This is a genomic window from Finegoldia sp. P2-F-LR (assembly GCF_052932265.1).
The window spans coordinates 1-56,336 of the sequence record NZ_JBRFJF010000013.1; the positions used below are offsets into that span (position 1 = coordinate 1).

Sequence of the window (56,336 nt, forward strand, 5' to 3'; positions counted from 1 at the left end):
CTATTGATTTGATTCCACCTGATTCACCTGATAAGTATTCTAGTACTAATTTTATTTTAAATTCTTTTGTGTATTTTGGCATACAAAAACCCCTCCATCCGTATTCCGGATTTTGGGGTTCAGGTCAATTTATAGATTATCTACTTCTTTTTTTCTATTAATTTTTATTGTCTTAGGTTAGTAATAAATGATGATGGAATTTTATCGTTGTTTTGAAATTCTTTTTTCCACATTTCTGCATAATTTCCTATTGCCCATTCACTCATTATAATAGAATCATCTTTCGTAATTGGTATACTACCTATTAATTTATTATCGTTAGAATAATCATAAATTAATATTTCGTCTGTCGTTTGAACTATTAGTATTCTTTTATCAGGAGAAGAATAAGCATCTATCGCACTGCTTTTTAAATTTTTTATAGATTGCCAATTCATAGATAATTCATCTGGTGATAAATTCAAATGTGAAACGATGTTGAGGATTACATTTTTCAACTTAATCTCATTATTTTCTTTGAATGTATATTGTGTTTGATAATTCCATTTACCAGAATTTCTTACAATTCCAATATTTTTATAATCTTCATTTTTATCATTTGAAGAAACTTCAGAATTAGACTCTGTGTATTCCTCTGCAATAGAATTTTTCAATACATTTACAGCTTCTTTTCCTCCGATTTTATCAATATTAAGTTCATTATTATTGCTCATTTTATCGATATCATATATAGAATAATATTCAAATTGATCCTTATTTCTCATGATTGAAATATATTCTGGACCTAGATATGTTATTTCTGCAGATGTGTCAAATTCCAATTTTTTATTTTCTTTAGAATTATCTCCTGAATAAACTGGCTTAGCTAAAAATTGCTCTACATAGTTATTATCAAATTCATTCTTTTTGTATTCCATAGTCCAGAACCCATTTTTTCTAGGTAAAAACAATGCAGATGTTTGATAAATCTGTGCGCGATTTTTCTTGTCGATATCCAATAAAATAGTCCTATAAGATATATCACTTTCATCATTTCTTACAACTTTATTTTTAATTCCAATTAAAAGAGCAATATTTTCTTTGTCTTTTAAATTGTTTCCCTTATTTTCATAATATTTACTTTCATAGGCTGACTGATAATTCTCAATAAAAGTTCTGCTTACTTGATTTTCAGTTTTTTTCATGTAATAAAGTACTCCGTTGTATGGTAAAATTATATTGTTTTTATCCATTACAACAACATCTTGATAAAACTTGCTGCCATCAGAAATTGTAATGACCATTTTCTTATCTTTAGAAAATTTCTTACTTATATTTTCATCGCTTGTTTTTTTACTTAGATAATTTTGTAAACTGACAAATTTAGACGAAAATTTAGGGTTTATAGTAAATCTTTTTCCAAAAACAACTATAGATTCATCGACGTAAAGTTTACCTATTTCATCTGAAACTTTGGATTTAGAATCAGAAAAGCTTTCTTTCTTATCAATTTGCCACACACCTGCTGCAACCAATAAATTATTTTCAGGAACTTTGATATTTTCAACTGCAGATTGTTCTTTATTTCTGAACATTATGAAAACAATCAACAAAATTAAAACTATCGTACCTACCAAAATACTAGTTGTTTTTTTCATTTTCATCATCTCCTAATGGCAATGTAAACGAAACTGTAGTTCCTTCATATAATTTAGATTTAATCATCAATTCTCCCTTGTGAAGTTTTACTATTTCTTCACAAATAGAAAGCCCCAAACCTACATGAGAATTCGAATTAGATCCTTTGTAAAATTTTCCAGTTACAAGTTCTATTTCTTCAAATGAAATTCCTATCCCTGTATCTATTATAGATACTTCTGCAAATTTTTCCGTTTTTTCAATATTAATAATTATCGTTCCTTTTTCTGGAGTAAATTTTATAGCATTATCTAAAATATTAATGAAAACTTGCTTAATTCTATCTTCGTCAAATGTAGCGATGAGTTCTGGACTTTCATAATTCAATATCAAATCAATTCCTTTTGAACGAACTTTAGGAAGCAATTGATTTTTGATGTGTTCTGCTAATTCAATTAAGTTTTGTTTTCTCTTAATGATTGAAATTTTTCCAGAAGTAAACCTTGAAAAATCAAGTAACTCCTCAACCATGTTTGTAAGTCTGTCGCATTCGCTATCGATTATATCAATTCCCATAGTTGTTGTTTCTAAATCTGAAGGATCATATTTTAATGTTTGTGCCCATCCTTTTATAGAAGTTAACGGTGTTCTCAATTCATGTGACACACTTGAAATAAATTCGTTTTTCAATTGTTCTTTCTTGTTAATATTGTCCGTCAATAAATTCAAAGTCATTCCAAGTCTTCCGATTTCATCTGTATCATTTTCTTTTGCTCTTACTTCCAAATCACCTTTAGCCATTTTTTCAGCAGTTTTTGCAAGACTATTTATTGGTTTGATAATGCTTTTAGTTAAAATTTTACTCAATAAAATACTGAATAATATTACCAAAAATCCGAACAAAGCGAACGATACTGACTTCTCTCTTATTGCCCTGTCTACTTCTTTTAAACTTGAAATGTATCTTAAAACTCCGACTTGTTTTCCCCTGGATTCAAGTGGTACTGAAACAGAAATAATATTTGAATCAGAATAACTAACTTTTCCAGTGTATCTCCCACTTTGACCATTCATCGCGCTAACTACATCAGATGTTTCTATTTTTTCACCCAAATTAGGGCTTGCTATTGAGTCAAACACGACAACTTGATTATTATCCAAAATTTGCACTTGGCAGTCAGTTTGTCTGTAAAACTGGTTTTTATCTTCGGCAATTACTTCATCTAGTTCATAATCTGCCATATAAGAACTATACAAATTTGTAGAATATCTTATTTCGTTGTTCAAAACGCCTTCCATTGTAGAATAATAATAAAACTTAGTAGCATAAATAGAAAATATAACAAGTATTATCGCGGTAATACTTGTTAAAAATACAAAGGAATACATTATTTTGTTTTTAATACTCATTAATTTTTATTTTCCCATCTGTAACCAACTCCCCACACTGTTACAATGTATTTTGGGTGAGTTGAATCTTCTTCAATTTTGCTTCTCAATCTTCTCATATTAACATCAACAATTTTAGCGTCGCCTATGAAATCTTCACCCCATGCTTTATCCATTAATTCATCTCTAGTAATTGCTTTTCCAGGATTTTGCATCAAAAGTTTTATTATGTTAAGTTCTGTTGGAGTTAATGTAATTTCTTTTCCATTTTTATAAAAAGTTCTCGAATACATATCAAGTTTGAATGTTTCATCTTCAATAATTTGACTATTATTTTGTTTTTGTGGACTTCTTCTTAAAACAGATTTTATCCTAAGAATCAATTCGCGAGGATTAAATGGTTTTGTCAAATAATCGTCTGCTCCTCTTTCAAGTCCTTCAATTTTATCGTTATCTTGAGTTTTTGCAGTCAACATTATAATAACAATATTCGGGAATTTATTTCTTAAAATTTTGCAAACTTCAAACCCATCAATTCCAGGAAGCATTATATCTAAAACAGCTACATCTGGCTTGTTTAATTCTGCTAACTCTACGCCTTTTTCTCCAGACTCAGCTTCTAATATTTCAAATCCTTCTCTTGCTAAATTTATTTTTGTAAATTGTCTTATATTATCTTCATCTTCTACTAAAAGAACTTTAATACTCATATCACACCTCATGTATTATTATAACTCATAATTTAGCTAATTCAATTGATCTACATAATTGTTAAGAAAAACCTCAACCTCTTGTTCGCAATTTGGGTCGTAATTTTTTTCAATAATGTATCCTTTTCTTAAATTTACAAGAATCATTTTAATATTTTTGTTGTATTTTTTGCTCAAAACATAAGAATAAAACTTCAATTGCATGTGATATTTTTCGTACAAGTATTCTTGTGATTGTGAACTAATTTTATAATCATAAACTTTTATTTCTTCATCACAAAATTCCACTCTATCCATAAATCCAGATATCATAAGATTTTCGTACAATAAATTAAAATCCATTTCATTTTTATAATTTGAAAAATCTGTTATAAATTGGTTAAAGTTTTTAGTTGCTACATTGAAAATTTTCTTCTCATTTTCATTTAAGAAATCTACTTCTTTTATACATGGATAATTACTTCCGTCAGATAATTTCGCATACATATGAACCAAATTACCAAGTAATATATAATTTATTGAAGATTTTTGAAGATTACTATCAAAAATTTCTTCATTGGAATTTAAAATACTTGTAATACCAATTGGAATAAGTTTTTCGACTTTTACTTTCTTTGGTTCTGGTATATCGAATTTTGTTTGTATTTTTTCGAGTAAAAAAGGTTTCTCATTTAATTCTAAAAATCTTATACTTCCTCTTTGTTGCAAGTCCTCAATGTATGGACTTATTTGTTTGAAATGTCCCGATTTTTTTGAATTCGAAAAAGATAATTCTTTTTTTGCACGTGTGAATGCCGTATAGTACACGTTGTCAACTTCGTAATCATCCTCTTCTTCTATTAATTTCTTAACTTTTGTCATTCTAAATTTTGAAAAAGGAAAATCTAGCACGAATTGCATCTGAATGTTTTCGTTGTCTATAAATAATAGAAATTTATCTTTGTTAATTGATGGTTTTGATAGATTATCCACTATAACTTTTTCAAATCCCAAACCTTTTGACTTATGAATAGTCATCAGTTTTACCAAATCACTGTGTTCATCTTCAAAAGACATTTGATATAAGTTAGTATTATTTTCAAAATAATCTACAAAATCTTCTATACTATAGTTGTTGGCATCAAATTGCTTTGCAATTTCCAAAAATTTAATTATATTTGCCTTTGATTGAAGATCATTAAATAATCCTAAGTAGTCAATCTGTTCAATATAATTAGACATTGAATCGTAAATTGTATATTTTGTAAGATTTTCCGTAAAATCTACAACTTGTTCATCAATTTTTTTCATAGTAGATTGATAGTTATCTGTTTGATTCAATATTTCATTGTAATCCACATCATATACATTAGATAATATTCCTACTTTACTTATGTCATCACCGTATCGTGCGTATTTTATAAACTGAATCAGATTTAATACTTCTCTGCATTCTTCAAGTCCTTGTTTGTCGAAAATATAATAAGGAATATTTCTATTTGCTAAACTTTTTTCGTATTCCGAGAAATCATTCTTAGTTCTTGCTAAGATAGCAGTGTCTTTAAAATTATCTTCATTGATGTATGAAACCAAAATATCTGCGGAATCATCTTTTGTTTTTGCGTCCTTATTGTTGAGTTTAAATTCATCTCGGCCGATTACATTTCCCACTTCATTAACTGCGATTAAGCTATCGTATCTATCCTTCATTTTATTGGAATAAATGTAATTAATAGGCTCCATTATATTTGGATGTGTTCTATGATTTTCATGGAAAGTTATATCTTTACCGCCACTTTTTTTTATGTCTTCTCTGGTTTTTTCAAATACTTTTATGTTCGCTCCTCTAAAACTATATATAGCTTGTTTGGGGTCTCCAACTACGAAAAGATTATTTCTGTCCAAAACTTCATCATCACTGCACAACATATAAAAAATATCTCTTTGTAGGTTTGATGTATCTTGATATTCATCTATCATAAAATATTTGTATTTTTCTTTACAAGATTTTAAAATATTTCCATTTTCCAGAGCTTTTTTACACATTATTTCAATATCGTTAAAATCTAAGAAACTTTTTTCATTCTTTTTTATTGAATATTCTCTATTAACTTCTATCAAAATATCGAAAAAACCTTCATACAAATCTATATAATCTTTTTCTTTATTTGAAAGTATCGCATCAACTCTCTTATTAACTTCATCAATTATTTCCTGAACATTTTCTTTCTTGCTCTCTCCCAAATTTTCATAGCTTCTTAATAAAAATCTAGTAAATTCTTGGAGTTCTAAATTTTGATTATCATCATGCAAAAATTTATATAGTCTACTATTTTTCGTCAACCCTTTAATACTATCTGATTCTTCTCTTAAATCGAATAGATAATTTTTGATTCCGATTATATCCTCATCATCAATATTTCTCAAATTAGTTAATTGAAGAATTGTTTCTCTTTTAATAACTTCAAAGTCTATGTTATTTGTTCTTAATTTATTGAAAGAATCTCTGATAATTTTAAGCGTGTCTGAATATGAAATATCTAACTCACTACCAAGATTTTTAATAAAATCAATCCTATCTTCTAAGATTTTATCAAAAATCTCATTAATCATTTTGTTAGATTGATCATCTTCTATAATTTGAAAACTAGGATCTATTGATAAATAGTACGAATTATCCGACACGATCTTTTTGCAAAAAGATGAAATGGTGGATACATTTATGTAGTCTATTAGTCTGGGATTGTTTAATTTTTGAATAATTCTATCCTTCATTTCATCAGCAGCTTTGTTCGTAAAAGTAATGCACACGATACTTTTAATGTCGATACCTTTTTCGTACATATATCTAAATCTTTCAGAAACTACTTCTGTTTTACCAGTTCCTGCACCTGCATTTACACAAACATTTTGATTTATAGTAGAATAAGCTAATTTTTGATTGTCGCTGAATTTAATCATTGCTAGCTTTCCCTTCTGTGTTTTTTAATTTGCAAATTTTATTAAAATCACAATATTTACAAGCATTGTCATCACTTGCTTTTACGAATAAGTTCTTATTACTAATATTTTCTCTGAATTCTTTTACTTTCTGAATCATAATTTCATCCAACTGATCCTTTGAAACATTTTGAAGATATTCATATTCTTCATTATCTCTAATGCTTTTGTATTTACAACTTACAACATCGCCGTACGAAGAATATATTGCAAATTGAAATCCCTTGTTTTTGTCCAAATCCTTTGCTTTTCTGAAACTATTTTTCGATAATTTATAGTCTATTAATCTAATCTTACCTGCATCCGTTTTATCAACTCTGTCAATTCTTCCTGTAAATTTAGTGTTTTCGTCCAAGCTGACAATAAAATCTTCTTCTAATTTATATGGATAAAACTTTTCAGATTCGTTTTTCATGTTGTAAATGTCAGTTATAACAAAATCCTTGAGTTTGTTCAAATATTTTTCGTAATCAAATTCATTTTTCTTAATATCAGTGTTTAATCCGAACTTTTCAAACGAATTTTTAAGCAATCCATCCAAACTTGAAACATCTAACTCACATTTGCCATCTATAGCATCTCTTATTTTCGAAATATTTATTCCGTAAAATTCTTCCAATGTGTTGTGCAAAATAGTTCCAATATCCAATTGTCTAGACTTTATTTGCGATTTAAGTTTCAAATAATATCTAAAATAAAACTTCATTGGACATTCAAAATATGTTTCAAGCTGAGTTGAAGATAATTCTTTCTTCAATATATATTGTGTTGTTTTGTCATCCACTTCAAAATCTGAAATATCCTTTGAGGATATTCTGTTTTCTATTCTATTTAAATGTTGTTTCAAAGAATATTTCTCATAAGCTGACACGCTGTGAAGTTTTTTTGTGTCAATTTTTTTGATATTTTTCATGTTAATTTTCTTTATTTTTTGACTTGATTTTATGTTCTTATCCAAAATCAACCTTGATTTTATGTTGCTCTCAGTATTGTAAGAAAGATAGATTTTTTTATTTGCTCTATTTATTGCATCAATAAATCTATCAATATTTCTTTTTCTATTTTCTGCGTCTGACAAAATGTCGATTACTCTTTTTTGTAGAAATTCTATATTATCTTCATTGTTAAAGAAATCATAATTGATTTTTCCTGGAATCACATCATCATTCATATTAACTACGTATAAAACATCGTAGTTTGAAAGTCTAATATCCGTAAGGGAATATATTCTAATTCCATCTACTAAATAATCTGTAGAATCAACCTTCAAATTTTTTATCAAATTCATCAAATAAGAGTTAATATTTTCCGATTTTTTAACAAGTTCAGCATAATTTTTATACAAATCCTCAAGGATTATCAAAAGTTTTTCAGAAAACAAATTAAATCCTTTATCATTGCTTTCTTTTTTTTGAATTAGTGCTATAAGATTAGCTAAAACATTAATGTTTGTTTCTATAAAAGATAAATAATACGATTTAATCTCTTTTAGAATTTGTAAATTAGTTTCATAATTAACATTTACTTTTAAAATTTTAACTAAATCTTCCCAATCATCAAACTCAAAATCCGACAATATACTTCTGAACGTAACTTTATCCTTCAAATCAAATTCGAAAAAACAACTATCTAGTGTAGAAAAAATATATTGCTTTAAAGTTTTCGTATTATCAAGTAGATTAATTATATCTAAGAAAAATTTGTAGTCACGATACGAAATATAATCATCTCCAAAAACTGGAATATCGTGTAATTTTAAGGAATTCAATATTTCCCTTTTTGAGGAATCTTTTTCTAAAAGAATTGCCATTTTATTATAATCATAAGTGTATGAATCTTTTGATATTTCATTAATTAGTCTGTCTTTTTCCAAAATTTCATTGGTTAATTTAACTACCTTTTTTTCAATGAAATTATTTGGTTTTGATTTATCCCCATTTTGAATAACATCAAATCCAATTTCTTGTAATTGATTTACTAACTCACTTTTGTATTCGTTGTAATAATCCATGAAAATATAGACATTAACATCATAATTTTTCAACTGATTTATTACTTCCAATTCAATTGGTCGAAACTCACTGAATCCATGAATGTAAATATCCTTGTTTTTTTGAAGATTAAGATTTTTTGTGTCATAGGCATCAAATTTATCCAGAAAATTATTTTGTTTCATAATGCTTTGATATTTTTCATACACTTTACTTAAAATATTTAAACTAACATTGTGACTAGAGATTTCTTCAAGTTCATCTATTTTTTTATTTGAATACTTACATGTAGATATAAATCTTTTGGATGAATTTATCATTCCATTAGAATTGAAAAATTTATTATCCTCAAACACCCCTTCATTGATAAGCTCTTTAATTGCTAGTCTCAAAATCAAATCTGTCAGATATGTTGAAATGTCTGAAGCATTTACTAGATCATCTATAGTCCAAATCTTCACGTCGCATAGCACCGATTGTTCTTTTAAAAACTTATTTCTAATATTTTTAATTAGCTTTCTATTTGGCAAAATTAAAATAAAATCAGTGTTGCCATTTCTAATTTGATTTTTTAAATAAGATATATTTTCATCAAAAAGCTTTGAAGAATTTGAATTAGTGTACACAATTCTCTTATTCATTGTAATCTCCTATGAATTCTTGTAAAATTGAGTTTTTAGGGACTATTGAATCGTCTTTTATTTCTATAAAATAATTCAAAATGGATTTTAACCTTTCAATCTCTGTAAAGTTATGACCGTTTTTATCGTAATTTTCCACTAATTTCAAAACGTATTTTTTCAAAATATTAATTTCATAAATTAATGATGAGTCTATTATACTGTCTGCTTCATTTTGATATGGAAAAACATTAACATATTCAGCAGCGTGAACTCTTGGCCACTCAGACAATGTATCATCTACGCTTTTATCTCTTTGAACAAAATCTCTTACCATTCTTCTCATAAGTCTAATATCTGTAGTTGAGATTCTGTTGTGACAATCAATGCTTAGTTGTGTCAATGCTGATACATAAATTTTGTATTTGTCCTTATCTGGAACTAGACTTGTAAGTTTTGGATTAAGTCCATGAATTCCTTCCACAATTATGATTCCATTTTTGTCCAATTTTGTGTAAGTATCGCCATATTCTCTTTCGCCTGTGATAAAATTATAAATTGGCAAATTAACATAATCGCCTTCTAATAGTCCCATTAAATCTCTGTTAAACGTTTTTAAATCAAGTGCATTAATCGATTCGTAATCCCTGTTGCCGTCTTCATCCAAAGGAGTGTCCACTCTATTTACAAAATAATTATCCATCGAAATAGGAATAGGATTTTTGCCTCTTACAGCTAATTGCACAGAAAGCCTTTCAGCCATTGTTGTTTTCCCTGATGAAGAAGGTCCAGATATTTGAACTAATCTCGCATTGTTGTAAATAATTTTGTCGGCAATGTATGAAATTTGATTTTCAAAATAAGCTTCATTTACGTTAACCAAAAAATCCATATTTCCATCCTGAATTTTTTCATTCAAACTTCCCACATAACCAATATCCAACATTTCAGTCCATTTTTTTGATTTGGAAAATATTTTTGAGAGAGCTTTTTGTTCTTTAAAGTCGGTAAATTCACCAGTTCTACTGACACTTAATGCTACTCCTGGAAAATAGTTGATAAGTTTGTAATGTTTCAAAAATCTCGTAAATGGAGCTACAAATCCTTCTATACCGAAGTAATGATTGTGACATTTGTACAAATACACTTCATCCTTGTCTAAACTTTTTAGTAGTCTTGATTTTTGAATGTATCCTTCCTCTTCAAAAATATCAAAAGCTTCTTTCCTAGAAACTTTTACTCTTTCAATTCTAAGATTTTGATTAATCAAATCATCCATCAATTCTCTAATTTCTTCCAAATCTCTAAAATGAATTTCGTTGTTATTTTCGAATTCAAGATACATATAGTCTCCAATTGTATATTCAACTACTAATTGATCTTCGGGAAATTTTATTTTAAATGCCAGTAGCAACAGCAAAATTCCTGTTTTCATCAATGTGTCTTGTGAATATACGCTATTTTCATTTACAAACTCAATCGTATCTCCATCATCTATACTACTCATAATATCGACAAGTTTATTGTTCTTTAACGCAACAATACTTTCTTCAAAACCACATTGAATGCCATAATCATAAATCGTCTTATCTTTATAGTCGTATATTTTATTGTTGTTAATTATCTTAATCATATTTACTCTCCAAATCGTTCAATATTTTCTCAAATAAATCATCTCTTTTGCTTTCAAAAACCATAGATTCATATTTTTGGTATTTTTCCATTTTTTCTGGAAATATTAGCTTATACGAATGTAATAATTGAAAATTCAAATCGTACTTATTTTTGAAATATTTATTAACATCTCTGTTTCCATATTTAATATCGCCAATTATAGGGTTATTAATGTGTGACAAATGAGCTCTGATTTGATGTGTCCTTCCAGTCAATAAATCTACATTGACCAGTGAATATTTCCCGAAATTTTTCACATTCCATACTTTTGTCATGCTTTTTTTTCCACTTGAATTGACCACAGATTTGTTCTTATCATTATCTTTTTCTAGAGCCAAATCAATTGTTTGGTCTTTGAGATTACCAACCACAATAGTTTCGTAAATCTTAGTAATTTCGTGCTTTTTGAATAAATCATTTAAATATTTCAAGCTATCATAAGTTTTTGCACCTACAACAATGCCAGAAGTATTTCTATCCAATCTATTTACTAAAGCTGGTGTAAAAGTAGAGTTTTGTGTTGGCGTAAACTGATTTGTTTTTATCAAATAGCTTACCATCATATCCACTATATTTTTCCCATAATCTTGAGGATTAGCTGCGTGTGATAATACTCCAGTTTTTTTATTAATCAATATTAAATCATCATCTTCATAGATTATATCCAAGTTAAAATCCTCAGCGGAGTATACCCTATTATCTTGATATTTTTCAATAACTTCATCGTACAAATAAATATTTACCACATCGTCAATTTTCAGATTATAATCAGGTTCTGTCCTTTTTTTATTAACTTTTACTTTTTTAGTTCTGATAAGTTTTTGGATATGATTTTTGCTCATTTTTGGCATCAATTTCATAATAAACCTATCTACCCTTTGGTTGCTATTTGAATTATCTATATTTATATGTCTCATTATTGCTCCTATTTGAAAAATTGTTAATAAATCATTATAATTTAATAAGGAAGGTGAAAAATGAAAAATTTTATTGATACAATAGTAGACTTTATTTATAAATTTGCAAAGCTTTTATTATTATTGCTCATTCTAGTAGCTACAACATTTTATGTTTACAAAACAATTAATTCAATGTTTTCCAAAAACTATACAAGTTCTCAAACTTACTCAAAGGATTTAAAAATCCAACAAGTTACTGAAGAAGTTAAAGACATTGAAATCACAATTCCACCTGAGGCAAAAGAATTGGATGTTTCAAAGATTTTAATCAGTGGAAACATAATTACGAATGAACAAGAATTCTTAGATTACTTAAAACAAAACAATGTTACTGCTTTTAAGGATGGCAATTACAAATTAAATAAAAATATGACTACAGAAGAAATAGTAAACCAAATAAAGAAATAATTAATATCCCTTATTGACATAAGAATCGATAAGGGATTTTTTCTTTATTGGTTCAAAAACATTATTTGCTATCAAATGTTGTTTGATATTTTCATTTATTGTGTGAAAAATCATCTTCTCATAATCTTTGAGTACAATTTCAAAAAGATTATCCCTCATTCTGTAGGACAAAATGTCTATGTAATATGCTTCAACATTCTTGTATTCTATCAATTCCAAAATCTTTAAAATTGTATTATCTTTTTCTAAGTAATAGTTTCTGCATTTATTTAAAGATGCAATATACTTCTTCGTTTTTTTGTTTTTGTATTTGTTAGCTATTGTATTGTATTCCTTAGCTTTTAAATTATAATATTGATAATTAAAAACTCCCTCATTTACTGTTTTAATATCAGTGAAAGGTCTTAGATTAAAACTATTAATCAATACGTTGTTTCTTGAAATAAATTCCTGCTTTGTTATTTTCTCTTCATCTAACAAATCAATCAATTCATTTCTTTTTTTTACATAAAAATCTACATTTCTTTTCATAATTTTCCTCTAACTAAATTATAATTCATATCTCACACTTTTCAAAATTTGCAAATAAAAAAACGGTAAAATATTTTGAAAATTATTTTACCGATAATATTCTTATTCTATTATTGAAATATCATGATTTATAATTGAGTAAAATTCGTCTTGAATTTTTTGAATATCTCTGTTGTGTTTTCCCATTACATACATCATTTTACAAACAACTGATTCTAATGTCATATCTTTTGATTCCAAAACATCTAACTTTTCTCTAATTCTCATACCAACTTGGTATACTCCAATATCTGAGCCTTCTTGTGGAACTTGAGTTGTCATTACAATAATTTTATTAGTCGAGTATCGATCCATTAATCTTAGAAATTCTTCAGAAATTCCTACAGGCATTCCACCCACTCCATAACTTTCTACGATAATACAGTCGTATTTTTCGAAAATATCTTCTAATATATCTGCTCTCATTGATGGGATTAATTTCAACAAATATACGCTATCATCTAGTTCATCGTAAAATTCTACAGTATTATCTGACTTATCATCAATATATCTTAATACTTTTCCATCGTGAATTATTGCAATCAGTGGATAATTAATAGAATCGAATGCATCAAAACTTTTTGTTCTAACTTTTCTAGCTCTATTTCCACAAATAACTTTTCCATTGAACACTATATTGACACCGTGTGATTTTTCTTTACTAGCAAATATCAATGCATCTATTAAATTATTCTTTGCATCTGTAATATCATTTGAAATTGATTTTTGAGCACCTGTTATTACAATTGGTTTTGGGCTTTTTTGAATTAAATACCCTAACGCAGATGCAGTGTATGCCAAAGTATCTGTACCGTGTGTTATTACAAACCCATCGTAATTATCGTATTTTTCTTTTATAGTTTGTTTGATATGTATCCAATGCTCTGGTTTTATGTCTGTTGAATCAATACTGAATAAACTTATTGTATCCAATTCAAAATCAAATTTCTTAAATTTTACATATTCTAATATGTCTTTTGCTTGAAGACCTGGTGCTAATCCTTTATCTGTAGCAACGGAAGCTATAGTTCCTCCAGTTGTAATTAATAGTAGTTTTTTCATACACCCCTCCTAGAAATAGTATAACACTTTACTTTTAAAAATTGTAAACAAATAATTTTACATACAATTTACAATAATATTATATGAATTTTAAACATTACATGTATTCTATTAGTGAATTAAATATGAAAGGATGATTTATTTGAAAATCAAAAAATTTATGTTAGTTGCTATGATGCTAGTATTTGGAGTATTCATGGTAGCATGTGCAAAACAAGATGATGGAAAAACATCAGACAACTCAAACAAAACAGAAACTACTTCTACAGATTCTAAATCAAACGAAAGTGCTGGAGGAGAAATCCACGTAGTATCAAGAGAAAATGGTTCAGGTACTAGAGGAGCTTTTACAGAAATTACTAAAATCTTAGAAAAAGGTGCTGACGGTAAAGAACAAGACAAAACAGTTTCTTCTGCAATCGTACAAAACAGTACTAACGCAGTTATGATGACTGTAGGTCAAGACAAAGACGCTATTGGATATATTTCATTAGGTTCATTAAACGACAAAGTTAACGCAGTAAAAATCAACGGTGTTGAAGCAACTTCTGAAAATGTTCAAAAAGGAGACTACAAAATCTCAAGACCTTTTAACATTGCTTACAAAGGAGAATTAAAACCACTTCCAAAAGATTTCTTAGATTATATTCTTTCAAAAGAAGGACAAGAAATTGTTAAAAAAGAAGGTTATGAACAACTTCCTGAAGAAGCTAAAGCTTACAACAAAAATTCTCAAAAAGGTAAAATCGTAGTTGCAGGTTCAACTTCAGTTTCTCCATTAATGGAAAAATTAGCAGAAAGCTACAAAGCAATGTATCCAGAAGTAGAAATCGAAATCCAATCAACAGGATCTTCAGCTGGTATGAACTCAGCTATTGAAGGTGTATGTGATATCGGAATGGCTTCAAGAGAATTAAAAGACAAAGAAAAAGAACAATTAAAAGCTCAACCTATCGCAATCGATGGTATAGCAGTTATAGTAAACAAAGAAAATACAAAAGCAACAGATTTAACTCTAGAACAAATAAAAGATATCTTCACTGGTAAAGTTAAATCTTGGTCTGAAATTTCTAAATAATTCCTCTCAAAAGGCAGATCTCTTATGAGGTCTGTTTTTTATTTTGAAAGAATTTATTTTACATTTGTAAAATGCAATGTTTCCCTATTTCTACAGTCTTTTACTTTTTAACTTGAAAAACTTTACATTTAATTAACATTATTATCGCATTAATTTTACAAGCTCTTGATAATATTAAGGTGATAAAAATATAGAAAGGATTTAATATGAAAAAGAAATATTTATCTGAATCAATAATGAAATACGTATTTTTAGTATCAGCATTGACTTCTATTTTTGCGATTGTTTTAATATGTTTTTTCATTTTTGGTGAATCAATGCCTTTTATAAAGAAAGTTGGCTTAACTAATTTTATATTTGGTAAGGATTGGGCTCCGGTCGATGTCCCTGCCCAATTCGGTATACTTCCGATGATTATCGGTAGTATTTATGTAACTATTGGCTCCATAATTATAGGAGTACCAATTGGAATTTTCACAGCGATTTATCTTGCAAAATTCTGTCCAAAAAAATTATATAATTTTTTGAGACCTTGTATTGATTTAATGGCTGGTATTCCATCCATCGTTTATGGTTTCTTCGCCTTAATGGTTATAGTTCCAATGATTAGAAAAGCTTTTGGAGGAACTGGTATGAACATAGTCACAGCTTCTATTCTTCTAGGAATTATGATTTTACCGACGATAATCACTTTATCTGAAAGTGCAATAAATACTGTTGTAGATTCTTATTATGAAGGAAGTATTGCACTTGGAGCTAGTCACGAATTAGCCGTAATGGGAGTTGTAGTTCCTGCTGCAAAATCAGGTATATTATCATCAGTTATACTTGGAATCGGACGTGCCATCGGAGAAACAATGGCAGTTTATTTAGTTGCAGGAAATCAACCTGTAATAGCAAAAAGTATATTCTCAGGAACGCGTACTATGACAACTAACATCGTATTGGACATGGCTTATGCGTCTGGTGCTCATAGAGATGCTTTGATTGCAACTGCGATGGTATTATTCGTATTTATACTTTTAATAAATCTAGCATTTAATTTGATTAAAAGAGGTGTAAATAATGGAAAATAATTCTATTGATGTAACTACAAATAGTTTGAGAAATTTAAGAAAAAATAAAACAAAAAGTATAATCATTAAAGGTTTTATTTATTTGATGGCTTTTATTACTTTAGCTGTATTGTTTTATTTAATTATTTACATGTTAGTTAATGGTATTCCCCATTTGAAACCTAGCATGTTTTCAAACCACTATACTTCTAAGAACGTATCAATGATGCCTTCAATTAAAACTACTGTTTTGTTAGTTTTATTGACATTATTAATTGCAAGTCCTATCGGAATATTTACAGCAATTTATTTATCTGAATATTCCAAGAAAACCTCGAAAGTAGTAACTCTTATTCGACTTGCAACAGAAACATTATCTGGTATTCCATCAATTGTTTATGGTTTATTCGGTATGTTGTTATTCGTTATGAGATTAAAGTTCAGGTATTCGTTGATATCTGGTGTTCTTACAATGTTCATAATGGTGCTTCCATTAATAATTAGAGCCAGTGAACAAGCTTTATTATCAATCGATGACGAATTAAGAGCTGGAAGTTATGCATTGGGAGCTGGAAAGTTGTATACTATAAGAAAGGTATTACTTCCTGTAGCAATGCCTGGAATTATGGCAGGTATAATCCTTTCTATAGGAAGAGTTGTAGGAGAAACAGCCGCTTTGATGTTTACATTGGGAACAGATCCTCGTGTACCTACTAGCTTATTCCAATCTGGAAGAAGTTTAGCGTTACACATGTATGTGTTATCTTCTGAAGGATTCCATGTAGAAGAATCTTATGCAACTGGCGTTGTGTTGGTAATTTTAGTTTTAATAATAAATATAGTTTCCAATTTAATAGGAAAAAAATTGACGAAAGGAAGTAAATAATGTCTAAGATAAGTATAAAAGATGTTGATTTATATTATGATGATTTTCAAGCCCTAAAGAAAATCAACATGGAAATGAAATCAAATGAGATCACTGCTTTTATTGGACCTTCTGGTTGTGGTAAGTCTACAATGCTGAAATGTCTAAATAGAATGAACGATCTTATTGATGGATGTCGAATCGAAGGTTTAATAACTTTAGATGGCAAAGACATATACGATAAAAATTACGATGTAAACTTGTTAAGAAAAAGAGTTGGGATGGTTTTTCAAAAACCTAATCCATTCCCTATGTCTATTTATGATAATATAGCTTACGGTCCAAGATTACACGGAGAAAAAAATAAGGCAAAATTAGATGAAATTGTAGAAAAATCTTTAAAAGGTGCAGCAATTTGGGATGAAGTAAAAGATAATTTGAAAAAGAACGCACTTTCAATCTCAGGTGGTCAACAACAAAGAATTTGTATCGCAAGAGCGTTGGCTGTTGAACCTGAAGTGTTATTAATGGATGAACCTACATCAGCTCTTGACCCTATCTCAACAAACAAAATTGAAGATTTATGCCAAGATTTGAAGTCAAAATATACTATAATAATGGTAACTCACAATATGCAACAAGCTGCTCGTATTTCTGACAAGACAGCATTTTTCTTGACAGGTGAAGTTATAGAATTTAATAATACTGATGTACTGTTCTCAAAACCTGAGGATAAAAGAACAGAAGATTATATTACTGGTAGATTCGGTTAAAAAGAGGTGGTATTATGAGAAAATATTTTACGCATCAATTAGAAGAATTAAAACATAATTTAATTTTTCTTGGAGCAAATGTCGAAAGACAAATCGAACAAAGCACTTATGCATTGGAAACTCAAGATTTAGAAATAGCACAAAAAGTTTATGATTCTCAAGAAACTATTTATGAAATGTCAAAAGAAGTTGAAGATACTTGTTTGAGACTTCTTACTACACAATCCCCTGTCGCAAAAGACTTGAGATTTATTTCATCAGCACTGAGAATTCTTTCTTGTATGAGTAAAATCGGAAACCACGCACAAGAAATTTCGGAGCTTGTTATGTTAATTGGTAAATCACAACTTCCAAAAGATTTGTCAATGATAAGATCCATGGGTAAAAGTGCACAAAAGATGCTTGTAGAAAGTATCAACGCTTTTACTGATGATGATATTGAATTGGCAAATTCTGTAATCAAAAAAGATGATGAAGTCGATGAACTTTTTGCTCACTTCATGGAAGAATCTATAGAATTGATTAAATCAGGTTGTGAAAACCCTGAACAAATTATCGATTTAATTCAAGTTGCAAAATACATTGAAAGAATTGGCGATAATGCAGAAAGAATCGCAACCTGGGTAATATTCTCAGTTACTGGCGAAAGATACGAGGAAAATGCACAATGATTTGCTGTGTGGAAGATGACAAAAGCATAAGAGAACTAATTATCTACGCACTTAATAATGAAGGCTACGAAGCAATGGGATTTGGAGACTACAATGAATTCAAATCCACATTGTATTCTTCTAGCATAGATTTAATTATTTTAGACATTATGCTTCCAGGAAAAAGTGGTCTTGATATTTTAAAAGAAATAAGAAATAATGAAAAAACAAAAAGTGTCCCAGTAATGATGCTTACTGCCAAGACAACGGAATACGATAAAATAGTGGGACTCGATAGTGGCGCTGATGATTATATGATAAAGCCTTTTAGTATTATGGAACTACTAGCAAGAGTCAGAGCACTACTTAGAAGATCCTCATTAAGTAAAACAAAATCGAAAATCATCTATAAGAATATTGAATTAGATTATGATAAGAGAACGGTTAGTGTCGATGGAGAAAATGTAGAATTGACTTACAAAGAATTTGAATTGTTGTATTATCTCCTATCAAATGTCGGAAAAGTTTTGACAAGAGAAAATATCATGACCAAAATTTGGGGATTTGACTTTGAAGGAGAATCACGTACAGTTGATGTTCATATAGCAACCTTGAGACAAAAACTTAAAAACGCTTCCAGCATAATCAAAACTATAAGAAATCTAGGATATAAAGCTGGTGAATGATGAAAAGAAGAATTTACACTAGAATTTCTCTTGTAATTATTATAGCTTTAGCAATTGGATTAGGTTTACAGACATTTATATTCTATAATTATAACAAATCCAAAGAAGAAACTTCCCTACTGCGTCAAATACAATACGTGGATTCTATCAGCGACAATAGTCGCGATAAGACTATTACCAATATAAAAAAGATTAAAAGAATTAATCCTACTAATCGATTTACAATAATTGATGAAGGTGGGAATGTTGTATATGATACTGATACCAATATAGATTCTTTGGATAATCACTCTAACAGAGAAGAAATACAAGATGCCAGAGATTCAAAAATTGGATCAATAACACGTAAATCTGATAGTTTTGATAAAAGCATGTATTATGTAGCTATTCTTCAAGGTAATTCTGATATTCTTAGAGTAAGCTGCGAATCTGCTAGTTTTTTGAAAACTATTTTAGATTTATTACCATATACCCTATTGATATTAGCGTTATCTTTAATATTATTAATTGATATTAATAGAAGACAAATAAGACAAATATTGGATCCTATCGAAACTATTGCCAATGAATTAGATGATAACATCGTAAATGATAAAGAATCAAAATTGTTAGAACAACCTGTTTACAATGAGCTAATACCTTTTATCAATATAATTAGACGCAAGAATGATACAATAAAAAAATATGTAGATGAATTAGAAGAAAGATCAACTACAATTAAAACTATTACAGACAATATGAGAGAAGGTCTTATCTTACTTGATAAAAATATGAATGTTTTATCAGTTAATAAGTCAGCTGAGTTTTTGTTTGGTGCATCTGATTCTAAGTATGAAGGCAGACCTTTTATTTCATTAAACAGAGATTTAAAAATTCATTCTGCTATTAAAGATGTAATATCAACTAAAACGGCACATCATATAAATATTGAAATGCAAGGAATTCTACTATCGATGTATATTGCACCAGTATTGGATGACGATAACATCAACGGAGTTTTATTGTTCTTAGTAGATGAAAGTGACAAGATAAAAGCCGAAAAAAGAAGAAGAGAATTTTCAGCAAATGTTAGTCATGAATTAAAATCTCCTCTTACTTCAATTAACGGATATGCTGAAATGATAGAAAACAACATGGTTAGTCCAGAAAATGTAAGTAAGTTTGCTACAATAATACACCAAGAAGGATTGAGATTATTGGAGTTAATCGATAATATTATTAAACTTTCCAAGCTTGATGAGTCTGGAGATAACATTGAAAAAGGTTTATTCAATCCAGAAAAAATAATTGATGAAATAATCAAATCCAACCAAAATAAATTGGATAGTAAACAAATTGAGCTTGTTACAGATTTACAAGAAAATTGCTTAATATATGGAAACGAAAATTTAATTAAGGAAATGATTGAAAACTTAGTTACAAATGCAATCAAATACAACAAGATTTCAGGCAAAATTAAGATTTCAATATTCAAAGAAAATGACAAAACTAAAATAATCTGTGAAGATACTGGAATCGGTATAGCTGAAAAATATCAAAGTAGAGTATTTGAGAGGTTCTTTGTTGTTGACAAATCACGTTCTTCACAAGAATCTACAGGACTAGGACTATCAATCATCAAACACATCGTTGATATCCACAACGGATCCATTACTCTTGAATCAAAGTTAGATGTTGGAACAAAAATCACAATAACGATTTAAATACGGCAACTGATTGTCGTATTTTTTTCGTTAAAATGATATAATAGTTATGTTAACTTGAATATACAAAATTATTAAACGATTTAGAAAGGAGTAAAAAATGCAAAGAATTGCTATTCTAACAGATACTACATCTGATGTAGATCCATCGATTATTAAAGAATACAATATTGTAGAAGTCCCTCTTCAAATCATTTACAATTCGGAAGTTACATATAAAGATAAGTATGAAAAAAATATTGACGACGTTATCAATGACATTAATAGTAACACTATTAGTAGTTCTCTTCCCTTAGCAAGTGATTTGATTGACAAAATAGAAAAGATCATATCAGAAGGATACACACATATTATAGCTACATGCATGAGCTGTGGAATTAGTGGTACTTATAATCTATTTCAACAAATTTTAAGCTTATACTCTGATAAAATTACATATCATTTGATAGATTGCAGGTCATGTTCTATGGGAATGGGTTTTCTAATTGAAAAAGCTGTAACAATGAATGAAAGTGGAAAAAGTTTCGAAGAAATTGTAGAAGAATTAGAAAAGCTAAAAACAAAAGAGGATTTCTTTTTTACTGTAGATAAATTAGACTATCTTTACACAAGTGGTAGAATTAAACGCTCAAGTAAAGTCGTTGGAAATCTATTAAACATTAAACCAATTATTACCTGTATCAAAAAAACCGGTAATTTGGAAGTTATAGATGCAGTAAGAGGCAGAAAAAAAGTCAACCAACAAATCCTTAATTATATAATTGACTTCGCAGCTAACAATCAAATAGACAATATCTATATAATGCATTCAAACCTACAAGAAAATGCAGATGAATTAGAAAAAGTAATACAAGATTACTATCCTAATGTTAAAATTTATAAGAGACCTATTTCTAGTCTTTTTGTTATACATACAGGTCCTCATATCTACGGGGCAGTCGTAACATTAAAATAAGGAAGGCATGATGCCTTCCCTTTTTAATTTAGTTTAATTTAGTTTGATCTAGTTTATTTTAATCCACTTTTATTTTCTTCTTCTTTTTTGTTTTTCAAGTTGAATTCTTTTCTTGTCATAACATCAACTACTTTGCAGTTAACTTCTACAACATCTAATCCAGTCATTTTCTTTACACTTTGTTTTACAACTTCTTGTAGTTGTTGGAATACTTTTACAGCTGATACGCCATATTCTAATATTACTGATACATCAATTGCAGCTTCTTTTTCGCCAACTTCAGCATCAATACCTTTAGTTGCATTATATCCACCGAAAGTTTCTTGAATTCCTGAGAAGAATCCACCTTCCATATCTAAAACACCAGGAATTTCTCTAACTGCTATTGCAGCGATTTTTTGAACTACAGAGTTATCAAAAGTTAATTTTGATTCGTGTTTTTGTTCCTTTTCTTTTTCAGCTTTTTCTTCATTTACTTTGTTTACTTCATTGTATTTTTTTTCTTCCATCATTCTAATCTCCTTTTATACTATTATACTATTTTATTTCCTAAATAAATTCATCAAAAATCTGATAAATTTAGGATTACCTTCTTTATACAATCCATAACCATAACCTATACCAAAAAGTAATAGTATTAAGATTGTTGCCCAAAAACCAAGTTTTAAAATTAAAAGTGCAATTATTACGCCTAAAATTCCATACTTAGTTGGTTTCCTTAACCCTGATAAATTTTTTATTAACCTTTCGTCAAATTTATCTTTTGAATCTTCTTTTACAAATATTACTTCCTTTTGTTCATCCGGGGATTGAAAATTGTCCAACATACTTTTATTGTTCATTTTTGCCCCCTATACTACCCTTTTGTTTGTAGATTTTGCCAAATCCAAGAATTTTACAGTAATATCTTTAACTTTGTAACCAGTTAAAGTTTCCAGATTAGTTTTGATATCATTTTTGATGTTTTCACCAAGACCTCCTACATTTGACATATCCCTTACTCCAACCTCTACATCACAATTCATATATGGTTCATTTGAATTGTTGACTCTTACATTAACATTAGAAGTTCTGACATCATTAAATCTATTTACTGTACTTTTTACAGTATTTTCAAGTGCATCTGTAGATATCATAACTTCTCCATCCTTGTCTCTTGAGATCAAGAAATCACTTAAATTATCAGAGAATATTGCTTTAAACATTATTATAAGTGCCCCTAGTAAAATTAAGGCTCCAATAACTGCTAATATATAAAAGCATACCTCATTCATCATGAGCTCTCTGAGATTATAACTAACTTGCCCAAAATTGAAAACTGTGAAAAACATTACTAAAGAAAACAAAATCAGTAATATTGAAAACAATATATGAACAAATTTTTTAAATCCACTCATAAAACCTCCTTGTAAATTATTGATATGTTTGCTACTTGTTATATATACCACTTTTTAATAAATCCTAAACAATAATTTGTTAAATTATGAAATTTAATCTTTATTAATTGTTTTAAAAATGGTTTTAACCTCTAGCCCTTAATTTAATTATACCCTTCTTATAAATTTCTAAACATTTTAAAAATTAAAAAATCCGAAAAATCACACAATTTGTTCAACTCTGATTTGTAAAATCATTTAGAGTGTATATAAATACTGAATAGAATTACAATATAGGTTAATTTAAAGGAGGCAAATTTATGAAAATTAAAAATGTAACAGTGGCTGGTGGAGGAGTTTTAGGATCTCAAATAGCATTTCAAACTGCTTTTAAAGGCTTTGATGTAAACGTATGGTTAAGAAGTGAAGGTTCTGTAGATAGAGCTAAGCCACGTTTTGATGTATTAAAAGAAACATATCTAAGTATAATAGATAGAATTAAGGTTGGATTATCTGATGAAAACACTGTTAACTCAGTAATTATACCTAGAGGTATTTCTACTGAACAATTAGCAATTGATGATAATGAAAATTTAAAAAAAGATGTAGAAGAAGGATTTAATAGGATTCATCTTTTAACAGACTTAGAAAAATCAGTTGAAAATTGTGATTTATTAATTGAAGCTGTTTCTGAAAATCCAGAACAAAAATCAGATTTTTATAAAAATTTGGCAAAAGTATTAAATGATAATAATATAGTTGCAACAAATTCATCAACATTATTACCAAGTTCATTCAAGGATTTACTTCCTCATCCAGAAAAATATCTTGCTATTCACTTTGCAAATGAAATTTGGAACAATAATACAGCAGAAATTATGGGACACAGCGAAACTTCCCATGAAGTATACGATTAAGTTGTTAACTTCGCAAAAGATATAGGAATGATTCCATTAAAATTAAAGAAAGAACAACCGGGATATCTACTAAATTCACTATTAGTTCCATTATTAGATGCAGCAATGACTCTAAAGGCTTTAGACATAGCTGACATCGAAGATATCGACAACGCTTGGAGATACGAAACAGGTGCTCCATTTGGACCTTTCCAAATAATAGATGTAGTCGGTCTTAAGACTGCTTATAATATCACTTTAAATAAACCAGATGTAAATGATGAAAATTCTGTAACATATCAGAATGCACAAATGTTAAAGAAATATATAGATGAAAACAAATTAGGTAGAGGAACAAAAGAAGGTTTCTATAAATACTAATTAAATTGAAACAAGCTCTTGATAAAATCAAGAGCTTGTTTGTTTTCAAAATATTATATTAGTCAATCCAACCGTAAGCTTTCATTAATACTTCAACTGGCTTTCTTCCTTCGTGACCATTGATTAGCGGCTGAGTATCTGTATTTATTGCGTGAATAAAATCTTTGTATAATGGAGTGTGTCCGTTTCCGTACACATTATCGATAGATTTATCATCTTCCAATTCTCCGGTTTCAGATTCATCTTCAAATACCCAAGTTTTTATTTCGTTAACAGCTAAACCACCGATAACGGCAGTTCCTGTTGAGCCAAATACAGAAATAGTTTCTTCAAGATTTTTAGGATAAACATCGGCACTACCTTCCAATAGTCCAATTCTACCGCTCTTAAATCTCATCAGAATTACGCCGTAATCTTCCATTTCTATGTCTCTTAGGAAAGTTTCTGTTTCAGCCTTTACGCTTACTAATTCATCGTCCATCATCCATAACAGCAAGTCTAGTGCATGTATACATTGGTTCATCAATGTACCACCATCTAATGCCTTTGTTCCTCTCCATGGAGCTAAGTTATAGTAGTTTTGATTTCTGTTCCATAAAACCCTTGCTGTGATGTTTGTCATCTTTCCAAATTTATTAGCGTCAATTGTCTTTTTCAATTTTTGAATTGGAGGATTAAATCTATTTTGGTGACACACTCCAACTTTTAATCCTTTTTCATCAGCTAACTTATTAATTTTATCTATTTCTTCCAAACTCATAGCCATTGGTTTTTCAATCAATACATGTTTTGATTGTTCTAAACAGTAAAGAGCTATCTCACCATGATAACCACTTTCTGTTGAAATAGAGCACATATCCATGTCGACTTCTTCTAACATTTTTTTGTAATCAGTGTATACTTTTACATCTCTGTCAGAAAATCTTTCCAAATATTCATCTCTTTTTTCGATGGCTCTTTCTTCAATAATATCGCATACTGCAACTAATTCCATTTCTGAATCATTGTTTGCAATACCTTCAACGTGTTTATAAGAAATTCTACCACAGCCAATGATTGCGCATTTAATTTTTTGCATATTACCTCTTATAATAATTCTATTTTATCTTTATTGTTTTCTACGTTTCTTGTAGCATATTTTGTATCAAATACAAATGGTGCATTGTCTACAACCATTTGATAATCAACATTTGTGTGATCTGCAGTTATTACAACTAAATCGTAGCCTTTAACTACTTCTGGATTAATTTCTTTTAATGAGTATGTCTTAGATCCATCTGGGTTGAAATAAGAAGGATTGAATCCATCATAATAATCTACGATTGCTCCTTCTTCTCTGAATTTATCCATTACAACAAATGCAGGAGAATCTCTCAAATCGTCGATATCTTTTTTATAAGCAATACCTAAAATTAAAACTTTGGAACCATTTAATGGTTTTTTGAATTTTCTAGACAAAATTTTCATTGATCTATCTACTACCCATTCAGGCATGCTATCATTCACAGTACCACTTGCTTCAATGATTGGCATGTGTACGTCGTATTCTCTTGCTTTCCAGGTCAAATAGAATGGATCCAATGGTATACAGTGTCCACCTACACCAGGACCTGGATAGAATGCTTGATATCCATAAGGTTTTGTCTTAGCAGCATCTACTACTTCCCACATATTGATATCCATTTTATTAGCTAGTTTAGCAAATTCATTTACCAATCCGATATTTACATTTCTATATGTGTTTTCAAGAATTTTTTCCATTTCAGCAACTCTTGGTGAAGATACAGTCATAACTTCTCCTTCAAGTACATTTCTGTACAATGCTGCTGCAACTTCTGTAGATTCTGAACCAATTCCTCCAACAACTTTTGGAGTATTCTTAGTTTTGTATTGTTTGTTACCTGGATCTACTCTTTCAGGAGAGAATGCTAAGTAAAAATCTTCTTCACATTTTAAGCCTGAACCATTTTCCAATATAGGTCTCATTAATTCTTCAGTAGTTCCTGGATAAGTAGTGGATTCTAATACAACTATAGATCCTTTTTTCAAATGTTTAGAAACATCTGTAGTTGATTTTTCAACGTAAGAAATGTCTGGTTGTTGGTAAATATCCAATGGTGTTGGTACAGCAATAGCTATGAAATCACAACTTGCAACCGATTCAAAATCACTTGTAGCTCTTAATTTTCCAGATTCAACAATAGCTTTTAATTCTGAATCAACAACATCACCAATATAATTAACTCCATCATTAACCATTTGAACTTTTTCAGGTTGTACATCAAATCCAATAACAGTATAACCGGCTTTTGCCTTTTCAACTGCTAATGGCAATCCTACATAACCTAATCCCACAACCCCTACTACTAGAGATTTATCTTCGATTTTTCCCAATAATTCTTCTTTTAAATTATTCATTTGATACCTCACTCAATTTATAATCATTTAATAAATATTTCTTGTCACATTTTTCACATATATAATCTGTGAGGGAAACTCTTTTTAGGTTTTCTCCACATGAACATGCATATCCATGATGTCTAGCTGGATTTCCTACTACAATTTCGTAATCCCCGACATCTTTTGTAACAACTGCTCCTGCTCCAATTATAGCATATTTGCCAATTGTGTTTCCACAAACAATAGTCGCATTGGCGCCAATAGACGCGCCTTCTTTAATAGTTGTTTTTCGATATTCATCTTTTTTCTCAATAAAAGCCCTTGGATTAATAACATTTGTAAATACACAAGAAGGTCCTAGGAACACACCATCTTCACAAACAACACCAGTATACACACTAACATTATTTTGAACTTTACAATTATTACCAAGCGTAACATCTGGAGAAATAACAACATTTTGACCAATATTACAATTTTCTCCAATAGTGCTACCTGACATCACATGACTAAAATGCCAAATTTTAGTACCTTTACCAATCTTTGTCTCTTCATCTATATAGCAAGACTCATGAGCAAAAAAGTCCATTATACTATCTCCTTTATAGAATTAATAATATATTCTCTTTCTTCATCGTTCATTTCTGGGAACAATGGAATAGCAAAAGTTCTTTCTGAAAGATATTCCGCATTAGGGAAATCTCCCTTCTTATATCCTAAATCATTAAAAGCTTTTTGTAAATGCATAGGAACCTTGTAATAAGTTCCAGTAGCGATGCCTTTTTCTTTTAATTTTGATTCTATTTCTTCTCTGTTTTCAGATTGTAAAATAAATAAATGGAAAACGTGCTTTCCGCCTTCAGTTTCTGTTGGCATTACCAATGAAGTATCCTTCAAAGCTTCGATGTATCCGTGTGAAATACTTCTTCTGTTTTCTGTATATTCGTCTAAATGCTTTAATTTAATTCTCAAAATAGCAGCCTGGATTTCGTCTAATCTTGAATTGTGACCGATTAAATAGTTGTAGTATTTCAATGGATTGTAAACAGTATTATCTCCTGAATTTTGTTCCACAACCTCAAATTCTTCATCATTTAATATAGCATAAGCTTTCATCCCATTTTCGCCACTACCGTGAACCTTCAATGCTCTCATAATAGTTGCCAAATCATCATCATTAGTTGTGATCATTCCACCATCACCAAAACATCCTAAGTTTTTTGTAGGGAAAAATGAGAAACAAGCTACATCTCCTAAATTACCTACATTTTTGCCATTATATTGTGAATTAATTGCTTGTGCTGCATCTTCAACAACATACAAATTATGTCTTTTTGCAATATCATTTATTTCATCCATTTTACATGCATTTCCAAATAAATGAACACAAATAATTGCCTTTGTTTTCTCTGTAATCTTTTCTTCTATTTGAGAAGGATCGATATTATAAGTATCCAATTCAACATCACAAAATACAGGTGTAGCTCCGATAAATCTTATAGCTTCAGCTGTTGCAAAGAAAGTGTAATCAGTAGTTATAACTTCATCTCCTTCTTTGATTCCCAAAGACTTCAACGCTATAATCAATGCATCAGTTCCATTTCCAACTGTAATTGCATGTTTGACACCAATTTTATTAGCTATTTCTTTTTCAAATTCTTTAACATTTTCACCCATTATATATTGTGCATTTTTGAAACACTCTAATACACTTGTATTTACTTCTTCTTCAATGTCTTTATATTGTCTTTTCAAATTCAACAATGGTATATTCATTAAAATCCCCCATTTAAAGTTTTAAATATATGTTCCAATTTATCAGTTAAAATTTTGTAATCATAATTTGCTGCTGCTTCTTTAGAATTTTCACAAAATTGTTTATAATCAATATCTTTTAAATTATAAAAGTACAATATTCCTTCCTTTAAAGCATCTGCAGAACCACTTTTTACTGTCTTACCACAGTTAAATTTTTCAATGATATCATAATTACATTTTAAATTAGATAATATAGGTTTGTTTGCAGCTAAATACTCAAACAGCTTATTAAAACTCATTCCATATTTATATAAATTAATATCTTGTCCAGTAATTACATTCAAATCTGACCTTGTAACTATAGAAGGAACATATCTTTTGTCAACAGAACCTTTAAAAACAACATTTTTTTGTGAATTTTCTCTAACTTTTTTTATAAGGCTTGCTTCAAATTCACCTTTCCCATAAACAATAAGTTTTATATCTTCATAATCAGAAAGTTTATTCATTGCATCAATCAAAGTATCAACTTGATTTGCTCGTCCTAAAGCGCCTGTATAAACAACTTTAAAGATATTTTTATCATCTAAATCTACATCTTCCAAATGATATTTTTTTATTGATTCATTGAAATCTTCTAGTACAACTCCATTATTTATGTGAAATACATTATCTCTATTAATTCCTCTTGATTTCAGATAGTCTTTTCCGCCCTCCATTGTGAATATTAAAGCATCTGAAGACTTATACACAGATTTCTCAATAGCATATAGGATTTTTGCCACAGGATGATTTTTACTGAATTTACCCATTTCTATAAAAGTTTCTGGCCATAAATCTCTTGTTTCACAAATTAATTTAGCGTTATTATTTTTGGCTATTTTTCTTGAAGCTAACCAAGTTAAACTATGAGGTGCAGAACAATAAACAACATCAGCCCCAGAGTATCTTTTAGATACTGATAATAGGTTTTTATAGAATTGTACCATATTAATTACACGATCTTTGCCATTCCCAGTGTAATTTTTTGCCTTAATATATACAAATTTCAAGGAATCAATTATTTCTTCTTTATATTTTTTTTCATCATTAATCACATTTAAATCTGTACCGTGAGTAGTAGATGCTGTAAATAGCGTTACTTTATGTCCTCTTTTTTGTAATTCTTTTGCAAAATTATAGTGTCTTAAATATCTACCTTTTCCTGGAACATCTATATAATGATTTATAATCCAAATATTCATAAAACTCCTATAAAATCTTCAATGTTTGAAGAATTATTTTAATATCATTTAATAAATTAATATTTTCAATGTATTGTTTGTTTAGTTCGATTTTATTAGGCATAATTTCTTCAACATATGTCTTTTCAGGATTGTCAGATTTATCCAAAATTTCTGATTCATCTCTGTATTTTATACTTGCCAAATCCGTAATTCCTGGTCTAATTTTCAAAATATCCCTGTCTGAATCAGAATACATATCAACATACTTTCTAACTTCAGGTCTCGGACCAACAAAACTCATATCTCCGACCAATACATTGAACAATTGTGGAAACTCATCTAATTTAGTTTTTCTCAAAAACTTTCCTACTTTCGTTATTCTAGGATCGTCTCCAACTGTTATTGCCATTCCCAATTTTGGAGCATCTACAACCATCGTTCTAAATTTCAAAATTGTAAAGTCCTTATTATTTTTCTTAACTCTTTTTTGCTTGAAAAACACAGGACCTTTTGAATCTAATTTTATAGCAATGGAAATTATAATCATTGGGATTGCCATAACTAAAATTCCAAATAAAGATGCTAAAATATCAAATAATCTTTTGATGAAAAGATTAAATTTGCTATTTTTAAGGATTTCATCTACTCGATTATCCATATTATTTACCACTAACTATATCCTTGTAAGTTTCGATTACATATGCTACTTCATCATCTGACAATAATGTGTGAAGCGGCAATGTTATTTCGTTTTTGTATTGTTCAAAAGTATTAGGATAATCTTTAATGTCAAATCCTAAATTTTTGTATCCTGTCATCATTGCAATTGGTTTGTAGTGAACATTAGTAGCAATGCCTTTTTCTGCCATCTTGACGATTATATCGTTACGAGTTTGTTCATCTATACCCTCAACTCTTGTTAAATACAAATGACCGTTACTTGTATAATCTTTTCCAAAATGATTTAAATAACTTATTGAAGTATTATCAAAACCATCATTATACATTTTGATTATTTCTTTTCTTCTAGCTAATAAATCATCATATCTTTCTAATTGTGCAAGCCCAATTGCTGCTAATATATCCGGCATATTGTATTTGTAATAAAGGCCTTTAATGTCGTATTCCCATGCACCTAATTTTGTTTTGGCTAATGCATCTTTGTTTTGTCCATGTAAGGAATATAATTGTAAATCATTGTAAATCTTATCTACATCACCAATGTTTATAGCAAGCATTCCACCTTCAGCTGTAGTAAAGTTTTTAACAGCATGGAAAGAGAAAGAAGCTATATCTTGGAATGATCCAATCTTTTTGCCTTTATATGTTGAACCTAAAGCATGAGCGCTATCAGAAATCAAAGCAACTCTTCCCAATGATTCTTGAATTTCGTTTGAAGGTCTGAATATTGATTTCTTAGCTTCAATAATTTCGTAAATTTTATCGTAATCAACAGGAACTCCTGCGATATCAACTGGAATAATAGCCTTAGTATTTTCGTTTATGGAATCATATAATTTATCATAATCCATAAAGTATGAATCCTTTTGAACGTCTACTAATTTAATTGTAGCATCCAAATGATCTATAACTGAACAGCTTGCAGTATAAGTGTAAGCCGAAGTAATACATTCATCCTTCTTACCATTTACGCCCAAAATTCTAAGCGCACATTCCAATGCAGCAGTTGCTGAATTAAAGCAACAAGTCTTTTTTGATTGTGTATATTCTTGTAAGTTTTTTTCTAATTGTTTGGTTTTTGGTCCAGTTGTAATCCAACCGGATTTTAATGCGTCTACCACTTCTTCAATTTCTTTATCAGAAATATCAGGTGGTGAAAATAAAATGTTCATAAACAACTCTCCTTATTTCACTAACTATATATTATACCACTAATCTGTGAAATTTTAGATATTAATAACGAAAAAGTTGACAAATTGTAGCATTCTTCCAAATTTAAAATTTAAATATTCATAAACATTTCATAATAAAATGATATAATAATGATAGGTGATAATATGAAAAATGAAATCTTGTTGAACAATGGTTTAAGAATCACAAAAGCAAGGAAACTTATTATATCGATTTTAGACAAAACAGAACAACCTATATCTGCAGAAGATTTGTATGAGATTTTTAAGGAGAAGGAAGAATCCAATTTGTCTACAATTTACAGGAATTTAAAAATATTAAAAAATAAAGGAATAGTTGAAATTGTATGTGAAATTGATGGTATTTCATATTACAGATTAAAAGGCAAAAAACATAAACACAGCATAATTTGTGAATCTTGCGGCAAAATCATTCCTATCGATCATTGTCCTGTCGAAAAAATAGAGACGGATTTGGAAAACAAAACCGGTTTCAAAATTGACTCACATACTCTTGAATTTAGAGGAATTTGTCCGGATTGCCAAAATAAAAATAAATAAATTAAACAAAAGCATGACTTTGATGTAAGTCATGCTTTGTTTAATTTATTTGCCGTTTTTCACTTTCAGAATTTGAGACATTATCGAAATAGCTATTTCTTCTACAGATCCATCATCAATATCAAGCCCTACTGGAACATTAATACTATCGACTAAGCTCTTGTCCACATTTTTTTCTATCAAATTTCGTTTTAACGTGTCTGCTTTTTTCCTTGAGCCTAACATTCCGAAGTATTTATGGGGTTTGTTCAAAATATTAAAGGCAACTTCTTCGTCGTGCTTATGGTCTCTAGTTGCAGATATAATAAAAGTATCAGGTGTAAATCTCAAATCATCAATCGAATCTTCGATTTCTTTATTGATATATTTTTTAATATTAGAAAAATCTTCGTTATAAATAAAATCGTCCCTATCATCAACAACTATAACTTCAAAATTTGTTAAAGTTGCAATTCTGGCTAGTTTTTGAGAACAGTGACCAGCTCCAAAAATAATCAAAGTTGGTTTAGGAAAAAACACTTTACCAAATCCACTAGCTCTACCTCCACAACTCATACTAACTTTTTCTCCCTCATTAAGAACATAATCAAATTCGAAGTCACTATCTTTTTTTAAGTTTTCAATAGAATCTTTGATTACTTGGTGTTCGATAGCACCACCTCCTACAGTTCCAAAAGTTTTTCCGTCTTCACGAACAGCCATAATGTTTCCTTGTTTCCCAGGAACTGATCCTCTATTTTTAAACAATGTTACCATCATACATTTATATCCATCTTCCAAAGACTTATACATTTCTAACAAAACATCATTTTGCATACTTTTCTCTCCTGTTTTCTAACATCATAATCGCTTCCAAAACCGCCCCACCAATTGCTCTAGCTTTATCGCTAATTGTAAAACAATTTTCTACTTCTTCATATCTCGGATCAATATCAATTATTTTAAGTCCTTTTTTGACCTCAAAATTATCTCTAATCATTCCGCGTATAACGCCATCTAAAGTCGCTCTTATATAATTATCTCCGACTTTTGCTATAATCTCTTCCTTATTAACAATATCTGAAATGCTTTTAATATGTGTAAATTGACCATCAAAATCAGAGTATATAACTCTTTCATTGGAAAATCCATCAATAATTCCTGGAATACCTGTGTTTTTCTTTGCGAATCCTTGTTTGATAATTCTTGCTAAATCATGTCCACGCATAGTTTCAATCACAATATCGCAATCAACACCTGCTTCAAAACCAGGTCCTAAGCCTATCGTAATATCAGCCATTTCTTTTTTTAATCCAGTGTTTTTCTTCGCTAATATAGCGTCCACCACTACATCAAATTTCATCTTATTTAATATTGTAAGTTTTGGATCTACTATTATCACAGGATTGTATCGTTCTAAGTATTGTCCAATTTCATCTAAATTTTCGCACAAAACAGCTTCTATATCTTCTACAACTGTTTTTTTCTCATAAATTGCCTCAGAAAGTGACACTTTTCTTCTTATACTACTTGGATTTGAAACTTCAGTAACAACACATTTGAACCCAGCACGAACAAGTTTTTGAATTGTACCAGTGGCTATATCACCTGCGCCTCTAATTAAACAAATTTTCTGCATTTAAAATCCTTTCATAATCTTCACTCGTGTCTATGTCCATTAGTTCCCTTTCATAATTTACATCTACATATTTTACATCATTCAAATTCTTGTTCTTAACTATTGAACCTTTTTCGTCATTTTTCAGTGATAATAATTGATTAAAAAATTTGTTTGAGAAAATTACAGGATTTCCAACTTTATCATTAAACTTCAATTGACAAATCTTGTCTTTTTCAAATGAATTAATTAATTTTTCTATTGAAATTTCTGTTAATAATGGCTGGTCAGAAACTAGGAAACAAATACCATCCATCTCTTTGAAATATTTGACTCCTAATTTGATTGATTCGCTTTGTCCAATTTCATTGTTCGGATTATTAATAGTTTTGATTCCGATTTTTTTGCAATATTTTATTATCGTAGAATTATTCGTAATTACAACTCTATCATAAAAGTTTGATTTTGCTACCAAATCAATAATATATTCAAAAATAAATTTATTATTATATTTCAGCATTAATTTGTCAGATTTCATTCTCTTGGACAAACCACTTGCCATTATTACTGCGCCTATTTTCAAAATTATCACCTAATCTATTATACACTTTTAGTTTATTGCAATCAAAAACCTCTTTATCTTAATTGATAAAGAGGTTTTTGGGATAAAAATTATTGTCTATTCAAAGCGCCTTCAACCATTTGCAACAATAATACTCTTGTTGTGATTTTTCCAACGCTATTTGCCAATACTTTTACGTTAACTTCTGGATTAACATCGCCTGATAATTTTCCGTTTTCATCCAAGCTAACTCCAACATCTACTACATAAGAATCTTCAGTAAAGTAAGAATCATCAAACATTTTAGCTTTTCCAACTGCAGTTACAACCAAATCAGCGTTTTTAGTAAATGATTTTATGTCTTCTGTCCTAGAATGACACATTGTAACAGTCTTGTTTTCTTTTATGAGCATATTGAAAAGTGGTTTACCTAAAACTAATGATCTGTTTACGATTACTACGTTTTTAACGTCAAAGTTGTAGTATTTAACTATTTCAACAACAGCTCTAGCTGTAGCTGGATAATATGCATCTTCTTCTGCTGCCAAAACTTTTCCTAAGTTAACCATTCCCATCGCATCTATATCTTTTTCTGGAGCTATTATATATTGAATTTCTTTTTCCAATTTTTTATCTTTTAATGGTCTAAACATCAATATACCGTCGTGTGTTTCATTTAGTTCTTTGATAGTTTGAATTAATTTTTCATTTTCTCCTTCTTCTAAAACTATTTGATCACAAGTTATGTTCAACTTAGCGCAGTTGTTTTTTACAGCTTTTTCGTAAGAAATATCTCCTGCATTTTCACCAACTCTTACAGTAGCAACTTTAACTTCTCTGCCTAATTTTTCTACACCATCGATAATTCTTTTACCCAAATCTTCTCTAAGTTCTTTAATGTCTAAAACGTTCATAAAAGTATCCTTTCTATTTGTTCTTTTTTTGTATCGTATATTAAAAATCCAGCTTGACCATCTCTTGGATAAGTTACAGATCCTGGATTGATAACCCAAACGCCATCAATTGTTTCATTAAAATACCTATGCGTATGTCCATACAAACACATTTTGCAATTTAAAGATTTGCTCTTTTCGACCAATCTTGTCACTCCTGAAGATACATTGTACTTATGCCCGTGTGTTATGAAAATATTTTTATCAGAAATTCTAATAACCTTGTCATATTCACCACCAGCAACATAAAAATCGTTATTTCCTTTTACATAAATGACTTCTACTTTTAATAAATCTTCAAGTAAAATTGCATCATCGCACACATCTCCTAAGTGAACGATGATGTCAATTTCTTTATCAAATAAATAGTCATAAACTTTTGAGATTTTGTTATGTGTATCACTAATTATTGCTACTTTCATTTAAACCTTTCAAGATGATTTTGGCGTTTTCCAAAGCTCTTTTTCTGTGACTAATCTTGTTTTTCTCACAATCTTCCATTTGTGCAAAACTTTTATCGTAGCCATCTGGCATGAATATACTATCATATCCGAAACCATGTTCTCCACATTCTTCAAGTAAAATCTTGCCATCTACTCTGCCTTTTGCTTGATGAATTTCATTATTTGAATCTATGATTGTAATCACAGTTTCAAAATAAGCGCTTCTATCTTCTTTTTCTTTCAATTCAGATAAAAGTTTTTGACGATTTTTACTATCGTCACATTCATCTCCTGCAAATCTCGCAGAGTATACTCCAGGTCTTCCATCCAAAGAATTTACGAAAAGCCCAGTGTCATCACTCATTACAATATCATCTGTGTATTTTTTTAGAAATTTAGCTTTGATAAGCGAATTTTCTTCCAAAGTTTCTGAATCTTCCACTGCACCTTCATTTATACCCAATTCAGATTTGGAATACACATCATAGGTTAAATCAGAAAGTATTTCTTTTATTTCAGAAACTTTTCCTTTGTTTCCTGTAGATAAATATATTTTCTTCATTAGATTTTAGATTTTCTCTTTTATTAATTCGTTGAATTTTTGTGGATTTCCTTTACCCTTTGACTTTTTCATGCATTGTCCAACTAAGAATCCTATTGCACGATCTTTACCATTTCTGATACTTTCGATAGATTCTGGATTTTCAGCTACAACTTCATCTACAATTTGTTGTAAAAGATTATCGTCATCAACTTGTAATAATCCTTTTTCTTTGACATAAACTTCTGGATCAAAGTTTTCGTTGAACATTTCTCTCAGAACTTTCTTTGCAGTTTGATTATTTATCTTTTTAGCTGAAGAAAGTTTAATCAATTTTGCCAAATTTTCAGCAGACATTTTCATTTCTTCAATTTCAATTTCATTTTCGTTTACTTGACGAAGAACATCTCCCAATAACCAATTTGATGATTGAACAGGATCATTTGAAATTTCAACAACTTTTTCGTAGTAGTCTGCTAAGTATCCATTTCTAGTTAAAATATCAGCATCGTATTCATCAATCTTGTATTCGTTCATGAATCTTTCTTTACGCATTTCTGGAAGTTCTGGTAAATTCTTTTTGATTTCTTCGATATAAGATTGTTCTACATAAGTTTTAGGAATATCGCCTTCAACTGAAAATCTATAATCATTTCCTTCTTCTTTGTGTCTCATAACTATTGTAGTTTGAGTATCTTCATCCCATCTTCTAGTTTCTTTTTCGCCAATTTTGTTTTCCTTAGCTAGTTGCATATGTCTTTCTTGTTCGTAAATTAAAGCTTTTGAAACTGATTTGAATGAGTTTAAGTTTTTGATTTCAGAAATTTTAGTTTTAAAATCAGAATCTTCATCGTAAACATTGATGTTAACATCACATCTTAATGATCCTTCGCTCATCTTAACATCTGATATTTCCAAATATTTAATTCTTTCTCTTAAAGTTTCTAAGAATTCTCTCGCTTCATCAGGATTGCTCATATCTGGTTCACTAACTATTTCAATTAGTGGAACTCCCGCTCTGTTATAATCCATTAGAGTGTTTCCACTTTCGTTGTGGATTGATTTACCAGTATCTTCTTCTATGTGAATTCTTCTAATTCTAACTTTTTTATTTTTAGTTGAAGTTTTTAATTCGATATATCCATTTGTACAAAGTGGTTGATCTTCTTGTGTAATTTGATATCCTTTAACTAAATCTGGATAGAAGTATTTTTTCCTGTCCATCTTAAATTCATTAGCAATGTCACAATCAAAAGCAAGTCCAGCCATGATAGCATATCTTAAAGCTTGTTTGTTCATGTGAGGAAGTGCTCCTGGATGACCTAAACAAATTGGGCAGACATTTGTATTTGGGATTTGTCCAAACTCATTCTTACAACCACAAAACATTTTAGTTTTAGTCGATAGTTCTACGTGAATTTCCAATCCTATAAGTGTTTTTAAGTTCATGCTATCTCCTTTCAAACGCTAAAGCTGCATTCAATAAATTTTCTTCGTCGTGACTATTTGCAATTAGTTGCAAACTAGTAGATATTCCTGATTTGTAAGGAATTGAAATAGCACACAATCCACTCAAGTTTACAATTACATTAAAAATACCAGAATCATACACAGCCAATGGATCGTCTTTTCTGCTGTCTAATTCATAAGGTAAGCTTGTCATTGTAGGTGTGGCGATTAAATCAAATTCTTTAAAGATATTTTTGAATTCTTGTGAAAGCAGATTTCTAACTTTTAAACCTTGTTTGTAAACTTTTTGGTCGTTGGAACTTGCTAGATAAAAAGTTCCCATAGCAATTCTTCTCTTAACTTCTTCTCCAAATCCTTCACTTCTAACCTTAACAAATAAATCTCTCGTATTTTCATAATCATCTGTCAAATATCCATATCTAATTCCATCAAATCTTGACATATTAGATGACACTTCACTTGTTACGATTACGTTGTATAAAGCATTTGCGTATTTTAAATATTCGAAGTCGATTTCAACTAAATCTGCTCCCATATTTTTTAGAATTTCTAATATTTCTTTGTATTCTTTGATAACTGTCTCATCATTGCTATATTTTTTCAAATCAACAACGGCAATTTTTTTGCCTTTGAAGTCATAATCTTTCTTTTTAACATTTACTTCAGATTGTATTGTGGTCATATCATTGTCATCGTGACCTGCAATTACATTGTAAGTATCCATTATGTCTTCAACAGAATTTGATAATATACCAACTTCATCCAATGTATTAGCCATTGATTGAACGCCGAATCTTGAAATTGAACCATACGTTGGCATAAATCCAACAACATTACAACAAGATGCCGGTTGTCTACTAGATCCACCTGTATCAGTTCCCAAACTTACAACAGCCATCTCAGCCTTAACGCTAGCAGCTGATCCTGATGATGAACCGCCTGGGATTAATTTTGTGTCCACAGGATTTTTTGTAGGTCCAAAATAACTTGTTTCTGAAGAAGATCCCATTGCAAATTCATCCATATTACCCTTTCCAACTATAACGCAGTCTTCTTCTTTTAATTTTTTGATTACAGTGGCATCGTAAATTGAAACATAATCTTCTAACATTTTTGATCCACAAGTCATCTTCAAATCTTTCACATTGATGTTGTCCTTAACACTAACTGCAATACCAAACATTTTTCCCAAATTTTCGTTGTTGTTTGCTTTTTCAATTAACTTTTCAACTTGTTGGTCAACGAATGATTTGTCGTAAGTTATGAACACATTCAAATCTTTTTTTGATTCTATTAATTTATCCAAATCATTGTAGTAGTCCCTTAAACTTTCTGGATTTTCTACAAATTTATTTCTAAGATTTTCTATCATTATTCCACCACTTTCTTCAATTTAAAATAACCATACTCACGAGATTTTGCATTCTTCAACGCAACTTCTCTTGGAATTGATTCTTTTGGTGTATCTTCTCTAAGTATGCTGTGATATTGTGGCAAGAATTCCATGTATTCCACGCCTTCAGTGTCACATTCCATAATCATACTTGCAAAATCCAATACAGTATTGTATTTTTCATATAAATCATCCACGTTTTCAGTTAACTCAAGGTTAGCCAAATCATAGATTTTTACTACTTCATCTCGATTAATCATACTAACTCCTTTTTAATTCATGATTAAATTTTATCATAAATAAATTAAATTTATAAGTTGTCTAAGAATGAATTCAATTCATCTTCTGTCATTAATTTTACACCCAAATCCTTCGCTTTTGTAAGTTTAGATCCAGCTTTTTCTCCATATACCACGTAATCGGTGTTTTTGGACACAGAAGATGAAACTTTTGCTCCCAAATTCGATAACTTGTCTGTAAGTTCTTTTCTAGAATAATTCACCAAACTTCCCGTCAATACAAAAGTTAAATTATCCAATTTCTTTTCAATATTTTCAGGATTTTTGATTTTAATTCCTTTTGATAGAAGTGAATCGATAGAATGAGAAATAGTTTCGTCATGGAAAAATTCTACGATTTCTTCTGCAATAACATTTCCAATATCTTCTATTTGAATTAATTCTTCAAACTTCGCTTCTCTCAAATTATCAAAACTTTTATATTTTTGTGCTAATTCAAAGCTTGTTTTCTCACCAATTTCAGGAATTCCAAGTGCAAAAATGAAATTAGCCAAATCAACATTTTTACTCTTTTCAATTGCATTTATCAGATTTTGGCTCTTCTTTTCTTTAAATCCTTCTAATTGCAACAACTGTTCTTTTTTTACATCGTAGATTTCTTCTATTGATGTGATGTTCAGTTTTTCTAGCAAAACTTCCAACGTTTTTTCACTCAATCCATCGATATTCATTGCATTTCTACTTGCAAAATGAACCATTCTCTTAACCAATTGTGGAGTACAACTCATTGAATTTGGACAGAAAATATGAACTCCATCTCTAAATAATTCACTGTGACAATATGGACAGTAATGTGGGATTTCAATTTCTTCCGTATCTTCTTGCTCAGGATTTACAACTCCCATTATTTCTGGGATTACATCGTTTGACCTTCTAACGAAAACTTCTGAATTCAATCTTACTTGCTTTCTTTCAATGTCGTCAATATTATTAAGTGTAGCTCTTTTTACAGTTACATTTCCAATTTCTACAGGCTCCAACAAAGCCGTCGGCGTTACTTTTCCAGTTCTTCCAACATTCCATTCAACCTCTTTTACAATTGTTGTAAATCTTTCAGGCTCAAATTTGTAAGCAATTGCCCATCTTGGAAATTTATTAGTGTATCCTAATTTTTCTCTTGTTATAAAATCATTTACTTTGATTACCACACCGTCTGTTAAAACGTCGATTTCATTTCTTAATTCAAAAATCTCATCGATAAATTCTGAAATTTCTTCGAATGATGTTGCGTGTTTTTCGTATGGATACAATTTGAAATAATTATCTCCCAAAAACTTCATCATTTGTTCTTGAGTTTCAAGCCCGTTTTCTTCCAAATAATTTACATTGTAGAAATAAGCATCCAAGTTTCTTTCTCTTGTAACAGCTGGGTCTAAATTTCTAAGAGCTCCTGCTGCTGCATTTCTCGCATTTTTGAGTTTTGGTTCATGAGTTTGGTTGTATTTTTCTAATGAAGAAAGTGGCATTACTCCTTCACCCTGAATTTCCATCAATCTCGTGTCATTTATTTTCAATGGAATTGAATTGATAGTTCTCACTTGGCTTGTAATAACTTCTCCGATAGTACCGTTACCTCTTGTAGTCGCCATCACCAAATATCCCCCATCATATGTCAAATTTACTGTCAAACCGTCAAACTTAAATTCAACATAAAATTCAACTTGAGGTAATTTGTTCACGTGATTTTTATTGTAATTTTCTACAAATTCAATGGTTTTATTGACCCAATTTCTAACTTCTTCTTTGCTTTGTGCTTTTCCTAAACTGTACAACGTATTCAAGTGCACATGCTTTTCAAATCCCGATAAAACTTCTCCACCAATCCTATTTGTCGGAGAATTTGGCAGAACTATTCCAGTTTCTTTTTCAAGATTCACAAGCTCATCATACAACACATCATACTCTGAGTCCTCAATCAAAGGATCATCCAAAGTATAATAATGAAAAGCGTATTTATTTAGTATGTCTACTAAATATTTTATTCTGTCTTCCTTTTCCATTATTCAACCCTTGTTAGTGGAGCTAGTGATGAATTTAGTTTCTTCAAGCCTTTTTTGTCGAAATTAATCGTCAATTCATCACCGTTTTCTTTTTCAACAATTCCAACGATTACACCAGTACCGAACTTTTTGTGTGAAACTTTGTCCCCTGCTCTGTACTTTTCATTGTTTTTAGTAACAGTATTTTGTTTTTTAGTGATTGAAGCTGATGCTTCTGTTCTGTAATCATCAACTACTTTTGTGTTGAAGGATTCTCTAAAACTAACCTCTTTATTAGGAGATTCGTCTTTGTATTTGTTTTCCATTTCCTCTATAAACCTCGATTCAGCTTTTGTTTGAAATTCGTTAAATCTTCTTCTCGATTGTACACTTGTAATGTACAATTTTTTCCTTGCCCTTGTGATAGCGACGTAGCACAATCTTCTCTCTTCTTCTACATCTTCATCAACTCTGGATGGAATAGTACCTTCTTCAAGTCCTGTGAAAAATACAACATCAAACTCCAATCCTTTTGCCGCATGGATTGTCATCATTGATACACCTTTTGTATTATCATCAGTTTTATCTAAATCGGTCATCAAAGAAGATGTTTCCAAATATTCTCTCAAGTTTTTATCAGGATTATCTTGAACAAATTGATATAAAGACGAAATGTATTCGTCAATATTTTCCAACCTTGTCTTATCATCTCTATTAGTTGATTTTTCTAGATTCGCTCTGTATCCTGTTTTATCCAAAATATATTCCATAAGTTCTGCAACATTCAAATCGTCTTTTGGAAAGCTTTTGATTAAATAATAAAACTCTTGAAGTTTTTTTGCTGTAGCATTTGAAAAATCAGGAAGATCTGTATTTTTGATGTATTCCATCATGCTAATTCCTCTTGCTTGAGAATATTGCAACAACTTATCCATAGTTGTTTTGCCAATTCCTCTTTTCGGCTCATTGATAATTCTATTTAATGCCATATTATCATTCAAATTTTCAACAATTCTAAGATAACTAACACAATCTTTGATTTCTTTTCTATCGTAGAATTTCAATCCACCTACAACTCTATTAGGAATTCCTAGTCTATTCAATTTTTCTTCGAAGAGTCTTGATTGTGCATTAGTTCTGTACAAAATCGCCATTTCTTCGTATGGGTTTTGTCGATATCTTTCTTGCTCAATCCATTGAACCACTTGGTCTGCCTCATCTAAATCAGAATACATTCTCCTATATATAGGCATATCCCCTTCATTTTTTGCAGTCCACAAATTTTTATCTTTTCTAAGTGAATTGTTTTTAATCACAGTGTTCGCCAAATCCAAGATAGGTTGTGTTGAGCGATAATTTTGTTCTAATAAAATAACTTTTGCATTCTTAAAATCTTTTTCAAAGTTCTGAATGTTTTGTATGTTTGCTCCTCTCCAACCGTATATTGATTGGTCAGAATCTCCTACACAGCAAATATTATCGTTTTTAGAAACCAAATTTTTGATAAGCTTGTACTGAGTATCGTTTGTATCTTGGTATTCATCGACAAACACGTACTTAAATCTTTCAGAATATTTTTCTCTCAAGTCGGGATTTTCTTCGAACAACAAATTAGTCTTCACAATCAAATCATCAAAGTCTAACGAATTGTATCTTTTTAATTTGTGTTCGTATTTTTGGAATAATTCCATAGTAAAAGTGCTTAAACTTATATCAAAATCTTCTTTGTCGATATTTTTTTCTGTAGCACCTGCGTTTTTTAATCTAGAAATTGTATTGATTTCGTTTTTGATTTCGACATTTTTAGGATCTACTCCCATATCCTTTAAACATTCTTTTACAAGAGATATTTGATCTGCTCTGTCATAAACTGTAAAGTTTCTTTCGAAACCAATTCTTTCTATTTCTACTCTCAATATTCTAGAACAAATGGCATGAAAAGTTCCTATCCACATGCTGTCTACGTCTTCTTGTAAGATGTTTTCAACTCTTTCTTTCATTTCTTTGGCAGCTTTGTTTGTGAAGGTAATTGCCAAAATTTCGTATTTTGAACACAATCCTTTCTCCAAACAATATGCAATTTTGGTAGTTAAAACTTTTGTTTTACCACTTCCTGCTCCTGCCAATATCAACATAGGACCATCTGTATTTTCGACTGCTTCTCTTTGTCTGTCATTTAAATTATCTAAATTCATCATAACTCCTTATGTATCAATAAAAAAATAAGTCGCTACAACTTATTTTTTCAAATATATATTCGTCTATGTTTTCTAATGTTCATTTAGGAATAATTGCAACCATTCCTCCTCATTATTATATCACAACTATCTGATTAGCCCGAAATAAATTAGAACCAACACACCAAGAGCAATTCTGTAATAACCAAACACTTTGAAATCATTGTTTTTGATGTAATTCATTAAGAATTTAATTGTAATTACAGATACAATAAAACTTACTGCAGTTCCCAATAATAACACGAATGCTTCCATTGCTGTAAAACTAAATCCAAATTTCACAAGTTTTAGTAAACTTGCTCCAAACATTGTTGGAATTGCCAAGAAAAATGTAAATTCAGCTGCAATCGTTCTGGATAATCCTATAGCAATACCACCTAGAATTGTAGCTCCTGAACGTGAAGTTCCTGGGAACACCGCTGCAATTACTTGAAATAATCCTACAATAAAAGCTTGTTTGTAAGTAATTTTATCGACACTATCGACTAATTTTTTGTGTGATTCTTTGTTTTTATTTTCAATTATAATAAAAAGAATACCGAAAATTATTAGTGCTAATGAAATCACAAAATAATTATAAAAGTGTTCTTCGATAAAATCATCGAATTTTATACCAATAATTGCCGCTGGAATGCACGCAACAATTATTTTTGCCCACATTATCATTTTGCTTTTACTAATTGATATCAAATGAGTTTGACCTTTCTTAAATGGCCACACTTTGTTCCAATAAATTACTACAACTGCCAAGATTGCCCCCAATTGAATTACAACGGTAAACATTGATTTGAAAGCATCTGACATGTTCAATTTGATAAATTCGTCCAATAATAAAATATGACCAGTTGAACTAACTGGCAACCACTCTGTTACTCCTTCAATAATTCCTAAAAGAATAACTTTTAATATTTCTATAAACATATTTCCTCCAATTCTTAACTAATCATATTATATGAAAAATCCATACATTATTCAATCTCAAATGAAAAAAGTGCAAAAGAATTAAGATGACCTCCTTAAGTTAGTTTTTAGGTCTAACTTTTGGGGGTCAGTTCAATTTCTCTCGCACTTTATCAATTTAATTTGCTTTTATATCAGCCCAAATATCATCGTATTTTTCTACAAAATCTGATGGATCTTTAAATATTTCCATATTCTTATGCTTTGATAAATCTGGGTAGGCTGTAGCATCTTCTTGAACTTCCTTATCCAAAAGTTTTTTGGCTTCTGTAGATGGAAGAGAATAACCAATATATTCTGCATTTAATTTTGCATTCTCAGGATCTGTCATAAAATTTATAAATTTTTCGGCATTTTCCTTGTGCTTTGCATTTTTCAAAATAGCTAACGTATCAAACCTCAAGTTTGATCCTTCTTTTGGAATTACATATTCCAAGTTTTCATTTTCACCTTTAGCGACGATTGCATCACCAGAATACATTACTGCAATATCCGCTTCTTCATTTACCATTTGATTTTTCGTTTCATCTACAAGATAAGCAAGTACAATATCTTTTTGTTTTATCAATGACTCTTTTGCTTTTTCTAACTCAGCTTCATTTCTAGAATTCATTGAATACCCTAACCTTTTTAAAGCTACTCCTAAGGTATCTCTAGTGGAGTTCATCATTATGATATTATCTTTGTATTTTTCATCCCACAAAATATTCCAGCTATCCACATTTTCTTTTACTTTATTTTTATTGTAAAGAATTCCCACAGTTCCCCACATATAAGGAACTGTGTATTCGTTTTTGGGATCATAATCCAAATTTCTAAATTTCTCATCGATGTATTTGAAATTTGGAATTTTGCTGTAATCAATTTTTTCAAGCATTCCTTGCTTTATCATTTTCTCAGCCATATAATCTGAAGGAACTACAACGTCGTAATTATTTCCTCCCTCTTTTACTTTCATGTACATATCTTCATTTTGCTCAAAAGTATCATATATTACTTTAATTCCCGTTTCTTTTTCAAACTTTTCTATCAAAGCTGGCTCGATGTATTCTCCCCAATTGTAGACATACAAAACATTTGAATCATCTTTAGAGCAAGAAGTTAAAACCAATATAGTTAATAAAAATAATAAAATTTTTTTCATCTTACAATTCCTCCAATAGATTTGTTCTCTTGTGAAGAATCAATAATAGAATAACCATTACTAAAAACATGATGGTACTCAATGCATTAATTGCTGGATTTACACCTTTCTTTGCCATAGAATACACTGTAACAGATAAGTTTGACACGCCATGACCTGTAGTAAAAAAACTTATTACAAAATCATCAATACTAAGTGTAAATGCTAATAAACTTCCTGAAAATACTCCCGTTTTTATTTCTGGCAACACAACTTTTCTTAAAGTATAAAAAGGACTCGCTCCCATATCCATTGCGGCCTCTGGCAAGAATTTATTCATTTGCGATAATTTAGGCAATACGGCAAGTATTACATATGGAGTTGTAAATGTGATGTGTGATAATAACATCGTGAAAAATCCGAATGGAAAATTCATCAAGTTAAATATTACCATCAAACTTACTGCCGTCACTATATCAGGATTTAAAACAGGAAGATAATTCATATTTAAAAGCAAAGTTTTCTTGTAACCTCTCAAATAATAAATTCCTATTGCTGCTATTGTTCCTAAAATTGTAGCAATTATTGTAGCTAATATGGCAATTAGTATTGTGGTTTTAAAAGAAGACAAGATTTCTTCGTTATGCAATAATTCCTTGTACCATTTGAATGTAAATCCTACCCAGCTTCCTTTCAAACGAGAATCATTAAATGAAAATACCATTAATACAGCAATTGGACCGTAAAGAAATAAAAATACCAATACCAAATAAAATTTCTTAAAAAATTCCTTCATTTTATTCTCCTTTCTCATTTGTAAAAGCTAATGAAATTAAAATCATAACTATCAAAACAACAGAAATCGCACTACCATAATGCCAGTTTCCCGCTATTCTAAATTGATGCTCAATTATATTACCAATCAAATTGTATTTGTTACCACCAAGTAATGCAGATATTTCAAATGTAGATATAGCAGGAATAAACACCATAGTAATTCCCGTAATAACTCCAGGCAAACTCATCGGAAACACTACTCTTAAAAAAGTTTGCAACTTTGATGCTCCCAAATCGTAACTTGCTTCTACTAGTGAATAATCTGATTTGTCTAGTATTGAGAAAATAGGAAGTATCATAAAAGGTAAGAAATTGTAAACCATCCCCATTAAAATAGCTCCTTCAGTGTAAAGCATTTTTATTGGAGAAAAACCAAAATGTATCAACACACTGTTGATTATCCCATTTTTGCCAGTTAAAATAATCCACGCATAAGTTCTCAACAAAAAATTCATCCACATTGGAATAACTATCATAAGCATCAACACAGCCTTATATTTTTTGTCTACTTTACTGATAAAATATGCTGTTGGATAACCTATTAGCAAACAAATTACTGTACTTATAAAAGCCAATCTTATTGAATTCAAAAGCACTTTTACATATTTTGATGTAAAAAACCTATGAAAGTATTCAAGTGAAAATTGTGGATTGGAAAAATCTCTCAATGATCCAGTTGTAACTGAATAATAAACTATTAGAAACAACGGAAATACAATGAAAAATAATATCCAAATAGCGTAAGGAATGGATAATTTCTTAAGCTTCATTGTCGCACCTCTTCATAATATGAATATTATCTGGCTCAATGTTAATACCAACAATACTTCCTTGAGGTTTGTTGATAGTTGATTGTGCCTTGTATTTGAAATCTCCAGTATCCACAAACATTTCGTAGTGAATTCCTTTGAACCTGTCGCTAATAACCGTCCCTTTGATTTGTCCTTTATCTGGAGCAACTATCTCCACATCTTCAGGTCTAATTACTACTTGTACACTTTCGTTTTTCTCAAATCCTTTATCAACACACTTCCATTTATGATTGGAGAATTCTACCATGCAATCTTCTAAAAATACTCCGTCAATTATATTACTTTCACCAATAAATTTAGCAACAAACTCATTTTTAGGTTCATTGTATATATCCTCAGGTGTTCCGATTTGTTGAATAATACCATTATCCATAACAACAATAGTATCGCTCATAGTTAATGCTTCTTCTTGATCGTGAGTTACATAAACAAAAGTAATTCCAATTCTTTCTTGAATATTTTTGAGTTCATTTTGCATTCCTTTTCTCAACTTCAAATCCAATGCACCCAATGGTTCATCTAACAACAAAACACTAGGTTCATTGACCAATGCTCTAGCTATAGCAATCCTTTGTTGTTGACCACCACTCAAATTATTTATCTTTCTTTTTTCAAAACCAGACAAATTTACAAGTTTCAAAACTTCTGTTACTTTTTCTCTGATTAATTTTTCGTTCATTTTTTTGATTCGCAAACCAAAAGCGATGTTTTCAAATACATTCATATTAGGAAATAGAGCGTATTTTTGAAAAACTGTATTCACATTTCTCTTATAAGGTGCAATATGACTGATGTCTTTTCCTTCAAAAATAATCTTTCCAGTATCTGGAGTTTCAAATCCAGCAATTAATCGTAAAGTCGTAGTCTTTCCACAACCTGACGGTCCCAATAATGTCAAAAATTCTTTATTTCTAATGTAAAGATTCAAATCTTTTAAAATATGTTCATCTTCAAAAGATTTATTAATACCGATTAATTCAATGATATTATCCATTAAACATTCCCCCTAAAAATTTGGTGGTGACATAATCCATATCACCTTGCAGATTTTTGTGCCATTATTTTCTAAAATTCTAGTTTTATTGCACTTCGTGTAAAAACAATCACCCTTGTTTAGTTTATGTATTTCATTGTCGAGATAAATGTTGCAACTTCCCTCAAGGACATACCCAAACTCTTCTCCTTCAAATGGATTATATTCTTTAGTTTCTCCTTTTTGATTAAGCGTAATTATAACAGGCTCCATAGTGTTGACTTGAGATTTTGGAACCAGCCATGTAATAGTAGAATTCATGCTTAAATCTTCACTTGACTGATAATCGTCTTTTGTGAAAATCTCTTTTACTGAGGGCTTATCCATAAAAAAAGTTGCCATATCAGTTCCTAATGCATTTAATAAGTCATTAAGTGAATCTACAGAAGGACTTGTCAAATCTCTCTCTAATTGTGATATGAAACCTTTTGTCAAATCAGACCTTTCTGCCAATTCTTCTTGGGTCAAACCAAGTTTTAACCTCAATGATCTTATTTTTTCTCCTATTTCCATTACTATCTCCTTACTTAAAATATTAAACCAAAAGTATTATAACATAAAAGCGTATAAAACTAAACAAAAAGTTAAAAATATTTTACTAAGTTTTCGCAAAAAAATACTCTCAAAATTAATTGAGAGTATTTGATAAATTTAATTAAAAGCTTCTTCCAGCTCCTCCGCCTCCGGATGAGCCTCCTCCTCCAGAGAATCCACCGAATCCTCCAGAAGATCCGCCGCCAAAACCTCCGCCGAATCCGCCGAAGTCATCGTCATCGAATCCTCCTCCAAATCCAGGGAAGAATATTGTACCACCACGTCTTCTGCCTCTGTATCTATTATTTCTACGATTACTTCTTGATATAATGTACAGAATAATCAGAAATATTATAATTCTAGCAATAGTGTTTGTAAGTTGCTGGTCTGAACTTCTGTTTAAATTTTCTTGATATTTATCAAAATCTCCAGTTAATTCAACATCATACTCAGCAGCAACTTCACTGACAACTGCATTGAATCCTTCTTGTAAAGCGTTAGAATAATTTCCGTCTTTTAAATCATCTAGCATATATTCATCAATTATTCTTCCGACTTTACCATCGTTAAGTCTTCCTTCTATTCCATAACCTGTAATGATATTGATATGACGATTACGACCCTTAGGTTCATTTAAATCTTGTGACAATAAAATCAGAACCCCGTTTTTCTTAGTGGCATCTCCGATTTTCCATTTGTTAAACAAATCAACGCCATAATCAAACGGATCTCTTCCTTTTAAATCTTTTAAGGTTACAACAAGTACTTGTGAATCTGTTTTTTGCTCAAGTTCTACATTCGTCTTAACTATTTTATCTTTAACTTCCTGGCTAATCACACCCATCTCATCAAGATAAAAAGTATCCGGTGATTTCGGCAAATCTTGGGCAAAAGCATTTACATTAAAAATTAATAAAAAAGCTAAAACAAATGAGAATATCAATCTATATTGCTTTCTCATTATTTATTTGTCCTATTCAAAGTTAACTTGTGGTGCTTTTTGTGCTGAAGCATCTGCTTCAAAGTATTTTTCAGAGCTGAATCCCATTAATCTAGCAAATATTACTGTTGGGAATCTCTTAACTTTTTGATTATATGATTTTACAACTGTGTTGTAATTCTTTCTTTCTGTAGCGATTCTGTTTTCTGAACCTGCTAATTCATCCATAAGTTGTGTAAAGTGGGTATCTGATTTTAGTTCAGGATATCTTTCTACAACAACATTCATACCGTTTAATGCACTTGTCAATTCATCATTTGCTTTTGCTAATTCTTCTGGATCTTTGGCATTTTTTACACCAGCTCTAGCTTCAGATACTTTGATGAATACATCTTCTTCGTGCTTTGCAAATCCTTTTGCTGTGTTAACCAAGTTTGGAATCAAATCCGCCCTTCTTTGAACAACGTTTTGAACTTGTGCATATGCTTCGTTCACATCTTCCTTTGATTGAACCAAACCGTTGTATTGTGGCACTAATAATAATGCTAACACAACAATAATACCTATAATAACTCCTGCTTTTTTCATAGTTCCTCCTATTGTCTAATCTTAATTAATTCCATATTATCTATACATTCTTGAACCAAGCCTTCAATGTCTAAGTTTTCTTCTTCTCTTTTGACATCGTAAATTCTTGGTTTAGTGACTGGTCTTTTTGGTGTAAACACCGTGCAACAATCTTCAAAAGGCAAAATCGATGTTTCATACGTTCCTATTTCCCTTGCAATTTCTATGATTTCTGTTTTATCACTTGCAATTAAAGGTCTTAAAATAGGTAGACTTGTAACTTCATTGATTACTGAGACCCCTTGAATAGTTTGACTTGCAACTTGACCTAAGCTTTCTCCTGTAATCAAAGCATCAATTTTGTTCTCATTTGCAATTCTTTCTGCAATTCTCATCATAAATCTTCTAGAAATGATAGTCATCATTCTTTCCTTGCAGTTTTTAGTGATAGCTTTGTATACTGGAAGCAAGTTCACAGAATAAAAGTTAATATTACCAGTATAATACGAAACTTCCTCTGCTAATTGCTTAACCTTTTCAAAACCTCTTTGACTTGTGAATGGGTAGCTGTGGAAGTGCAAACAATCCACACGAACACCTCTTTTCGCCATAAGAAAAGCAGCTACGGGACTATCTATACCCCCAGATAATAACAACAAACCTCTTCCAGAACTACCAATTGGAAGACCACCCCAACCTTTTATTCTATCCGTGTAAACATAACAATTATCCTTAATATCTACATAAACAAAAAAGTCAGGATTTTTGATATCAACCTTAACATAATTTCCATATTTTTTTAATATAGTACCACCTAAAAGTGGATTTAATTCTGGAGATTTTGGTTCAAAGTTTTTGTCAACTCTATGAACATCAACTTTGAAGGTTTGAAGTTTATCTTCGATAATTTTACCTTCTATTATCTTTAATACCCCATCTTGCATACTTTCAACCGTTTTTTCACATTTTATGCAAGGACTAATGTACACAATCCCGAAAACTTTTTTAATTCTAACTATAATTTCATCAAAATCATTGACATCAGCCTTGATGTACAACTTACCTTGTTCTTGATAGTATTCTTCAATTTTATAATCAGAAATCGCATCCAAAATCTTACTTATTGCACGCTTCTCAAAAGTGTGTCTGTTTTTTCCTTTTAATGTTAGTTCTCCAAAACTAACCGAAATATACCAATCTAACATTTATCTCCTCATAATATCTCTAATATCTTCTAATCTAAGCTTTAATTTCTCTACAAACACATCCAAAACATCCTCAGGCGTATCATCTGTAAATGAAATTCTTATACATCCATCTGAAAACTCATCAGGGGTGTTAATGCTTTGTATAATTCTGGATTTTTTGGAACCATTGCATGCACTCCCAGTAGAAATGTATATTTCATCTTGTTCCAAATAGTGTAGCAATACTTCACTCTTAATGTAATTAAAGCACACATTCGTAATGTATGGACTGTATCCTTCTAGCTTAGAATTAAAATACACACCATCAATTTTTGATAATTCATTCATCAAATATGACTTCATCTTGTATAATCTGTCGTAAGTTTCATCAATTTTAGAAAAAACTTCTTCACTAGCGCATTTTAAAGCCACAATCCCCGCTACATTTTCGGTTCCAGGTGAAATTCCCGATTCTTGTGAACCTCCTATTATAATAGGCTTAACTCTTTCAGGATTTCTAATGAAAATCGCACCAATCCCTTTTGGAGCGTGGATTTTGTGACCACTAATTGTGTAAAAATCAATCTTCGCTTCATTAATATCTAATTTAATCTTGCCAAAACCTTGAATCCCATCTACATGAAACAAAGTATTCGGATTTTTTTCTTTAATTTTTTTGCCCAATTCTGTAATTGGAAGAATTTTTCCAGTTTCATTATTAACATGCATAACTGAAACTAAACGTGTTTTTTCATTTATCAAATCAATGATATCATCAGCTTTAAAATCATCACTTACATTTACAAAATGAACAGTCCTATTTTCCTTCAACTTATTATAAGTTTTAAACACAGAAGAATGTTCTATATTTGTAGTTATAAATTCTTCTTTTTTATCATTAGTAACACTTCCATTGATAGAAATATTATTACCTTCAGTTCCGCAAGATGTAAAGAACACATTCTCTGGTCTAACATTTAATAAATTTGCAATTGAATTTCTGGAATCAGTAACAAGCTTTTCCGCTCTCATTCCAAAATCGTATAAACTTGAAGGATTCCCAAAATCAACAGTCATTGCATTAACCATTTTTTTTAACGCATTTTCTGACACTTTCGTAGTAGCAGCATTGTCTAAATATATCATTATATCCCTTCATTTCTATTTAAAATCATACTAATATTATAACATGTAGAGAAAATTTACCAAAATAATAGTATAATGGAAATGGTGATAAAATGAATGAAAATCAGGCTATTATAAATATAGAAACAACAGGAATTGATCCTCACAAAAACCATATTTATCTTATAAATATCTTTACAAATGATAGATATTATAATTTCTACTCAAAAAATAATGAATCTGAAGAAAAAATCATAAAATCAGCTTATAAAATCTTACAGAGCAAACAAATCATTAGCTTTAGTGAATTTGACGTAAAATTTATCAATACCAAGATAATCAAATATACAGAATTTAATATCATTAATAATTGCGTTTACTTGCAAAAATTAATAAAAAATTACTACAAAAACTCATTCACTTCCCTTAAAGCAAAAGATTTAGCATCAAAATTATTCGATATCAATATAGATGATAAATCAAAATCAGTGAAACTATACAAAAAGATTTCAAAATCAAATCGTATTTCAGATGAATTAATAGAATTTTCTAAAACATCAATGAATTTTAAGATAAAATTGTACAATTATATGAGAAAATTCTTTGAAGAAAATTGTGATACGTTTGAAGTATACTCAAATTTTGTTAGATATTTGTTATATGATATTAAGAAAGTAAAAAATAACTTAGAAATTAGTTTGATTACAGATAATAAAATGGAGATTGATGCCATGTATGAATCAACTCAAATCAAATCACAAGGAATGTTTATGACTTTAAGTTTGAGTTTGCATGAAGGATACATTAAAGATGATTTTGTGGAATGCACAATGACAAGTATGGACAACAATTATAATTTAATAAACAATTACTACCCTTTAGTCGTAAATGAAGAGTTTATTTATGATAATATTAAAGAATTAGTAAAATACACACTTACGGAGATTTTTAATGAATAAAAAGACAAAACAAATATTGTTTGCAATATTAGGAAACTTAATAATAGGATTTAGTATAGGAATACTCAGACTATCAAAATTAGGCGTGGATCCTCTTAGCTTTATGAATAGTGGATTTTCAGACTTTTTGAATAAAGATTTTGGAACAGTAATTACTGTGACCAATTTCATATTAATCGTTATAGTTTTTATTGGCCACAGAAAATCTATCGGACTTGGGACAGTTATAAATATGGCGACTGTAGGATACAGTGCTGATTTTTCGTACATGCTACTAAAGTTTATGGATACTGACAAATTTTGGGTGAACTTTATTCTGTTGATAATTGGAATAAATGTTATGAGTATAGGAGTTGGAATTTATTTGGAAGCTGACTTGGGTGCTAGTGCTTATGACGCTATGCCCTATGTTGTGGACAATATAGTTAAGAGAGATTTATCATACAAGTATACAAGGATCGTATTAGACATAATATGCATCGTGGTTGGTCTGTTATTGGGAGAACAAATAGGAATAGGAACTATATTTTTAGGATTTTTATCAGGCCCACTAATTGTATTTTATAGGAATTTGGCTAAAAATTTAATTTTTGAAGAGATTTAAAAATATTTAATTATTTGTATTGAAGAATTCTTAATTTTGATTATAATAAAAGTAAGTAGAATAATAAATAACTGGAGGAAATTATGAAACTACAAACGTTAAAAAAGAAGAAAAAAGGGTTTACATTACTTGAATTATTGGTTGTATTAGCTATCCTTGCAATACTTATAGCAATAGCCATCCCGGTCTACAAAAACCAAAAAGAAAAAGCAGCCATAACTGCACACAATGCAAATGTGAGAGTCTTGGAAACAGCTTTAGAAAGCTATAGACAAGATAAAGGTAAATTACCTGACGATATTAACGAACTTGCTACAGGTGGTTATATCAAAAGTGTACCAGCAGTCCCTTCAAGTAATGACGAAAGTTTAAAAAACAAAAAATATTCAATCAACAAAACTACTGGCGAAATTTCTCCTGCAGAAATTCATAACGATAATGAAACAGACAAAACACCAAAACAATAAAACAATATAATATTAAAGCTGCATAAATAAGCAGGTTTTATATTGAACTTAATGATATTCAAAAAGATAGCTAAAATTAGCTATCTTTTTTATATGGCAGAGATTGAAGGAATCGAACCTTCATCATTCAGATTCGGAGTCTGAGATTTTACCAATTAAACTAAACCTCTATACCCTATCATTTATGACTATAATTTACATTATAGTTTTTTATAAAACAATACATAATTTAAGTATTATAAATTTTACTTACACTGAAAATATATAATCTCAAAAAATTGTTACGTTAATTGTTACGTTTTATAATCGTAGATTAAATATATAAAACATAAAAACGGCTTGATTCAATGTCTAATAACACATAGAACCAAGCCGTTAAGTTGTGGCAGGGGATAGAGGACTTGAACCCCTGACATCCGGTTTTGGAGACCGACGTTCTACCACTGAACTAATCCCCTTGGTGCCCAGAGCCGGAATCGAACCAGCGACACAAGGATTTTCAGTCCTTTGCTCTACCGACTGAGCTATCTGGGCACGTACTTTATTTAGGAAATGATTTCAACATTATAAAAAAATATTTCTTGAATAAATCAAGAAATAAATTGGTGGGCCTTCAGGGACTCGAACCCGGGACCTACCGGTTATGAGCCGGGCGCTCTAACCAACTGAGCTAAAGGCCCAAGAATAAATCATATATTCTTGGCGGAGAAAGAGGGATTTGAACCCTCGCATCCCGTTAAGGATCTACTCCCTTAGCAGGGGAGCCTCTTCAGCCACTTGAGTATTTCTCCTAAATAAAGTAATTTAAAATGGCGGAGAGGGTGGGATTCGAACCCACGCGGGGTTGCCCCCAAACGGTTTTCAAGACCGCCTCGTTATGACCACTTCGATACCTCTCCACATTTGGTGGCTCATCCGGGACTCGAACCCGGGACACCCTGATTAAAAGTCAGGTGCTCTACCATCTGAGCTAATGAACCATATTGGCTGGGGTGACAGGACTCGAACCTGTGGAATGCAAGAGTCAAAGTCTTGTGCCTTACCAACTTGGCGACACCCCACTATTATTGGCGCACCTAGGGGGATTCGAACCTCCGGCACACGGATTAGAAGTCCGTTGCTCTATCCAGCTGAGCTATAGGTGCTTAATTGGAGCGGGTGAAGGGAATCGAACCCTCGCAACCAGCTTGGAAGGCTGGGGCTCTACCACTGAGCTACACCCGCATATAGGTAATTAATCTTATTATTTTGTAAAATTTAATTGGTGGAGGAGGGTGGATTTGAACCACCGAAACATAAAGTAACGGATTTACAGTCCGTCCCCTTTGGCCACTCGGGAACTCCTCCATAATCCTCTTTATTAAAAAGGATTTGTGGAGCTGGTGGGAGGACTTGAACCCCTAACCTACTGATTACAAGTCAGTTGCTCTACCAATTGAGCTACACCAGCATACTTGGCGACCCGGAACGGACTTGAACCGTCGACCTCCAGCGTGACAGG

Annotated in this window: 55 protein-coding genes and 12 tRNA genes; 15 read left to right on the forward strand and 52 right to left on the reverse strand. The window is 30.2% G+C overall.

Translation table 11 applies throughout. The features are described 5' to 3' along the window. Positions 1-164 precede the first annotated feature (164 nt). The 7 genes from ACU68W_RS08230 to ACU68W_RS08260 form a co-directional block, all read right to left on the reverse strand. On the reverse strand, positions 165-1,637 hold the full coding sequence (locus ACU68W_RS08230; RefSeq protein WP_446756388.1) for a hypothetical protein: 1,473 nt from the start codon (positions 1,635-1,637) through the stop codon (positions 165-167). Then, entirely contained in the window at positions 1,621-2,904 is a 1,284-nt protein-coding gene (locus ACU68W_RS08235) for a HAMP domain-containing sensor histidine kinase (protein WP_446756389.1), read from the reverse strand. Before ACU68W_RS08235 ends, ACU68W_RS08230 begins: the two co-directional genes overlap by 17 nt. 122 nt (positions 2,905-3,026) lie before the next feature. Beyond that, on the reverse strand, positions 3,027-3,716 hold the full coding sequence (locus ACU68W_RS08240) for a response regulator transcription factor (protein ID WP_094208482.1): 690 nt from the start codon (positions 3,714-3,716) through the stop codon (positions 3,027-3,029). 36 nt (positions 3,717-3,752) lie between these two features. After that, positions 3,753-6,656 (reverse strand): UvrD-helicase domain-containing protein, encoded by a 2,904-nt coding sequence (locus ACU68W_RS08245; RefSeq protein WP_446756390.1) that lies wholly within the window; start codon positions 6,654-6,656, stop codon positions 3,753-3,755. Beyond that, positions 6,649-9,327, reverse strand: a complete 2,679-nt coding sequence (locus ACU68W_RS08250) for a PD-(D/E)XK nuclease family protein (RefSeq protein ID WP_094223370.1) — start codon at positions 9,325-9,327, stop codon at positions 6,649-6,651. The genes ACU68W_RS08245 and ACU68W_RS08250 overlap by 8 nt, the downstream gene beginning before the upstream one ends. Further along, positions 9,320-10,939, reverse strand: coding sequence for a nucleoside kinase (locus ACU68W_RS08255; protein ID WP_094223369.1), 1,620 nt, complete (start codon positions 10,937-10,939; stop codon positions 9,320-9,322). The genes ACU68W_RS08250 and ACU68W_RS08255 overlap by 8 nt, the downstream gene beginning before the upstream one ends. Continuing rightward, positions 10,932-11,897 (reverse strand): RluA family pseudouridine synthase, encoded by a 966-nt coding sequence (locus tag ACU68W_RS08260; RefSeq protein ID WP_094223368.1) that lies wholly within the window; start codon positions 11,895-11,897, stop codon positions 10,932-10,934. The genes ACU68W_RS08255 and ACU68W_RS08260 overlap by 8 nt, the downstream gene beginning before the upstream one ends. A gap of 60 nt (positions 11,898-11,957) precedes the next feature. Between ACU68W_RS08260 and ACU68W_RS08265 the strand changes: the two genes are divergently transcribed. After that, a complete protein-coding gene (locus tag ACU68W_RS08265; RefSeq protein WP_094223367.1) occupies positions 11,958-12,347 on the forward strand; it encodes a hypothetical protein in 390 nt (129 codons plus the stop codon). On the opposite strand, the gene ACU68W_RS08270 is transcribed toward ACU68W_RS08265, so the two are convergent. Then, positions 12,348-12,878, reverse strand: coding sequence for a DUF6648 family protein (locus ACU68W_RS08270; RefSeq protein ID WP_094223366.1), 531 nt, complete (start codon positions 12,876-12,878; stop codon positions 12,348-12,350). Between the two features lie 102 nt (positions 12,879-12,980). Then, positions 12,981-13,979: an asparaginase gene (locus tag ACU68W_RS08275; RefSeq protein WP_094223365.1), complete on the reverse strand. Its 999-nt coding sequence runs from the start codon at positions 13,977-13,979 to the stop codon at positions 12,981-12,983. Between the two features lie 142 nt (positions 13,980-14,121). Between ACU68W_RS08275 and ACU68W_RS08280 the strand changes: the two genes are divergently transcribed. From ACU68W_RS08280 to ACU68W_RS08315, 8 genes are all read left to right on the forward strand, one after another. Then, positions 14,122-15,057 carry a substrate-binding domain-containing protein gene (locus ACU68W_RS08280; protein WP_035109451.1) on the forward strand — a complete coding sequence of 312 codons (936 nt, stop codon included), beginning with the start codon at positions 14,122-14,124 and terminating at the stop codon, positions 15,055-15,057. 206 nt (positions 15,058-15,263) lie between these two features. Beyond that, the gene (pstC, locus tag ACU68W_RS08285; RefSeq protein ID WP_002836201.1) at positions 15,264-16,133 is read left to right on the forward strand and encodes a phosphate ABC transporter permease subunit PstC; all 870 of its coding nucleotides are present in this window, start codon (positions 15,264-15,266) and stop codon (positions 16,131-16,133) included. Continuing rightward, a complete protein-coding gene (gene pstA / locus ACU68W_RS08290) occupies positions 16,123-16,998 on the forward strand; it encodes a phosphate ABC transporter permease PstA (RefSeq protein WP_002836200.1) in 876 nt (291 codons plus the stop codon). The genes pstC and pstA overlap by 11 nt, the downstream gene beginning before the upstream one ends. Next, positions 16,998-17,750: a phosphate ABC transporter ATP-binding protein PstB gene (gene pstB / locus ACU68W_RS08295; RefSeq protein WP_094208473.1), complete on the forward strand. Its 753-nt coding sequence runs from the start codon at positions 16,998-17,000 to the stop codon at positions 17,748-17,750. The genes pstA and pstB overlap by 1 nt, the downstream gene beginning before the upstream one ends. A gap of 14 nt (positions 17,751-17,764) precedes the next feature. Continuing rightward, positions 17,765-18,421, forward strand: a complete 657-nt coding sequence (gene phoU / locus ACU68W_RS08300) for a phosphate signaling complex protein PhoU (RefSeq protein ID WP_002836198.1) — start codon at positions 17,765-17,767, stop codon at positions 18,419-18,421. Beyond that, the gene (locus ACU68W_RS08305) at positions 18,418-19,086 is read left to right on the forward strand and encodes a response regulator transcription factor (RefSeq protein ID WP_094208472.1); all 669 of its coding nucleotides are present in this window, start codon (positions 18,418-18,420) and stop codon (positions 19,084-19,086) included. The genes phoU and ACU68W_RS08305 overlap by 4 nt, the downstream gene beginning before the upstream one ends. Continuing rightward, a complete protein-coding gene (locus tag ACU68W_RS08310; RefSeq protein WP_094223364.1) occupies positions 19,086-20,789 on the forward strand; it encodes a sensor histidine kinase in 1,704 nt (567 codons plus the stop codon). Before ACU68W_RS08305 ends, ACU68W_RS08310 begins: the two co-directional genes overlap by 1 nt. Positions 20,790-20,889: 100 nt before the next feature. Beyond that, positions 20,890-21,744 (forward strand): DegV family protein, encoded by an 855-nt coding sequence (locus ACU68W_RS08315; protein ID WP_094223363.1) that lies wholly within the window; start codon positions 20,890-20,892, stop codon positions 21,742-21,744. A gap of 53 nt (positions 21,745-21,797) precedes the next feature. On the opposite strand, the gene ACU68W_RS08320 is transcribed toward ACU68W_RS08315, so the two are convergent. The 3 genes from ACU68W_RS08320 to amaP are packed head-to-tail and all read right to left on the reverse strand — an operon-like array spanning position 21,798 to position 23,141. Further along, positions 21,798-22,256 carry an Asp23/Gls24 family envelope stress response protein gene (locus ACU68W_RS08320; protein ID WP_227905412.1) on the reverse strand — a complete coding sequence of 153 codons (459 nt, stop codon included), beginning with the start codon at positions 22,254-22,256 and terminating at the stop codon, positions 21,798-21,800. Positions 22,257-22,286: 30 nt separating this feature from the next. Beyond that, positions 22,287-22,586: a DUF2273 domain-containing protein gene (locus ACU68W_RS08325; protein ID WP_094205519.1), complete on the reverse strand. Its 300-nt coding sequence runs from the start codon at positions 22,584-22,586 to the stop codon at positions 22,287-22,289. Positions 22,587-22,595: 9 nt separating this feature from the next. Then, a complete protein-coding gene (amaP, locus tag ACU68W_RS08330) occupies positions 22,596-23,141 on the reverse strand; it encodes an alkaline shock response membrane anchor protein AmaP (protein ID WP_094208469.1) in 546 nt (181 codons plus the stop codon). A 299-nt stretch (positions 23,142-23,440) separates the two neighbouring features. Between amaP and ACU68W_RS08335 the strand changes: the two genes are divergently transcribed. Together ACU68W_RS08335 and ACU68W_RS08340 are read left to right on the forward strand one after the other, a co-directional pair. Next, on the forward strand, positions 23,441-24,037 hold the full coding sequence (locus ACU68W_RS08335) for a 3-hydroxyacyl-CoA dehydrogenase NAD-binding domain-containing protein (protein WP_199797323.1): 597 nt from the start codon (positions 23,441-23,443) through the stop codon (positions 24,035-24,037). A gap of 27 nt (positions 24,038-24,064) precedes the next feature. Continuing rightward, on the forward strand, positions 24,065-24,397 hold the full coding sequence (locus ACU68W_RS08340) for a 3-hydroxyacyl-CoA dehydrogenase family protein (protein WP_199797322.1): 333 nt from the start codon (positions 24,065-24,067) through the stop codon (positions 24,395-24,397). 58 nt (positions 24,398-24,455) lie between these two features. Here ACU68W_RS08340 and ACU68W_RS08345 read toward each other — a convergent pair whose 3' ends face one another. Genes ACU68W_RS08345 through ACU68W_RS08375 form a run of 7 tightly spaced genes read right to left on the reverse strand, consistent with a single transcriptional unit; the run spans position 24,456 to position 31,634 of the window. Further along, complete coding sequence (locus tag ACU68W_RS08345; RefSeq protein ID WP_094223362.1) at positions 24,456-25,475, reverse strand: Gfo/Idh/MocA family protein; 1,020 nt, start codon at positions 25,473-25,475, stop codon at positions 24,456-24,458. Between the two features lie 8 nt (positions 25,476-25,483). Continuing rightward, entirely contained in the window at positions 25,484-26,815 is a 1,332-nt protein-coding gene (locus ACU68W_RS08350; protein ID WP_094205515.1) for a nucleotide sugar dehydrogenase, read from the reverse strand. Further along, the gene (locus ACU68W_RS08355) at positions 26,808-27,386 is read right to left on the reverse strand and encodes an acyltransferase (RefSeq protein ID WP_002836185.1); all 579 of its coding nucleotides are present in this window, start codon (positions 27,384-27,386) and stop codon (positions 26,808-26,810) included. Before ACU68W_RS08355 ends, ACU68W_RS08350 begins: the two co-directional genes overlap by 8 nt. Then, on the reverse strand, positions 27,386-28,573 hold the full coding sequence (locus tag ACU68W_RS08360; protein WP_446756391.1) for a DegT/DnrJ/EryC1/StrS family aminotransferase: 1,188 nt from the start codon (positions 28,571-28,573) through the stop codon (positions 27,386-27,388). Before ACU68W_RS08360 ends, ACU68W_RS08355 begins: the two co-directional genes overlap by 1 nt. Beyond that, positions 28,573-29,799, reverse strand: coding sequence for a glycosyltransferase family 4 protein (locus tag ACU68W_RS08365; protein WP_094223360.1), 1,227 nt, complete (start codon positions 29,797-29,799; stop codon positions 28,573-28,575). Before ACU68W_RS08365 ends, ACU68W_RS08360 begins: the two co-directional genes overlap by 1 nt. A gap of 7 nt (positions 29,800-29,806) precedes the next feature. Beyond that, positions 29,807-30,439 (reverse strand): sugar transferase, encoded by a 633-nt coding sequence (locus ACU68W_RS08370; RefSeq protein ID WP_094203513.1) that lies wholly within the window; start codon positions 30,437-30,439, stop codon positions 29,807-29,809. A 1-nt stretch (position 30,440) separates the two neighbouring features. Further along, positions 30,441-31,634, reverse strand: coding sequence for a DegT/DnrJ/EryC1/StrS family aminotransferase (locus tag ACU68W_RS08375; RefSeq protein WP_094208464.1), 1,194 nt, complete (start codon positions 31,632-31,634; stop codon positions 30,441-30,443). A 165-nt stretch (positions 31,635-31,799) separates the two neighbouring features. Between ACU68W_RS08375 and ACU68W_RS08380 the strand changes: the two genes are divergently transcribed. Further along, positions 31,800-32,213 (forward strand): Fur family transcriptional regulator, encoded by a 414-nt coding sequence (locus tag ACU68W_RS08380; RefSeq protein WP_094208463.1) that lies wholly within the window; start codon positions 31,800-31,802, stop codon positions 32,211-32,213. 45 nt (positions 32,214-32,258) lie between these two features. Here ACU68W_RS08380 and ACU68W_RS08385 read toward each other — a convergent pair whose 3' ends face one another. The 21 genes from ACU68W_RS08385 to ACU68W_RS08485 form a co-directional block, all read right to left on the reverse strand. Further along, complete coding sequence (locus ACU68W_RS08385; protein WP_094223359.1) at positions 32,259-33,029, reverse strand: XdhC family protein; 771 nt, start codon at positions 33,027-33,029, stop codon at positions 32,259-32,261. Beyond that, positions 33,019-33,831: a selenium-dependent molybdenum cofactor biosynthesis protein YqeB gene (gene yqeB / locus ACU68W_RS08390; protein WP_094223358.1), complete on the reverse strand. Its 813-nt coding sequence runs from the start codon at positions 33,829-33,831 to the stop codon at positions 33,019-33,021. The genes ACU68W_RS08385 and yqeB overlap by 11 nt, the downstream gene beginning before the upstream one ends. Next, a complete protein-coding gene (locus ACU68W_RS08395; RefSeq protein ID WP_242427982.1) occupies positions 33,809-34,402 on the reverse strand; it encodes an NTP transferase domain-containing protein in 594 nt (197 codons plus the stop codon). Before ACU68W_RS08395 ends, yqeB begins: the two co-directional genes overlap by 23 nt. Positions 34,403-34,482: 80 nt before the next feature. Then, positions 34,483-35,286, reverse strand: a complete 804-nt coding sequence (locus ACU68W_RS08400; protein ID WP_094206992.1) for a bifunctional 5,10-methylenetetrahydrofolate dehydrogenase/5,10-methenyltetrahydrofolate cyclohydrolase — start codon at positions 35,284-35,286, stop codon at positions 34,483-34,485. After that, positions 35,283-35,747, reverse strand: coding sequence for a metallophosphoesterase family protein (locus tag ACU68W_RS08405; protein ID WP_094223356.1), 465 nt, complete (start codon positions 35,745-35,747; stop codon positions 35,283-35,285). The genes ACU68W_RS08400 and ACU68W_RS08405 overlap by 4 nt, the downstream gene beginning before the upstream one ends. After that, positions 35,728-36,330: an RdgB/HAM1 family non-canonical purine NTP pyrophosphatase gene (gene rdgB, locus ACU68W_RS08410; RefSeq protein ID WP_094223355.1), complete on the reverse strand. Its 603-nt coding sequence runs from the start codon at positions 36,328-36,330 to the stop codon at positions 35,728-35,730. The genes ACU68W_RS08405 and rdgB overlap by 20 nt, the downstream gene beginning before the upstream one ends. Before the next feature lie 6 nt (positions 36,331-36,336). Then, complete coding sequence (gene gatB, locus ACU68W_RS08415; protein WP_094223354.1) at positions 36,337-37,758, reverse strand: Asp-tRNA(Asn)/Glu-tRNA(Gln) amidotransferase subunit GatB; 1,422 nt, start codon at positions 37,756-37,758, stop codon at positions 36,337-36,339. Between the two features lies 1 nt (position 37,759). Beyond that, positions 37,760-39,151, reverse strand: a complete 1,392-nt coding sequence (gene gatA, locus ACU68W_RS08420; protein ID WP_094223353.1) for an Asp-tRNA(Asn)/Glu-tRNA(Gln) amidotransferase subunit GatA — start codon at positions 39,149-39,151, stop codon at positions 37,760-37,762. Next, on the reverse strand, positions 39,151-39,432 hold the full coding sequence (gene gatC / locus ACU68W_RS08425) for an Asp-tRNA(Asn)/Glu-tRNA(Gln) amidotransferase subunit GatC (protein WP_002836168.1): 282 nt from the start codon (positions 39,430-39,432) through the stop codon (positions 39,151-39,153). Before gatC ends, gatA begins: the two co-directional genes overlap by 1 nt. A 50-nt stretch (positions 39,433-39,482) precedes the next feature. Further along, positions 39,483-41,471, reverse strand: coding sequence for an NAD-dependent DNA ligase LigA (gene ligA / locus ACU68W_RS08430; RefSeq protein ID WP_094223352.1), 1,989 nt, complete (start codon positions 41,469-41,471; stop codon positions 39,483-39,485). After that, positions 41,471-43,645, reverse strand: coding sequence for an ATP-dependent helicase (locus ACU68W_RS08435; RefSeq protein ID WP_094223351.1), 2,175 nt, complete (start codon positions 43,643-43,645; stop codon positions 41,471-41,473). The genes ligA and ACU68W_RS08435 overlap by 1 nt, the downstream gene beginning before the upstream one ends. A 129-nt stretch (positions 43,646-43,774) precedes the next feature. Continuing rightward, the gene (locus tag ACU68W_RS08440; RefSeq protein ID WP_094223350.1) at positions 43,775-44,608 is read right to left on the reverse strand and encodes an undecaprenyl-diphosphate phosphatase; all 834 of its coding nucleotides are present in this window, start codon (positions 44,606-44,608) and stop codon (positions 43,775-43,777) included. Between the two features lie 157 nt (positions 44,609-44,765). Further along, the gene (locus ACU68W_RS08445; RefSeq protein WP_446756392.1) at positions 44,766-45,791 is read right to left on the reverse strand and encodes an ABC transporter substrate-binding protein; all 1,026 of its coding nucleotides are present in this window, start codon (positions 45,789-45,791) and stop codon (positions 44,766-44,768) included. Position 45,792: 1 nt separating this feature from the next. Then, positions 45,793-46,566: an ABC transporter permease gene (locus ACU68W_RS08450; protein ID WP_094223348.1), complete on the reverse strand. Its 774-nt coding sequence runs from the start codon at positions 46,564-46,566 to the stop codon at positions 45,793-45,795. A 1-nt stretch (position 46,567) separates the two neighbouring features. Continuing rightward, entirely contained in the window at positions 46,568-47,377 is an 810-nt protein-coding gene (locus tag ACU68W_RS08455; RefSeq protein WP_094205495.1) for an ABC transporter permease, read from the reverse strand. Further along, on the reverse strand, positions 47,367-48,413 hold the full coding sequence (gene potA, locus ACU68W_RS08460) for a spermidine/putrescine ABC transporter ATP-binding protein (RefSeq protein WP_094223347.1): 1,047 nt from the start codon (positions 48,411-48,413) through the stop codon (positions 47,367-47,369). Before potA ends, ACU68W_RS08455 begins: the two co-directional genes overlap by 11 nt. A 12-nt stretch (positions 48,414-48,425) precedes the next feature. Continuing rightward, on the reverse strand, positions 48,426-48,965 hold the full coding sequence (locus ACU68W_RS08465) for a helix-turn-helix domain-containing protein (protein WP_094223346.1): 540 nt from the start codon (positions 48,963-48,965) through the stop codon (positions 48,426-48,428). A gap of 142 nt (positions 48,966-49,107) precedes the next feature. Next, on the reverse strand, positions 49,108-49,947 hold the full coding sequence (locus ACU68W_RS08470) for a TPM domain-containing protein (protein ID WP_446756393.1): 840 nt from the start codon (positions 49,945-49,947) through the stop codon (positions 49,108-49,110). Positions 49,948-49,959: 12 nt separating this feature from the next. Then, complete coding sequence (locus tag ACU68W_RS08475; protein ID WP_094205491.1) at positions 49,960-50,514, reverse strand: LemA family protein; 555 nt, start codon at positions 50,512-50,514, stop codon at positions 49,960-49,962. Positions 50,515-50,522: 8 nt separating this feature from the next. Then, on the reverse strand, positions 50,523-51,698 hold the full coding sequence (gene thiI, locus ACU68W_RS08480; RefSeq protein ID WP_094223344.1) for a tRNA uracil 4-sulfurtransferase ThiI: 1,176 nt from the start codon (positions 51,696-51,698) through the stop codon (positions 50,523-50,525). Next, complete coding sequence (locus ACU68W_RS08485; RefSeq protein ID WP_094223343.1) at positions 51,699-52,826, reverse strand: cysteine desulfurase family protein; 1,128 nt, start codon at positions 52,824-52,826, stop codon at positions 51,699-51,701. It abuts the gene before it with no gap. A gap of 92 nt (positions 52,827-52,918) precedes the next feature. Between ACU68W_RS08485 and ACU68W_RS08490 the strand changes: the two genes are divergently transcribed. The 3 genes from ACU68W_RS08490 to ACU68W_RS08500 all read left to right on the forward strand — a co-directional run bounded on the left by ACU68W_RS08490 (position 52,919) and on the right by ACU68W_RS08500 (position 54,835). Beyond that, entirely contained in the window at positions 52,919-53,764 is an 846-nt protein-coding gene (locus ACU68W_RS08490; protein WP_094223342.1) for a ribonuclease H-like domain-containing protein, read from the forward strand. Next, positions 53,757-54,368 carry a YczE/YyaS/YitT family protein gene (locus tag ACU68W_RS08495; RefSeq protein WP_094223341.1) on the forward strand — a complete coding sequence of 204 codons (612 nt, stop codon included), beginning with the start codon at positions 53,757-53,759 and terminating at the stop codon, positions 54,366-54,368. The genes ACU68W_RS08490 and ACU68W_RS08495 overlap by 8 nt, the downstream gene beginning before the upstream one ends. 83 nt (positions 54,369-54,451) lie before the next feature. Further along, positions 54,452-54,835 carry a prepilin-type N-terminal cleavage/methylation domain-containing protein gene (locus ACU68W_RS08500; RefSeq protein ID WP_094223340.1) on the forward strand — a complete coding sequence of 128 codons (384 nt, stop codon included), beginning with the start codon at positions 54,452-54,454 and terminating at the stop codon, positions 54,833-54,835. A gap of 94 nt (positions 54,836-54,929) precedes the next feature. Here ACU68W_RS08500 and ACU68W_RS08505 read toward each other — a convergent pair. From ACU68W_RS08505 to ACU68W_RS08560, 12 genes are all read right to left on the reverse strand, one after another. Beyond that, positions 54,930-55,005, reverse strand: a tRNA-Arg gene (locus ACU68W_RS08505). Positions 55,006-55,218: 213 nt separating this feature from the next. Next, a tRNA-Trp gene (locus ACU68W_RS08510) sits at positions 55,219-55,293 on the reverse strand. Continuing rightward, positions 55,294-55,369: transfer RNA gene (locus ACU68W_RS08515), tRNA-Phe, on the reverse strand. 69 nt (positions 55,370-55,438) lie between these two features. Further along, a tRNA-Ile gene (locus ACU68W_RS08520) sits at positions 55,439-55,515 on the reverse strand. 20 nt (positions 55,516-55,535) lie between these two features. Next, a tRNA-Ser gene (locus tag ACU68W_RS08525) sits at positions 55,536-55,626 on the reverse strand. Between the two features lie 19 nt (positions 55,627-55,645). After that, a tRNA-Ser gene (locus ACU68W_RS08530) sits at positions 55,646-55,734 on the reverse strand. A 5-nt stretch (positions 55,735-55,739) separates the two neighbouring features. Beyond that, a tRNA-Lys gene (locus ACU68W_RS08535) sits at positions 55,740-55,815 on the reverse strand. Positions 55,816-55,819: 4 nt separating this feature from the next. Beyond that, positions 55,820-55,896, reverse strand: a tRNA-Gln gene (locus tag ACU68W_RS08540). 7 nt (positions 55,897-55,903) lie between these two features. Further along, positions 55,904-55,980: transfer RNA gene (locus ACU68W_RS08545), tRNA-Arg, on the reverse strand. Positions 55,981-55,985: 5 nt separating this feature from the next. Next, positions 55,986-56,059 (reverse strand) — tRNA-Gly (locus ACU68W_RS08550). Between the two features lie 38 nt (positions 56,060-56,097). Continuing rightward, a tRNA-Tyr gene (locus tag ACU68W_RS08555) sits at positions 56,098-56,182 on the reverse strand. A 27-nt stretch (positions 56,183-56,209) separates the two neighbouring features. Then, positions 56,210-56,285 (reverse strand) — tRNA-Thr (locus tag ACU68W_RS08560). Between the last annotated feature and the right edge of the window lie 51 nt (positions 56,286-56,336).

Coding starts and splice junctions, on each gene's coding strand:
- amaP (WP_094208469.1), bottom strand. CDS start 23,141: ATGAGTGGATTTAAAAAATTTGTTCATATATTGTTTTCAATATTACTG.
- gatB (WP_094223354.1), bottom strand. CDS start 37,758: ATGAACTTAAAAACACTTATAGGATTGGAAATTCACGTAGAACTATCG.
- ACU68W_RS08325 (WP_094205519.1), bottom strand. CDS start 22,586: ATGAACAATAAAAGTATGTTGGACAATTTTCAATCCCCGGATGAACAA.
- ACU68W_RS08435 (WP_094223351.1), bottom strand. CDS start 43,645: ATGAATTTAGATAATTTAAATGACAGACAAAGAGAAGCAGTCGAAAAT.
- thiI (WP_094223344.1), bottom strand. CDS start 51,698: ATGTTAGATTGGTATATTTCGGTTAGTTTTGGAGAACTAACATTAAAA.
- ACU68W_RS08440 (WP_094223350.1), bottom strand. CDS start 44,608: ATGTTTATAGAAATATTAAAAGTTATTCTTTTAGGAATTATTGAAGGA.
- ACU68W_RS08490 (WP_094223342.1), top strand. CDS start 52,919: ATGAATGAAAATCAGGCTATTATAAATATAGAAACAACAGGAATTGAT.
- ACU68W_RS08450 (WP_094223348.1), bottom strand. CDS start 46,566: ATGAAGGAATTTTTTAAGAAATTTTATTTGGTATTGGTATTTTTATTT.
- ACU68W_RS08350 (WP_094205515.1), bottom strand. CDS start 26,815: ATGAATAATTTAAAAGAAGAATTATTGGGAAAAATCGAAGATAAATCT.
- ACU68W_RS08500 (WP_094223340.1), top strand. CDS start 54,452: ATGAAACTACAAACGTTAAAAAAGAAGAAAAAAGGGTTTACATTACTT.
- ACU68W_RS08335 (WP_199797323.1), top strand. CDS start 23,441: ATGAAAATTAAAAATGTAACAGTGGCTGGTGGAGGAGTTTTAGGATCT.
- ACU68W_RS08455 (WP_094205495.1), bottom strand. CDS start 47,377: ATGAAGCTTAAGAAATTATCCATTCCTTACGCTATTTGGATATTATTT.
- ACU68W_RS08270 (WP_094223366.1), bottom strand. CDS start 12,878: ATGAAAAGAAATGTAGATTTTTATGTAAAAAAAAGAAATGAATTGATT.
- ACU68W_RS08475 (WP_094205491.1), bottom strand. CDS start 50,514: ATGAAAAAAGCAGGAGTTATTATAGGTATTATTGTTGTGTTAGCATTA.
- ACU68W_RS08375 (WP_094208464.1), bottom strand. CDS start 31,634: ATGAACATTTTATTTTCACCACCTGATATTTCTGATAAAGAAATTGAA.
- ACU68W_RS08250 (WP_094223370.1), bottom strand. CDS start 9,327: ATGAATAAGAGAATTGTGTACACTAATTCAAATTCTTCAAAGCTTTTT.
- rdgB (WP_094223355.1), bottom strand. CDS start 36,330: ATGAAGAAAATATATTTATCTACAGGAAACAAAGGAAAAGTTTCTGAA.
- phoU (WP_002836198.1), top strand. CDS start 17,765: ATGAGAAAATATTTTACGCATCAATTAGAAGAATTAAAACATAATTTA.
- ACU68W_RS08365 (WP_094223360.1), bottom strand. CDS start 29,799: ATGAATATTTGGATTATAAATCATTATATAGATGTTCCAGGAAAAGGT.
- ACU68W_RS08445 (WP_446756392.1), bottom strand. CDS start 45,791: ATGAAAAAAATTTTATTATTTTTATTAACTATATTGGTTTTAACTTCT.
- ACU68W_RS08370 (WP_094203513.1), bottom strand. CDS start 30,439: ATGGATAATCGAGTAGATGAAATCCTTAAAAATAGCAAATTTAATCTT.
- ACU68W_RS08385 (WP_094223359.1), bottom strand. CDS start 33,029: ATGCAAAATGATGTTTTGTTAGAAATGTATAAGTCTTTGGAAGATGGA.
- ACU68W_RS08275 (WP_094223365.1), bottom strand. CDS start 13,979: ATGAAAAAACTACTATTAATTACAACTGGAGGAACTATAGCTTCCGTT.
- ACU68W_RS08485 (WP_094223343.1), bottom strand. CDS start 52,826: ATGATATATTTAGACAATGCTGCTACTACGAAAGTGTCAGAAAATGCG.
- ACU68W_RS08470 (WP_446756393.1), bottom strand. CDS start 49,947: ATGAGAAAGCAATATAGATTGATATTCTCATTTGTTTTAGCTTTTTTA.
- ACU68W_RS08265 (WP_094223367.1), top strand. CDS start 11,958: ATGAAAAATTTTATTGATACAATAGTAGACTTTATTTATAAATTTGCA.
- ACU68W_RS08355 (WP_002836185.1), bottom strand. CDS start 27,386: ATGGACTTTTTTGCTCATGAGTCTTGCTATATAGATGAAGAGACAAAG.
- ACU68W_RS08310 (WP_094223364.1), top strand. CDS start 19,086: ATGAAAAGAAGAATTTACACTAGAATTTCTCTTGTAATTATTATAGCT.
- ACU68W_RS08345 (WP_094223362.1), bottom strand. CDS start 25,475: ATGCAAAAAATTAAATGCGCAATCATTGGCTGTGGTAGAATTTCTTAT.
- ACU68W_RS08245 (WP_446756390.1), bottom strand. CDS start 6,656: ATGATTAAATTCAGCGACAATCAAAAATTAGCTTATTCTACTATAAAT.
- ACU68W_RS08240 (WP_094208482.1), bottom strand. CDS start 3,716: ATGAGTATTAAAGTTCTTTTAGTAGAAGATGAAGATAATATAAGACAA.
- gatC (WP_002836168.1), bottom strand. CDS start 39,432: ATGATTAATCGAGATGAAGTAGTAAAAATCTATGATTTGGCTAACCTT.
- ACU68W_RS08315 (WP_094223363.1), top strand. CDS start 20,890: ATGCAAAGAATTGCTATTCTAACAGATACTACATCTGATGTAGATCCA.
- ACU68W_RS08400 (WP_094206992.1), bottom strand. CDS start 35,286: ATGAACGTTTTAGACATTAAAGAACTTAGAGAAGATTTGGGTAAAAGA.
- yqeB (WP_094223358.1), bottom strand. CDS start 33,831: ATGCAGAAAATTTGTTTAATTAGAGGCGCAGGTGATATAGCCACTGGT.
- ACU68W_RS08340 (WP_199797322.1), top strand. CDS start 24,065: ATGATTCCATTAAAATTAAAGAAAGAACAACCGGGATATCTACTAAAT.
- ACU68W_RS08255 (WP_094223369.1), bottom strand. CDS start 10,939: ATGATTAAGATAATTAACAACAATAAAATATACGACTATAAAGATAAG.
- ACU68W_RS08305 (WP_094208472.1), top strand. CDS start 18,418: ATGATTTGCTGTGTGGAAGATGACAAAAGCATAAGAGAACTAATTATC.
- pstA (WP_002836200.1), top strand. CDS start 16,123: ATGGAAAATAATTCTATTGATGTAACTACAAATAGTTTGAGAAATTTA.
- ACU68W_RS08405 (WP_094223356.1), bottom strand. CDS start 35,747: ATGAAAGTAGCAATAATTAGTGATACACATAACAAAATCTCAAAAGTT.
- ACU68W_RS08495 (WP_094223341.1), top strand. CDS start 53,757: ATGAATAAAAAGACAAAACAAATATTGTTTGCAATATTAGGAAACTTA.
- potA (WP_094223347.1), bottom strand. CDS start 48,413: ATGGATAATATCATTGAATTAATCGGTATTAATAAATCTTTTGAAGAT.
- ACU68W_RS08465 (WP_094223346.1), bottom strand. CDS start 48,965: ATGGAAATAGGAGAAAAAATAAGATCATTGAGGTTAAAACTTGGTTTG.
- pstC (WP_002836201.1), top strand. CDS start 15,264: ATGAAAAAGAAATATTTATCTGAATCAATAATGAAATACGTATTTTTA.
- pstB (WP_094208473.1), top strand. CDS start 16,998: ATGTCTAAGATAAGTATAAAAGATGTTGATTTATATTATGATGATTTT.
- ACU68W_RS08230 (WP_446756388.1), bottom strand. CDS start 1,637: ATGAAAAAAACAACTAGTATTTTGGTAGGTACGATAGTTTTAATTTTG.
- ACU68W_RS08380 (WP_094208463.1), top strand. CDS start 31,800: ATGAAAAATGAAATCTTGTTGAACAATGGTTTAAGAATCACAAAAGCA.
- ACU68W_RS08360 (WP_446756391.1), bottom strand. CDS start 28,573: ATGAATATACCATTGTTGAATTTGAAAAGACAATATAAAGACATTGAA.
- ACU68W_RS08320 (WP_227905412.1), bottom strand. CDS start 22,256: ATGATGGAAGAAAAAAAATACAATGAAGTAAACAAAGTAAATGAAGAA.
- gatA (WP_094223353.1), bottom strand. CDS start 39,151: ATGATAGAAAATCTTAGAAATAAATTTGTAGAAAATCCAGAAAGTTTA.
- ACU68W_RS08260 (WP_094223368.1), bottom strand. CDS start 11,897: ATGAGACATATAAATATAGATAATTCAAATAGCAACCAAAGGGTAGAT.
- ligA (WP_094223352.1), bottom strand. CDS start 41,471: ATGGAAAAGGAAGACAGAATAAAATATTTAGTAGACATACTAAATAAA.